51 protein-coding genes and 2 pseudogenes (1 of these 53 cut by a window edge) are annotated in these 55511 nt (G+C 73.6%); 22 read left to right on the top strand and 31 right to left on the bottom strand.

Translation table 11 applies throughout. The features are described from left to right. Positions 1-119: 119 nt before the first annotated feature. The 6 genes from ACZ5Y0_RS10460 to ACZ5Y0_RS10485 all read right to left on the bottom strand — a co-directional run bounded on the left by ACZ5Y0_RS10460 (position 120) and on the right by ACZ5Y0_RS10485 (position 6051). Positions 120-575, bottom strand: coding sequence for a hypothetical protein (locus ACZ5Y0_RS10460; protein ID WP_469128230.1), 456 nt, complete (start codon positions 573-575; stop codon positions 120-122). 170 nt (positions 576-745) lie between these two features. Then, positions 746-1825 carry a PucR family transcriptional regulator gene (locus ACZ5Y0_RS10465; RefSeq protein ID WP_469128231.1) on the bottom strand — a complete coding sequence of 360 codons (1080 nt, stop codon included), beginning with the start codon at positions 1823-1825 and terminating at the stop codon, positions 746-748. Between the two features lie 350 nt (positions 1826-2175). Next, the gene (locus ACZ5Y0_RS10470; RefSeq protein ID WP_469128232.1) at positions 2176-2313 is read right to left on the bottom strand and encodes a hypothetical protein; all 138 of its coding nucleotides are present in this window, start codon (positions 2311-2313) and stop codon (positions 2176-2178) included. Positions 2314-2655: 342 nt separating this feature from the next. Next, on the bottom strand, positions 2656-4197 hold the full coding sequence (locus ACZ5Y0_RS10475) for an SPFH domain-containing protein (protein ID WP_469128233.1): 1542 nt from the start codon (positions 4195-4197) through the stop codon (positions 2656-2658). A gap of 78 nt (positions 4198-4275) precedes the next feature. Next, a complete protein-coding gene (locus ACZ5Y0_RS10480; RefSeq protein ID WP_469128234.1) occupies positions 4276-4785 on the bottom strand; it encodes a hypothetical protein in 510 nt (169 codons plus the stop codon). Positions 4786-5253: 468 nt separating this feature from the next. Next, complete coding sequence (locus ACZ5Y0_RS10485) at positions 5254-6051, bottom strand: VOC family protein (RefSeq protein WP_469128235.1); 798 nt, start codon at positions 6049-6051, stop codon at positions 5254-5256. Positions 6052-6387: 336 nt separating this feature from the next. Here ACZ5Y0_RS10485 and ACZ5Y0_RS10490 point away from each other — a divergent pair, with 336 nt between their 5' ends. Then, a complete protein-coding gene (locus ACZ5Y0_RS10490; RefSeq protein WP_469128236.1) occupies positions 6388-7773 on the top strand; it encodes an MFS transporter in 1386 nt (461 codons plus the stop codon). Positions 7774-7825: 52 nt separating this feature from the next. On the opposite strand, the gene ACZ5Y0_RS10495 is transcribed toward ACZ5Y0_RS10490, so the two are convergent. The 6 genes from ACZ5Y0_RS10495 to ACZ5Y0_RS10520 all read right to left on the bottom strand — a co-directional run bounded on the left by ACZ5Y0_RS10495 (position 7826) and on the right by ACZ5Y0_RS10520 (position 14791). After that, a complete protein-coding gene (locus tag ACZ5Y0_RS10495) occupies positions 7826-9802 on the bottom strand; it encodes a helix-turn-helix domain-containing protein (protein ID WP_469128237.1) in 1977 nt (658 codons plus the stop codon). A 76-nt stretch (positions 9803-9878) separates the two neighbouring features. Beyond that, positions 9879-10679: a 3-hydroxybutyrate dehydrogenase gene (locus ACZ5Y0_RS10500; RefSeq protein WP_469128238.1), complete on the bottom strand. Its 801-nt coding sequence runs from the start codon at positions 10677-10679 to the stop codon at positions 9879-9881. A 55-nt stretch (positions 10680-10734) separates the two neighbouring features. Continuing rightward, complete coding sequence (locus ACZ5Y0_RS10505) at positions 10735-11214, bottom strand: NUDIX hydrolase (RefSeq protein ID WP_469128239.1); 480 nt, start codon at positions 11212-11214, stop codon at positions 10735-10737. 67 nt (positions 11215-11281) lie between these two features. Next, positions 11282-12889 carry an apolipoprotein N-acyltransferase gene (gene lnt, locus ACZ5Y0_RS10510; RefSeq protein ID WP_469128240.1) on the bottom strand — a complete coding sequence of 536 codons (1608 nt, stop codon included), beginning with the start codon at positions 12887-12889 and terminating at the stop codon, positions 11282-11284. Between the two features lie 461 nt (positions 12890-13350). Next, positions 13351-13899: a hypothetical protein gene (locus ACZ5Y0_RS10515; RefSeq protein ID WP_469128241.1), complete on the bottom strand. Its 549-nt coding sequence runs from the start codon at positions 13897-13899 to the stop codon at positions 13351-13353. A 106-nt stretch (positions 13900-14005) separates the two neighbouring features. Next, entirely contained in the window at positions 14006-14791 is a 786-nt protein-coding gene (locus ACZ5Y0_RS10520) for a glutamate racemase (RefSeq protein ID WP_469128242.1), read from the bottom strand. Positions 14792-14830: 39 nt separating this feature from the next. Here ACZ5Y0_RS10520 and ACZ5Y0_RS10525 point away from each other — a divergent pair, with 39 nt between their 5' ends. Continuing rightward, positions 14831-16033 (top strand): glycosyltransferase, encoded by a 1203-nt coding sequence (locus ACZ5Y0_RS10525; protein ID WP_469128243.1) that lies wholly within the window; start codon positions 14831-14833, stop codon positions 16031-16033. Positions 16034-16052: 19 nt separating this feature from the next. Here ACZ5Y0_RS10525 and ACZ5Y0_RS10530 read toward each other — a convergent pair whose 3' ends face one another. Next, on the bottom strand, positions 16053-17333 hold the full coding sequence (locus ACZ5Y0_RS10530; protein WP_469128474.1) for a TerD family protein: 1281 nt from the start codon (positions 17331-17333) through the stop codon (positions 16053-16055). A 296-nt stretch (positions 17334-17629) separates the two neighbouring features. Here ACZ5Y0_RS10530 and ACZ5Y0_RS10535 point away from each other — a divergent pair, with 296 nt between their 5' ends. The 4 genes and pseudogenes from ACZ5Y0_RS10535 (at position 17630) to ACZ5Y0_RS10550 (ending at position 22337) form a co-directional block, all read left to right on the top strand. Further along, a complete protein-coding gene (locus ACZ5Y0_RS10535) occupies positions 17630-18058 on the top strand; it encodes a DUF6643 family protein (RefSeq protein WP_469128244.1) in 429 nt (142 codons plus the stop codon). A 42-nt stretch (positions 18059-18100) separates the two neighbouring features. Further along, positions 18101-18924: pseudogene (locus ACZ5Y0_RS10540) on the top strand (MOSC domain-containing protein). 201 nt (positions 18925-19125) lie between these two features. Beyond that, a complete protein-coding gene (locus ACZ5Y0_RS10545; protein WP_469128475.1) occupies positions 19126-19731 on the top strand; it encodes an Rv1733c family protein in 606 nt (201 codons plus the stop codon). Between the two features lie 167 nt (positions 19732-19898). Then, positions 19899-22337: a right-handed parallel beta-helix repeat-containing protein gene (locus ACZ5Y0_RS10550; protein ID WP_469128245.1), complete on the top strand. Its 2439-nt coding sequence runs from the start codon at positions 19899-19901 to the stop codon at positions 22335-22337. Here the strand turns inward: ACZ5Y0_RS10550 and ACZ5Y0_RS10555 are convergent. After that, on the bottom strand, positions 22334-24670 hold the full coding sequence (locus ACZ5Y0_RS10555) for a hypothetical protein (RefSeq protein WP_469128246.1): 2337 nt from the start codon (positions 24668-24670) through the stop codon (positions 22334-22336). The two genes, ACZ5Y0_RS10550 and ACZ5Y0_RS10555, sit on opposite strands and share 4 nt — an antisense overlap. 303 nt (positions 24671-24973) lie before the next feature. Between ACZ5Y0_RS10555 and ACZ5Y0_RS10560 the strand changes: the two genes are divergently transcribed. Both ACZ5Y0_RS10560 and ACZ5Y0_RS10565 read left to right on the top strand, forming a co-directional pair. Continuing rightward, on the top strand, positions 24974-25804 hold the full coding sequence (locus ACZ5Y0_RS10560; protein ID WP_469128247.1) for a DeoR/GlpR family DNA-binding transcription regulator: 831 nt from the start codon (positions 24974-24976) through the stop codon (positions 25802-25804). A gap of 55 nt (positions 25805-25859) precedes the next feature. Further along, positions 25860-26336: an SRPBCC family protein gene (locus tag ACZ5Y0_RS10565; RefSeq protein WP_469128248.1), complete on the top strand. Its 477-nt coding sequence runs from the start codon at positions 25860-25862 to the stop codon at positions 26334-26336. A 36-nt stretch (positions 26337-26372) separates the two neighbouring features. Here ACZ5Y0_RS10565 and cds1 read toward each other — a convergent pair whose 3' ends face one another. Further along, positions 26373-27497, bottom strand: a complete 1125-nt coding sequence (gene cds1 / locus ACZ5Y0_RS10570; protein WP_469128249.1) for an L-cysteine desulfhydrase Cds1 — start codon at positions 27495-27497, stop codon at positions 26373-26375. Between the two features lie 437 nt (positions 27498-27934). Here cds1 and ACZ5Y0_RS10575 point away from each other — a divergent pair, with 437 nt between their 5' ends. Next, positions 27935-28258: a hypothetical protein gene (locus tag ACZ5Y0_RS10575; protein WP_469128250.1), complete on the top strand. Its 324-nt coding sequence runs from the start codon at positions 27935-27937 to the stop codon at positions 28256-28258. Between the two features lie 235 nt (positions 28259-28493). Then, positions 28494-29024, top strand: coding sequence for an ATP-binding protein (locus ACZ5Y0_RS10580; RefSeq protein WP_469128251.1), 531 nt, complete (start codon positions 28494-28496; stop codon positions 29022-29024). A gap of 161 nt (positions 29025-29185) precedes the next feature. Here ACZ5Y0_RS10580 and ACZ5Y0_RS10585 read toward each other — a convergent pair whose 3' ends face one another. From ACZ5Y0_RS10585 to ACZ5Y0_RS10595, 3 genes are read right to left on the bottom strand one after another with little or no spacing between them, the layout of a single operon-like run. Beyond that, positions 29186-31819: an ABC transporter permease gene (locus ACZ5Y0_RS10585; protein ID WP_469128252.1), complete on the bottom strand. Its 2634-nt coding sequence runs from the start codon at positions 31817-31819 to the stop codon at positions 29186-29188. After that, positions 31816-32565: an ABC transporter ATP-binding protein gene (locus ACZ5Y0_RS10590; RefSeq protein WP_469128253.1), complete on the bottom strand. Its 750-nt coding sequence runs from the start codon at positions 32563-32565 to the stop codon at positions 31816-31818. Before ACZ5Y0_RS10590 ends, ACZ5Y0_RS10585 begins: the two co-directional genes overlap by 4 nt. After that, a complete protein-coding gene (locus ACZ5Y0_RS10595; RefSeq protein ID WP_469128254.1) occupies positions 32565-32840 on the bottom strand; it encodes an SHOCT domain-containing protein in 276 nt (91 codons plus the stop codon). Before ACZ5Y0_RS10595 ends, ACZ5Y0_RS10590 begins: the two co-directional genes overlap by 1 nt. Positions 32841-33010: 170 nt before the next feature. On the opposite strand from ACZ5Y0_RS10595, the gene ACZ5Y0_RS10600 reads away from it, so the two are divergent. The 3 genes from ACZ5Y0_RS10600 to ACZ5Y0_RS10610 are packed head-to-tail and all read left to right on the top strand — an operon-like array spanning position 33011 to position 34329. Then, complete coding sequence (locus tag ACZ5Y0_RS10600) at positions 33011-33598, top strand: TetR/AcrR family transcriptional regulator (protein WP_469128255.1); 588 nt, start codon at positions 33011-33013, stop codon at positions 33596-33598. A gap of 9 nt (positions 33599-33607) precedes the next feature. Next, positions 33608-34192, top strand: coding sequence for a DUF4865 family protein (locus ACZ5Y0_RS10605; protein WP_469128256.1), 585 nt, complete (start codon positions 33608-33610; stop codon positions 34190-34192). Positions 34193-34197: 5 nt separating this feature from the next. Next, the gene (locus tag ACZ5Y0_RS10610; RefSeq protein ID WP_469128257.1) at positions 34198-34329 is read left to right on the top strand and encodes a hypothetical protein; all 132 of its coding nucleotides are present in this window, start codon (positions 34198-34200) and stop codon (positions 34327-34329) included. A 280-nt stretch (positions 34330-34609) separates the two neighbouring features. Here ACZ5Y0_RS10610 and ACZ5Y0_RS10615 read toward each other — a convergent pair whose 3' ends face one another. The 3 genes from ACZ5Y0_RS10615 to ACZ5Y0_RS10625 form a co-directional block, all read right to left on the bottom strand. Beyond that, on the bottom strand, positions 34610-35500 hold the full coding sequence (locus ACZ5Y0_RS10615) for an NAD(P)-dependent oxidoreductase (protein WP_469128258.1): 891 nt from the start codon (positions 35498-35500) through the stop codon (positions 34610-34612). Between the two features lie 547 nt (positions 35501-36047). Next, complete coding sequence (locus tag ACZ5Y0_RS10620) at positions 36048-37292, bottom strand: ROK family protein (protein ID WP_469128259.1); 1245 nt, start codon at positions 37290-37292, stop codon at positions 36048-36050. Positions 37293-37358: 66 nt separating this feature from the next. Beyond that, positions 37359-38021 carry an alpha-ketoglutarate-dependent dioxygenase AlkB family protein gene (locus ACZ5Y0_RS10625; RefSeq protein ID WP_469128260.1) on the bottom strand — a complete coding sequence of 221 codons (663 nt, stop codon included), beginning with the start codon at positions 38019-38021 and terminating at the stop codon, positions 37359-37361. A 67-nt stretch (positions 38022-38088) separates the two neighbouring features. On the opposite strand from ACZ5Y0_RS10625, the gene ACZ5Y0_RS10630 reads away from it, so the two are divergent. Next, positions 38089-39225 (top strand): methyltransferase, encoded by a 1137-nt coding sequence (locus ACZ5Y0_RS10630; protein ID WP_469128476.1) that lies wholly within the window; start codon positions 38089-38091, stop codon positions 39223-39225. Here the strand turns inward: ACZ5Y0_RS10630 and ACZ5Y0_RS10635 are convergent. After that, entirely contained in the window at positions 39212-40066 is an 855-nt protein-coding gene (locus ACZ5Y0_RS10635) for a class II fructose-bisphosphate aldolase (RefSeq protein WP_469128261.1), read from the bottom strand. The two genes, ACZ5Y0_RS10630 and ACZ5Y0_RS10635, sit on opposite strands and share 14 nt — an antisense overlap. A 51-nt stretch (positions 40067-40117) precedes the next feature. After that, positions 40118-40999, bottom strand: a complete 882-nt coding sequence (locus ACZ5Y0_RS10640) for an SIS domain-containing protein (protein WP_469128262.1) — start codon at positions 40997-40999, stop codon at positions 40118-40120. Between the two features lie 83 nt (positions 41000-41082). On the opposite strand from ACZ5Y0_RS10640, the gene ACZ5Y0_RS10645 reads away from it, so the two are divergent. The 3 genes from ACZ5Y0_RS10645 (at position 41083) to ACZ5Y0_RS10655 (ending at position 44170) form a co-directional block, all read left to right on the top strand. Then, positions 41083-41862 carry a DeoR/GlpR family DNA-binding transcription regulator gene (locus tag ACZ5Y0_RS10645; protein WP_469128263.1) on the top strand — a complete coding sequence of 260 codons (780 nt, stop codon included), beginning with the start codon at positions 41083-41085 and terminating at the stop codon, positions 41860-41862. A 172-nt stretch (positions 41863-42034) separates the two neighbouring features. Next, positions 42035-43240, top strand: coding sequence for an MFS transporter (locus ACZ5Y0_RS10650; RefSeq protein ID WP_469128264.1), 1206 nt, complete (start codon positions 42035-42037; stop codon positions 43238-43240). 177 nt (positions 43241-43417) lie between these two features. Next, the gene (locus ACZ5Y0_RS10655) at positions 43418-44170 is read left to right on the top strand and encodes a maleylpyruvate isomerase family mycothiol-dependent enzyme (protein ID WP_469128265.1); all 753 of its coding nucleotides are present in this window, start codon (positions 43418-43420) and stop codon (positions 44168-44170) included. On the opposite strand, the gene ACZ5Y0_RS10660 is transcribed toward ACZ5Y0_RS10655, so the two are convergent. Continuing rightward, positions 44123-44566, bottom strand: a complete 444-nt coding sequence (locus ACZ5Y0_RS10660) for a MarR family winged helix-turn-helix transcriptional regulator (RefSeq protein WP_469128266.1) — start codon at positions 44564-44566, stop codon at positions 44123-44125. The genes ACZ5Y0_RS10655 and ACZ5Y0_RS10660 overlap by 48 nt on opposite strands. 85 nt (positions 44567-44651) lie before the next feature. Here ACZ5Y0_RS10660 and ACZ5Y0_RS10665 point away from each other — a divergent pair, with 85 nt between their 5' ends. Together ACZ5Y0_RS10665 and ACZ5Y0_RS10670 are read left to right on the top strand one after the other, a co-directional pair. Continuing rightward, positions 44652-46142 (top strand): MFS transporter, encoded by a 1491-nt coding sequence (locus tag ACZ5Y0_RS10665; protein WP_469128267.1) that lies wholly within the window; start codon positions 44652-44654, stop codon positions 46140-46142. A gap of 253 nt (positions 46143-46395) precedes the next feature. Beyond that, the gene (locus ACZ5Y0_RS10670) at positions 46396-46785 is read left to right on the top strand and encodes a DUF6332 family protein (RefSeq protein ID WP_469128268.1); all 390 of its coding nucleotides are present in this window, start codon (positions 46396-46398) and stop codon (positions 46783-46785) included. Here ACZ5Y0_RS10670 and ACZ5Y0_RS10675 read toward each other — a convergent pair. The 4 genes and pseudogenes from ACZ5Y0_RS10675 to ACZ5Y0_RS10690 all read right to left on the bottom strand — a co-directional run bounded on the left by ACZ5Y0_RS10675 (position 46746) and on the right by ACZ5Y0_RS10690 (position 50355). Then, complete coding sequence (locus ACZ5Y0_RS10675; RefSeq protein WP_469128269.1) at positions 46746-47411, bottom strand: response regulator; 666 nt, start codon at positions 47409-47411, stop codon at positions 46746-46748. The two genes, ACZ5Y0_RS10670 and ACZ5Y0_RS10675, sit on opposite strands and share 40 nt — an antisense overlap. 40 nt (positions 47412-47451) lie before the next feature. Further along, positions 47452-48681: a sensor histidine kinase gene (locus ACZ5Y0_RS10680; protein ID WP_469128270.1), complete on the bottom strand. Its 1230-nt coding sequence runs from the start codon at positions 48679-48681 to the stop codon at positions 47452-47454. Positions 48682-48717: 36 nt separating this feature from the next. Further along, positions 48718-48942 (bottom strand): annotated as a pseudogene (locus ACZ5Y0_RS10685) (hypothetical protein); the annotation flags it as partial. 162 nt (positions 48943-49104) lie between these two features. Beyond that, complete coding sequence (locus tag ACZ5Y0_RS10690; protein WP_469128271.1) at positions 49105-50355, bottom strand: geranylgeranyl reductase family protein; 1251 nt, start codon at positions 50353-50355, stop codon at positions 49105-49107. A gap of 134 nt (positions 50356-50489) precedes the next feature. On the opposite strand from ACZ5Y0_RS10690, the gene ACZ5Y0_RS10695 reads away from it, so the two are divergent. Next, positions 50490-51845 carry a M20/M25/M40 family metallo-hydrolase gene (locus tag ACZ5Y0_RS10695; RefSeq protein ID WP_469128272.1) on the top strand — a complete coding sequence of 452 codons (1356 nt, stop codon included), beginning with the start codon at positions 50490-50492 and terminating at the stop codon, positions 51843-51845. Between the two features lie 64 nt (positions 51846-51909). Then, positions 51910-52626 (top strand): MBL fold metallo-hydrolase, encoded by a 717-nt coding sequence (locus ACZ5Y0_RS10700; protein ID WP_469128273.1) that lies wholly within the window; start codon positions 51910-51912, stop codon positions 52624-52626. 206 nt (positions 52627-52832) lie between these two features. On the opposite strand, the gene ACZ5Y0_RS10705 is transcribed toward ACZ5Y0_RS10700, so the two are convergent. The 3 genes from ACZ5Y0_RS10705 to ACZ5Y0_RS10715 form a co-directional block, all read right to left on the bottom strand. After that, positions 52833-53876: an NUDIX hydrolase gene (locus tag ACZ5Y0_RS10705; RefSeq protein ID WP_469128274.1), complete on the bottom strand. Its 1044-nt coding sequence runs from the start codon at positions 53874-53876 to the stop codon at positions 52833-52835. A 139-nt stretch (positions 53877-54015) separates the two neighbouring features. Beyond that, positions 54016-54210, bottom strand: coding sequence for a hypothetical protein (locus ACZ5Y0_RS10710; protein ID WP_469128275.1), 195 nt, complete (start codon positions 54208-54210; stop codon positions 54016-54018). A gap of 115 nt (positions 54211-54325) precedes the next feature. Beyond that, entirely contained in the window at positions 54326-55279 is a 954-nt protein-coding gene (locus tag ACZ5Y0_RS10715) for an ROK family protein (protein ID WP_469128276.1), read from the bottom strand. A gap of 200 nt (positions 55280-55479) precedes the next feature. Here ACZ5Y0_RS10715 and ACZ5Y0_RS10720 point away from each other — a divergent pair, with 200 nt between their 5' ends. Beyond that, a protein-coding gene (locus tag ACZ5Y0_RS10720; RefSeq protein ID WP_469128277.1) for a LacI family DNA-binding transcriptional regulator crosses the window boundary here: on the top strand, positions 55480-55511 show its 5' portion. 1018 nt of this gene lie beyond the right edge of the window; only the first 32 of its 1050 coding nucleotides appear in the window; it begins with the start codon at positions 55480-55482; its stop codon lies beyond the right edge, outside the window.

A 55511-nucleotide genomic window follows, 5' to 3' on the forward strand; every position in this document is an offset into this window, starting at 1 on the left:
ACGCGGTCGGGGGAACCAGGCGCAAGGACCACGGCCGGCACCCCGCCGGTCGGCCCCGCCACACGCCCCCGAGCCGGCGGCCGCGCCGACACCCCAGGCGCGCGGCGCTCGGAGTCACCTCACGCGGACGGCCCCGAGCCGCCCGGCCGGTTCCCCGGATCCGCCGGCGTCGGGGCCGTTTCCATGGCCGTGCGCCGGTAGGCGGCACGTGCGTGACCGATCCGGGCCGCCACGGTCCCGACGAGGGTGGCGACGCACAGGCAGGTCAGCCAGAAGGTGTCGCGGTGTCCGGCCCAGGTGAGGGTCCCCATGGGCGGGACGGCGAACGCGTTCAGGGTCAGCCAGCACAGCGCGGCCGTGCCGGGCGCCGCGGTGAAGCGGGCGCACAGGCCCAGCAGGGCCGCCAGCAGGGACAGGGCACCCAGGGCGAGGCCGGGGCGGTCCGTGCCCACGACAACGTTGAGCAGGGCGACGAGCGAGAGCGCGCCGCCGAAGGCCGTGGCCCACACCAGCGGTGTGGCCACCGGCCGCGGAACGGGCCTGGCACCCGCCCTGAGGAACACCCACTCGACCATGCCCGGCCTCCTCCATTCCTCCCCCGCCCACTTGGACCGCCGACCGCCGCGACGGCGTAGGTCCCAGGACACGGAATTCTCCCACCGGCCCACGGGAGCAGACCCGTTGGCCGTTCCCGGCACCGGCGAGGAGCGGCCGTGGGCGCGCCGACCCCACGGCCGTACGCCCGCTACGGCGCGGCCTCGCCGGGGAGCAGGGGCCGCGCCGGCCAGTCGAGCAGACGGGCGCCGATGGCAGCCGTCTGAAGGGTGTAGCGGTGAGCCGGGTCGGTGGGATCCGTGCCGGTCAGGGTGTGGATGCGGGCCAGCCGATAGGTGAGCGCCCGCACGCTGAGGGACAGGCGCCGGGCCGTCGCGGCGGCCACGCAGCCGGAGTCGAAGTAGGCGACCAGGGTCTCCACCAGCGGCCCCGCTCCCCCGCGGGCCCGCTCCAGCGGGCCGAGGGCGCTGTGCACCAGGTCCATCAGGGCCTGCCGGTCGCGCGCCAGCACGGGGAAGACCAGCAGGTCTGCGGCGCGCAGCAGAGGCTCGTCGAAGCCCATGCGCTGGGCCACGTCGAGGGCGTTGAGGGCCTCCTCGTAGCTGTGTCCGATGCCCGTCGGGCCCCGTCTCGCCCGGCCGATGGCGACCTGCCCCCGGCCGGTGACGGTGTGCGCGTACCGGGCGAAGTGGGAGAGGACCTCGTCCTGGTCGCCTGGGGCGATGCACACCATCCGCCCGTCCTTGGTGGTGAACAGGATGCGCCGGTTCTCGAAGCGGCCGAACAGTTCGTCGGCCACCAGCCGGGGCACCGGATCCGTCTCGTCGTACTTCTCCGGGCCTTCGGCCACGGCGACCGCGTGGGCGCGCGACAGACGCAGCCCGAACCGCTCGGAGCCGGCCGCGAGCCGGCCCGGATCGCCGCGGCCGTGGAGCAGGTCGTCGATGAACTCTCGGCGTGCGGCCTCCTCCTTGCGCACCACGAGCCGTTGCGCCCGCTCGTAGCCGTCGGCGAAGGCGTCCACCGCCTGCTCGACGACGGCGAGCACCCTGTCCGGGTCGGCCGCCCGCGGCCAGTCCTCCCGGCTCGCGGCCAGATGCGCGCGGACCAGGGCCCGCCAGCCGTGTCCGGCCTCCGCCGCCTTTGCGCCGAGGGCCCGGCGCGTCTCGATCTCGTCGCGGGTCAGACGACGGCCCGTGGTCGCGGCCTCGGCGAGGATCTTCCCGAAGCCGTCGAGGAACGGCTCGGCGGATGTGGTGTGGATGGTCATGTCCTTCCCATGGGGCCAGGTCGTACGGTGTCCGGGGCAAAAGGGCGCGGGCCAAAAGGGTGGGCGAAAGGGTAGGCGAAAGGGTGTGTAACGAGCCGGTCGGTCCGACAGCCGGAACGGCGCGGCGGACTCGTCCCCCATCCTCGCCGACGGCGCGCAGACCCCCTACGCGGGAGTCCCCTCTGTCAGTGCGACCCTGACGGCGGGTTCAGTCGGTGGGTGACCCAACCGGTGGACGCTCAGGGTGGGTTCAGTCGGTGGGTCTCCCGACCGGTAGGTTTCAGTCGGAGGGGCCCTGGCAGAGACGCCCTGACGGTAAGTCGGTCGGTGGGTGACCCAACCGGTGGGTCTCAGTCGGAGGGCCGGTCAGGGCGTCCAGCCGACGCGCCCTGGGCGTCGAACAGCTGCACACCGACGCCGGCCAGGACCAGTCCGGTGGCGATGAGCAGGCCCTGGGCCAGAACGACACCGGTGACCAGGGCAGCCACCCCGGCCGCCAGCGTCCACCATGCCCCGGTACGGCGGCGTCCGCGAGGACATGCGGCGCGAGGACGGTCTGGCGCGCGCCGTCCTTCGAGGACGGCCGGGCACTCGTCGTCGGACTGCGGCACGACGCTCCTCCCCTCCGAGGGCGACCCGGAGCGCGGCCCTTCCGGCGTCCGGTCGTCCGCGGGGCATCGGTCCGGCCTGCCGACATGTTCCAGCGGCTCCCGATTCGAGGCCCAACAGGGTTATTTCCGAGGGAAGTAGGGGCAAACGCCACCACCGGCGGGCGTTGTCCGCGCCCGTCGCGGTGCGGCTCGGACCGGGGCGTCGGCCGGGTGGCACCGTCAACCGGTGATCTCCACCTTTCCGTTGGGGGACGCCGGTGCCGGGACCGGCGCCGGCCGCTCCTGCGCCGTGGAGTCGCGGTGGGTGATGCCCTTGAGGAGTTCGGCGAGGTCGATGCCGGTGGTGGAACCGAGGAGCTCCAGTCCCTGGGCGACGTTGTCGGCGACCGCCCGCGGGATACGGGCCGCCCCGTCCGTGGAGATCACCGTCATCTTCTCCACGGCGCTGAGCGGCTCGGACGCCTTGGCGACGACGTCGGGCAGCACCTCGACGAGCATCTGGAGGACGGCCGCGTCGCCGTACTGCCCGAAGGCGTCCGCCTTCTGCCGCATCGCCTCCGCCTCGGCCGCCCCCTTCGCGCCGATGGCCGCCGCCTCGGCCTCGCCCTCCAGCCGTACGGCCTCCGCGATCGCTGCCCGCCGGGAGCGCTCGCCCTCACCCTTCCTGAGCCCCTCGACGGCCTCCGCCTCGGCCAGCGCGCTGCGCCGCTGCTTCTCGCCCTCACCGGTGAGCCGGGACCGCTCGGCCTCCGCCTGGGCGGCGGCGATCTCCGCCGACCGCTCGGCCTCGGCCTGCTTGACGCGAGCCACCCGACGGGCCTCGGCCTCCTGTTCGGCGGCGTACCGCTGGGCGTCGGCGGGCTTACGGACCTCGGTGTCGAGCTGACGGTCCTTCAGCGCGGCTCGGCGCTCGGCGACCTTCTCCTGTTCCATGAGGATGTCCTGCTGCCGGGCGGCCTCCGCGAGGGGTCCTGCCGCGTCGGCCTGGGCGGCGGCCGCGTCCGTCTCGGCCTTGATCTCCGCCTGCTTGAGGGAGAACGTGCGCTGCGCGACGGCGATCTCCTCCTCGGCCTTGAGCCGGGCCTGTTCGGCGGCGCGCCGGGCGACCGCCTCGGCGATGTCGGCTTCCTGCTTGGCGCGGGCCGCCTCCGGACGGCCCAGGTCCTCCAGGTAGGAGCCCTCGGTGGTGATGTCCTGGATCTGGAAGGCGTCCAGGACGAGGCCCTGCCCCGACAGACTGGCTTCGGCCTCCTCGGCGACCTGGCCGGCGAACGCCGCCCGGTCGCGGATGACGTCCTCGACCGACATCCGGCCCACGATCGCGCGCAGCGCGCCGGAGAGCACCTCCTGGGTGAACCCGACGATGCCGTCCTGCTGCATCAGGAAGCGCTGGGCGGCGGCCCGGATGGAGTCCTCGGTCCCGCCGACCTTGACGATGGCGACGCCCTCGAGGTTGGCCTTGATGCCGCGCAGCGTGACAGCTCCGCGCACCGCCACCGGGATGTGCCGGGACGACAGGTCGAGCGTGAACTTCTGCTGCACGAACGGCACGACGAAGACCCCGCCACCGACCACTACCTTCTGGCCGCTGTTGTCGGTGAACACCCGCCCTGTCTCCGGATCGGTGGCCTTCTTGCCGCGCCGACCGGTGATGATGAACGCCTCGCTCGGTCCGGCCACCTTGTACCTGGTGATCACGACGAGCGCCGACAGGACGAGGAGTACGAAGACTCCCACGACGGCAAGGACGACGGAACTCATGGCGGTGCCCCCGAATCAGGTACGAGAAAGGGAAGTGGGGAGGAAGAAGGCAGGAGGAAGGGGAAGAAGAGGTGCGCCTCAGCGGTCCACGGGGCGTACCAGGACGGAGGTCGCGGTCGGTGCCGCCTCCACCCACACCTCGGCGCCCCGTGGCACCGGTCCCGCGCTGCGCGCCGCGAACTTCACCGGCTGCCCGGCAAGACGCAGCAGCACCTCACCGAAGCCGTCCGCGGGGATGGCGGTCACCACGTTGCCCGCGGTGCCGACGAGGTCGTTCCCACGGGGTGCGACGGCTGTCGGCTCACGCATCAGGGCGCGGCTGAAGCGGTACGTCAGCCATGCCGTGGCCGCTCCCAGGACGGCGCCGAAGCCGGTGGCGGCCAGGGGACTCGCACCCGCGAGCCCGGTGGCGAGGATGCCGCCGAAGCCGGTCGCCGCCACGAAGCCGGCGACGACCGGCAGCGACAGCCACCCGTCGAGGAAACCGCCCGGCACACCGTCGAGTACGCCGTCCAGCACCCCGTCGAAGAGCAGCGCCAGGGCGAGCAGCGCGGTCCCCGTGAGACCGAGTCCGAGAAACCAGGTCATCCGCGCCGTCCCCCTTCGTCCTGTCGCCGCTCTCCGGCTTGACGGGATCCTGACACGGGCATGCGGCGGTGTTCATTGCCGTGATCCGGCAATCTTCGCGCGGCTTCGATGCCGCCTCCTGGATGTGATCGACTCCGGCGAACAGAACGGCGTCGCTCGGGCAGCGGCCGGATCACCGAGCCCGTACATGATCGAAAACCGTCTGGTCCAGAAGGCGGCGCCCGCACCAGGCATGCGCGTGCCCGCACCGGGACAGAGAGGCGTGCCCGCACCGGGAGGGGTGGATTCACCGTGGTCCTCGGCGACCACATCGACACGGCACCGGGGGGCCGACTTCGCCGTCGGACGCCTCGAGCAGTGACGCCCGGCCAGTACGCCGCGGGGATCGCCTGCACCCCGCGACCGAGCGGCGCGCGGGGGTTCCGGCGGCGCGGCCGTGGCTCCCGCCGCCGGCCTGAGCGGAGGCCCTCAGGCCGAGGAGGACGGGGTGAGCACCACGAAGTCCGCTTTCGACTGGTCGAGACAGACGGCGAGGCGGCCGACGCCTTCCGCGTCCACCGGGCCCATCTGCACGCTGCCGCCGTTCCCGGTGACAGCGGCGACAGCCGCGTCGCAGTCGGGGACGGCGAAGACCGGGTGCCAGTACGCCCGCCCGTCCGCCAGGGAGAGGTCCTCCTCGGGGACCTGCATCAGCCCGCCCTGCATACGCTCCTCGGGCAGCCCGGCCGGAGTGATGAGGGTGTACGTGCCCCCGCCCGGCATCTCCATGTCACTGAACTGCCAGCCGAAGACCGCCCCGTAGAACTGCCTCGCGGCGGCGGCGTCGCTCGTGTGCAGCTCGGTCCAGGACAGCGAGCCGGGCTCGTCCGCCAACTCGAAGCCCGCCTGCTTGCCCGGCTGCCAGGCCGCGAACTGGCCGCCCGACGGGTCGGTGTACTGCGCCATCCGTCCCCAGTCGCCGAGCTCCCTCGGCGGCACCCGGACCGTGCCGCCGGCACCCTCCACCAACTGGGTGGTGACGTCCGCGTCGGTGACGGTGTAGTAGATCATCCAGGCCGAGCGAGCGCCCTCCTCGGAGAGCTTTCCGAGGCCGGCGACGGTCTTGCCGTCCTTCTTGAACATCCCGCCTTCCATGTCCCCGCCCTCGCCCATGGACTCGAAGTCCCAGCCGAGCACCGCGCCGTAGAAGGCGGCGGCGGCCCGGACGTCGGGGGCACCGAGGTCGAGCCAGCAGGGGGAGCCGGGAGTGAGGTCGGTCGTGATCACGGCTGTTCCCTTTCGCAGATCCTGTGTCGTTTCAGCGTGACACCGGCCTCCGACAATCGCGCGTCGGCCGGGCCGCGGCTGTCGGGCGGGAGGGCCCGAGTCACACACACGATCCCTTCCGCACGGGCCGGGGCGGGCGCGGGACCCGTGTGAGGCGCGGTCGTCGGCGCGGGTCACGACGAGTTTCGCTTGACGTCACCGGCGCCGCCTACATGGGGCACACGCGCACTCCCACACCCAGAACTATGGTGTCCCACCACATACGCCTCTCACCTGGCCGTTCCTACGGTATGGCGACACGCAAACGTCCCCGCCAACTGCCAGGAAGTGGTACCGATGTCCTCCCCCGCGACCGCTCCACCAGCCCCCGCCAGCCTCAAGCGCATCGTCGCCGCGTCCCTCATCGGCACCACCATCGAGTGGTACGACTTCTTCCTGTACGGCTCCGCCGCCGCGCTCGTCTTCAACAAGCTGTTCTTCCCGGACTCCGATCCGCTCGTCGGCACACTGTTGTCCTTCCTGACGTACGCCGTCGGATTCGCGGCGCGTCCGCTCGGGGCACTGGTCTTCGGGCACTACGGGGACCGGCTCGGGCGCAAGAAGCTGCTGGTGCTCAGTCTGCTGCTGATGGGTGGTGCGACCTTCGCGATCGGGCTGCTGCCGACGCACGCGACCGTCGGGACCGCCGCTCCGGTGTTGCTGACCGTGCTGCGTCTGGTGCAGGGCTTCGCGCTCGGCGGCGAGTGGGGCGGGGCCGTCCTGCTGGTGTCCGAGCACGGGGACGCCCGGCGGCGCGGGTTCTGGGCCTCCTGGCCGCAGACCGGGGCGCCGGCGGGTCAGCTGCTCGCGACCGGCGTGCTCTCCTTCCTCACCGCCGTGCTGTCGGACGCCGCCTTCGGCAGCTGGGGCTGGCGGATACCGTTCCTGCTCTCCGGCCTGCTGGTGATCGTCGGCCTGTGGATCCGTCTCTCGGTCGATGAATCCCCCGTCTTCAAGGAGGCGTTGGCCCAGGCGGAGGCCCGGAAGGCGACGGAGGCGGCCGTCGCCGAGAAGCTTCCGCTCGTGGCGGTGCTGCGGCACCACTGGCGTGACGTGCTCATCGCGATGGGTGCGCGCATGGCGGAGAACATCTCCTACTACGTCATCACCGCGTTCATCCTGGTGTACGCGACGACCTCGGCCGGCGTATCCCGGCAGACCGCCCTGAACTCCGTGCTCATCGCCTCCGCCGTGCACTTCGCGGTGATCCCGGCGTGGGGCGCGCTGTCCGACCGGATCGGCCGGCGTCCCGTCTACCTGCTGGGCGCGGTCGGCATCGGCCTGTGGATGTTCCCCTTCTTCTCGCTCATCGACACGGGTGGCTTCGGCAACCTCATCCTCGCCGTGACCGTCGGGCTGGTACTGCACGGCGCGATGTACGCGCCCCAGGCCGCCTTCTTCTCCGAGATGTTCGCGACCCGGATGCGTTACTCCGGCGCCTCCATCGGTGCCCAGTTCGCCTCGGTGGCGGCGGGCGCTCCGGCACCGCTCATCGCCACCGCGCTGCTGGCCGACTACGACAGTTCCACGCCGATCGCCCTGTACGTGATCGCCGCGTCCCTGCTGACGGTCGTCGCCGTGGGCGTGGCCAAGGAGACCCGACACCGCGACCTGGCCGACATCGACACCGCCGCCGAGGCGCAGGACACGCCGGCCGCGCCGGCCGACGCCCGCGTGCTCTGATCCCCGGCCCCTGCCCGACCCGGCCCCCGTGCCCCCTGAGGGAGTACGGGGGTCAGTCCGGTATTCGGGCCGCCAATCGGTGCAGCCGCAGGGCGAGCTGGATCTCCAGGGCGCGAGCGGGACTCTGCCAGTCGTCGCCCAGGAGACGGGCGACGCGCTCCAGGCGCTGTGCCACGGTGTTGACGTGGACGTGAAGGTCGTCCTTGGTGCGGGCCGGGCTCATCCCGCACGCGAAGTACGCGTCCAGGGTGCGCACCAGATCGGTGCCACGCCGTTCGTCGTAGGCGACGACCTCGCCGATGGTGCGTTCCACGAATCCCGCCACGTCCCGGTCCCCGGCGAGCAGCAGTCCCAGGAAACCGAAGTCGTCGGCGGCGGCCCCGTCACCACAGCGGCCGAGCAGCCGCAACGCCTCCACACAGCGGCGTCCCTCGGCGTAGGCCGCGACCACCGTGTCCGGACGGGCGGCGAGGTCCTGGACGGGGGCGGAGGCGCCGACCGTGACCGCTTCGTGGACGGCGGTGCCCAGATGGCGGGCCGTGCGGTGCGCCAGCTCCGTCGCGGTGTCGCCCGGTGCCAGCGGCAGCAGCAGGACGGTGCCGCCGTCGCGGGCTGCGGCCAGGCCCTGCCTGGTCGCCGCGAGATGGGACGCGGCGGACCACAGGCGCCGTCGCGCGGCCGCCTCCTGGTCGGCGTCGGCGGCGTCGGCCTCCAGTCGGGCGGCGAGGACGACATGGGTGGCGTCGAGGTCGGCACGCAACCGCGAGGCACGCTCGCGCAGCACACGCGGGTCACGGTCGCGGGCGTCCAGCAGATCGTCCAGCAGTTCACCGCGGACCCGCTGCTCGGCCTCGGCGGCGGAGCGCCGGGCGAGCAGCAACAGGGAGGTGACCATCGCCGCGCGCTCCAGCGTGCGCTGGTCGACGGGGTCGAGGCCGGGGTGGCCGCGCAGGACTAGGGCGCCGAGCAGTTCGCCGCCCGCGGTCACGGCGGCGATCCAGTCGTCGTCGTGCCGTACGGCGTGGCCCTCGGCGCGGGACGTCTCCAGGGCCCCGGCCGGGGCCGCGGCGGCCTCGGTGAACTCGACCGTGCCGGCCAGTACCTGGGAGACGGCCGCCGCCACGTCGTGGACCCCGCCGCCGCGCAGGACGAGTTCGGCGAGCCGGTCGTGGACGTCGGATGCCCGCTCGATGACCGCGCTGCGGTCTCGGATGATCTCGTTGGCGCGCTCCAGGCCCGCCAGTGCCGAGCGGGTCTCGGTGAGCAGGTTGGCGGTGTCGATGGCGGCCGCGGCCAGGGCGGCGAAGGAACCGAGCAGGGCGATCTGCTCGCGCTCGAAGACGCGGGCACGCCGGTCCGCGGCGAACAGCACCCCGATGACGTTCGCCCCGAGCATCAGTGGGACGCCGAGGATGGCCACCAGGCCCTCGTCGCGCACACCCGTGTCGATGGTCGCGGTGTGCCGGAAGCGGTCGTCGCGGAAGTAGTCGTCGGTGACGTAGGGGCGGGCCGTCTGGGCGACCAGACCGCCGAGACCCTCCCCCATGCCGAGGCGCAGTTGCTGGAAGCGGGCGGCGACCGAGCCCTCGGTGACCCGCATGTAGGTGTCGCCCCTGACCGGGTCGTTCAGGCTGAGGTAGGCGACGTCGGTGCCGAGCAGGGAGCGGGCGCGCTGCACGATCGCCTGGAGGACGGCGTCCACGTCGCGCAGCCCCGCCAGGTCGTGGGCCGTCTCGAAGAGTGCCGACAGCTCGGCCTCCCGCCGGCGGCGACCCTCCAGTTCGGACCGCACCCGCAGGGCGAGCAGCTTGGCGTGTTCGAGCGCGGCGATCCGCTCGGCGGGCAGTCCTCCGGCGCGCGCGAGCGGCACCGGCCGCTCGTAGGCCTCGGCGGGCGCGCCCCGGGCGAGCAGTTCCAGGAACGGCGCCTCGGAACCGCCGGGCACGCCGAGGGCCGCCTCGGCGCCGCGCACGGCGGCCTCGGCCTTGCTGACGGAGCGCTCGACCGGCTCCACGTGATCGCGGGACATGCTCACAGGATTCCTCATGACCGGGCCGGCCCGTCAGGCCTGTGGAAAACTCCGGACCCACCACTCGGCGGGCAGGTCAGTGCGCCGTCCAGCCGCCGTCCAGGACGAGGGAGGTGCCGGTCACGAAGGACGCCCCGGGACCGCACAGATAGGCGACGGCGTCGGCGACCTCCTCCGGTTCGATGAGCCGCTTGACCGCGCTGTCCCGCAGGAGCACCTCGGCCAGTACGCGCTCCTCGGGCAGGTCGTGTGCCCGGGCCTGGTCGGCGAGCTGCCTCTCCACCAGCGGGGTGCGCACGTAGGCGGGGTTCACGCAGTTGGAGGTGACACCGTGCGGCGCGCCTTCGAGGGCGGCGGTCTTGGACAGTCCCTCCAGCCCGTGCTTGGCGGCCACGTACGCCGACTTGTAAGGCGAGGCGCGCAGTCCGTGGACGGAGGAGACGTTGACGATGCGGCCCCACCCCTGCCCGTACATGTGGGGCAGGGCGCCGCGGATGAGCCGGAACGGCGCCTCCAGCATCACCGTGAGCACCGTGTGGAAGACGTCCGGCGGGAACTCCTCCAGCGGCCGGACGAGTTGCAGCCCGGCGTTGTTGACCAGGACGTCGGTGCCGGCGGCCGCGAGCTCGGCGGCGTCGAGGTCCGTGAGGTCCAGGACGTGCGGCTCGACGACGCCCGGCAGGCCCGCGGCGCTGTCGGTGAGCGCCTCCAGCCCTGCCGTGTCGCGGTCGACCGCCCGCACCTTGGCCCCGGCGGCCGCCAGCCGCAGCACGCAGGCGCGGCCGATACCACCGGCGGCGCCGGTGACGAGGGCGGTACGACCATGGAGGTCGAGGGAGGGGGCGGAGGGACCAGGGGCGGCATGGGGCGTGGTCATGTCTTCGACCTTAGGCAGCGCCGGGACCTCACCACATGTGGTCCACCCCCACACTTCAGCTGGAACTCGTAGCGTCAAACCATGTGGGCTGGTCCGACAGCGCCTGCTTGATCCGGAACAGCGCGAATTCGTCGAGGTCGGGCAGGGCGTCCACCGCGAACCACCCCACCTCGAGCGACTCGTCGTCGTTGACGCGGGCCTCGCCGCCCACGGCACGGCAGCGGAACGTGATGTCCATGTACTGGCAGACGTCCCCGTTGTCGTACCTGACCGGCTCGAGCGCCTGGACGAGGACGACCCGTTCGACCTCGCACCGCACCGCGGTCTCCTCGAAGACCTCCCGTACGGCACAGGCCGCCGGCTGCTCCCCGGGGTCGGGGATGCCGCCGATCACCGCCCATTCGCGCGTGTCCGAGCGACGGCCGAGCAGTACGCGGTCCTCGTCGTCGAAGACGAGGGCGGTGATCCCGGGCAGCCAGAGCAGCTGGTGGCCGGCTGTGGCACGGATCGCGCGGATGAAGTCTGGAGTGGCCATGGACCGACCCTAACGAGCCGGTGCCAGCACACCGCGCGCTCCGGGGACGCGCTCGACGGGCGTACGGCTACACGCCACCGGCGCGCCGCCCGCGCACCCCGGCCGCGGCCGCCCACCCCAGCCCGCCCGCGGCGACGAGCAGGAGGGCGATCTCGGGCAGGACGCCCAGTTTCGTCGCGGGGGTCTCCGAGGAGCGCAGCGGGACCTGCTGGACCAGGGAGTCCGCGACGAACATGCCGGTCCTCTGGGTGATCTTCCCGTCGGGCATGATGATCGCGCTGACGCCGCTGGTCACCGGCACGGTGACGGTCCTGCTGTGCTCGACGGCACGCACGCGTGACATGGCGAGCTGCTGATAGGTCATCTCGCTGCGGTCGAAGGTGGCGTTGTTGCTGGGGACGGAGATGATCTGCGCCCCGTGGGTGACGGTGTCGCGCACGGCCCAGTCGAAGGCGGCCTCGTAGCAGGTGGCGAGGCCGACCTTGGCGTCGCCGAAGTCGAACACGCCGGGCTTGCTGCCTCGGCTGAAGTCCTGGCGGACCATCGAGGTCCAGTCGTCGTTGACGGCGCCGATGAGCGAACGCATCGGGAGGTACTCGCCGAAGGGCTGGACCTGCCGCTTGTCGTAGGTCTGGGTGGCGCCCTCGTCCGGGTCCCACAGGATCTGCTCGTTGTAGAGCTTGCCGTCGCGTTCGACGACGCCGCCGACCGAGACGGGCGCGTCGATCGCCTCGGCCGCCTGCTCGATGACGGCGGCGGCGTCCGGATTGGCGAAGGGGTCGATGTCGGAGGAGTTCTCGGGCCACAGCACGAAGTCCGGCCGGGGCACCTTGCCCGCCGCGACCTCGGCGGCCAGCCGCTCCGTCTCGCGCGCGTGGTAGTCCAGGACGGCGCGGCGCTGGGAGTTGAAGTCCAGTCCGAGGCGGGGCACGTTGCCCTGGATGACCGCGACCGTCGCGGTGCCGTCCTCCGCCGTGTCGCTGACCAGCGGGCGGGCGGCCACGGCGGCCAGGACCGGAACCGCCATGCTGATCAGGGCCACCGCCGTGGCCGACCGCCGCACCTCGCGTGTGCGGCGCCACTCGAGACCCGCCCGAACGGCCTCGCCGAGGCCGAAACCGCACAGGACGACCGCGAAGCCGAGGACCGGGGTGCCGCCCAGGGCGGCCAGCGGCAGGAAGACGCCGTCCGCCTGGCCGAAGGCGACCTTGCCCCAGGGGAAGCCGCGGAAGGGCACGCGCGCGCGTGCCGCCTCACCGGCGATCCAGATCGCCGCCGCCCACACCGGCCAGGCCGGCAGCCACGACACCGCGGCCACGCCCGCGCCGACCAGCGCGACGAAAGCCGCCTCGATGAGCACCAGAGCGATCCAGGGGCCGGGGCCCACCTCGACGCCCGTCCACACCAGCAGCGGCAGCAGGAAGCCGAGACCGAAGAGGTATCCGAGGCCGAGTCCCGCCTTCCAGCCACGACCGCGCAGCACCCGGCCCAGGAGGGCGAAGGCGGGCAGGGCCAGCCACCACAGCGTGCGCGGCGGGAAGCTGACGTAGAGGAGCACTCCGGAGAGCGCCGCGGTGGCTGCCGGGACGAGACGCAGGACCCGCGCGCCGCGCGACGGCGCGGTCGGGGGCTCCAGCTGGTCCGGCCGGTCCACGGAAGTTGCGGTGACGGTCACTCCGGGAGTGTACGGCGGGTCACCTTTTGGCCGACAGCACGGTCCGCGGGGCGGTCCCCGCCACCTGCCGCCCGCACGACTCATGTCCGAACCGCCCGGCGTTCGTCACGGTGACGCAGCGCTCCCTGGCGCGCGGGGCGGCCGGGAGGGCTTTCACGGTCCTGGGACGCCCGGCCCCGTGGGCAGGGCGTGGGGGCAGGGGGATCCCGTCCGCGGACGGGGAGGACGCCTACGGGGAACCGCCCTACCGACGCCGGTCGCGCCGAGCGCGAGTGCCGCGCCGACCGTTCGGCGGCCAGCGATGGCGCCGCGCCGACCGTTCCGGCGGCCGTGGCCGCGGTCGGCGATGCGCCGAGCTTCACCACGGTCTCGGTCGGCGCAGCTCTGCCGGCGGGTCCGGCCACGGCCCGCCCCGCGCCGGAGGGGGCCTGCGCCCCCGCGACGACCGTCCGGTATCCGAGTCAGTGCGTGACGTCGGGCGTGCCCTGCCGCAGCCGGGCCCTGATGACCCGAACGGCGGACTCCGCGTCGTCCACGGTGATCGTGAACGTGTGCCCGTCCCAGAGCCGCAGCACCACACCCTCCCCGCGCCGCACGACGACGGCGGTGCCCCTCTCAGGGCGCCAGCGGTAGCCCCAGCCGCCCCAGTGGCGGGGGGTGACGTGCGGCTCGAACTCGGCTTCCGCGACGTGGGACAGCGGGATGCGCCGGCGCGGCAGGCCGATGTGCCCGCAGCGCACTTCGAGGAACTCTTTCTCCAGTCTCAGGTCGACGTGGACGAAGGCGAGGGTGCCGAAGAGGACCAGCACTCCCGCGGCGATGCAGCCGACGACGGACATGGCCAGCGGCGCGATGGAGGACGTCCAGGCGGACTCGACCGCCAGTTCGATACCGAGCGCCATGCAGGCCGCCCCGCCGAGTGCGAGCAGCCACTGGAACCGGTTGGTGGCCCGCCCGTGCCACACATCGGGGTGCGGGGCGGTCTCCTCGTGGAGGTGGTGGTCCCTCATATGCACGAGATTACCCAGGTTTCGCTCCGTCGGTACCGTGCAGCGGAGGGTGACTGGGCCGCCCGGACCAAGAGCGGACCGCGCCCGGCCGTCCGGTGATCTCCGGTCACCGGGCGGAGCTGGTCTCCTGGAGCAGGCGGCCTTCCGCATAGGCCAGCGCCGGCGCCGGCAGCACGCCCTCCCGGCCGCTGAGGAGGACCGTGACCGCGCCGAGGGCCGGTGCTCCGGGCTCGGGGCGGGAACCGATGCGACGCAGTGCCTGGGCGGCCACGGCACCGGCCGATCCGTGCAGGACGAGCGGCGGGCGGCCGGCGCCCTGGACGGCGGCACGGATGCGCTCGGCGACCAGTTCGTAGTGGGTGCAGCCCAGGACGACGGTCGTCACCTCGTCGGGGGTCAGGGCGGCGGCCGCGGCGACCGCCGCGTCGATCGCCACCTCGTCGGCGTGCTCCACGGCCTCGGCCAGTCCCCAGCAGGGCACCTCGGTCACGGTGACGCCGTCGGCGAAGTCGTCGATGAGACCGCGCTGGTAAGGGCTGCCGGTCGTGGCGGGCGTGGCCCAGATGGCGACCGGACCGCCACCGGCCGCGGCGGGCTTGATCGCGGGGACGGTCCCGATCACCGGGACGCCCGGTTCGAGGCGGGCCCGCAAAGCGGGCAGCGCGTGCACGGTCGCGGTGTTGCAGCCGATGATCAGTGCGTCGGGCCGGTGGGCGGCGGCGGCCTCCGCGACCGCGACCGCGCGCGCGGTCAGGTCCTCGGGCGTGCGCGGACCCCAGGGCATTCCGTCGGGGTCCAGGGAGAGCACGAGATCCGCGTCGGGCCGCAGGCGCCGTACCGCGGCGGTCGCCGCCAGCAGCCCGATTCCGGAGTCCATGAGCGCGATCTTCACCCGGCCACGATAGACGATGTGCTCCTGAGGCCGGCTCCCGTGGGGCAGACTGCGCCCGTGAGCGCCGTCCTGTGGATCTCCGCCGGTTCCCTCGCCGCCTGGCTGTGGCTGCTCCTCTGCCAGGGCTTCTTCTGGCGCACGGACATCCGGCTGCCCCCGTGCGCGGAGCCCGCAGGGCCCGGGGAGTGGCCGTCGGTCTGCGTGGTCGTCCCCGCACGGGACGAGGCGGGGGTGCTGCCGGCCAGCCTGCCGTCGCTGCTCGCGCAGGACTATCCGGGGCGGGCCGAGGTCTTCCTCGTCGACGACGGCAGCTCCGACGGAACCGGGGAGCTGGCGCGCGAACTGGCGCGCCGGCACGGCGGGCTGCCGCTGACCGTGGACTCGCCGGGCGAGCCCCCGGCGGGCTGGACGGGGAAGCTGTGGGCGGTGCGGCACGGCATCGCCCTGGCACGCGCGCGTGGACCCGAGTACCTGCTCCTGACGGACGCCGACATCGCGCACGCGCCGGACAGCCTGCGGGAGCTGGTCGCGGCGGCGCGCGGCGGGGGCTTCGACCTCGTCTCCCAGATGGCACGACTGCGGGTGGAGAGCGTGTGGGAGCGGCTGGTCGTACCGGCCTTCGTCTACTTCTTCGCGCAGCTGTACCCGTTCCGCCGGATCGGCCGGCCCCGGACGCGGACCGCGGCCGCGGCGGGTGGCTGTGTCCTGCTGCGCACGGAGGCCGCCGCGCGGGCCCGGATCCCGGAGGCCATCCGGCACGCCGTCATCGACGACGTGGCGCTCGCGCGCGCGGTGAAGGCGTCGGGCGGGCGCCTGTGGCTGGGGCTGGCCGACCGGGTGGACAGTGTGCGCCCCTACCCGAGGCTGCACGACCTGTGGCGGATGGTCTCGCGCAGCGCCTACGCGCAACTGCGACACAGCCCGCCGCTGCTGCTCGGCACGGTGCTGGGCCTCGTTCTGGTCTATCTGGTGCCGCCGTTCTCGCTGTTCGGCGGGCTCGCCCTCGGCAGCCCGGCCGCGGCGGTACCGGGCGGCCTCGCGTGGGCGGTGATGACGGGGACGTACGTCCCGATGCTCCGCTACTACCGTCAGCCGCTGTGGCTCGCCCCGCTGCTGCCCGTCACCGCCTTCCTCTATCTCCTGATGACGATGGATTCCGCCCTACAGCACTACCGGGGGCGGGGAGCGGCCTGGAAGGGCCGCACCTACGCCCGTCCGGAGACGGCGGCCGACGAGGGCTGAGCCACTCCGGCGCCGCGGCCTATTTGCGGCCCGGCGTCCAGTTCATGCCCCAGCCGTAGGCGTGATCCACGGTCCGCTGCGGGCTCACACCGCGCTCGGGCACCAGATAGCGGGCCTCGCGCTGGACGACGAGGTCGTCGCCGGTGTGGGTGATCAGCGCGAGCGCGCACACGGTCGACGGGACGGTGCACTCGTCCAGGGAGAAGTCGATGGCGGCCCCGAACTGCGGCCGCAGGGTCACCGTGGCGTGCAGGTCGGCGAACGAGCGGGCGCCCTCGTAGACGGTCACGAAGACGAGGACGCGCCGGAAGTCGTTCTTGTGATCCAGATTGATCGTGAGGTTCTCGCCGGTGGCGAGGGCTCCCGTGCGGTCGTCGCCGTCGAGGAGGATGTACGGCGGCTGGTGCAGGGCTCCGAAGGCGTTGCCGAGGGCCTGCACGACTCCCTTGCGTCCGTCGGCCAGCTCGAACAGGGCGCACAGGTCGAGGTCGAGGTCGTTGTGCCGTGCGACGGCCCGTTCGCGTTTGCCGCCCCACCCGGAGAACTGCTTGCGCGTCTCCCAGTTGAGGTTCACGCGCATGGCGCCCGAGGTGCCGCCCTGCTTGGTCAGCGACACCGACGGAGCGGCCTTGGTGAGCGTCACCTTGGTGAGGCGGACCGGGGCCGTGGGCGGGACGGACGGCGCGGGCGGGGCGGCGTGGACGGGTGGGGGCACGGTGGCCGGGAAGACGGGAGGCGCGGGCGGGGACGGGGGCGTGACCGACCGGGGTGCGGTGCGCTGCGGTTCGTCGACGGTGATGCCGTAGTCCGTGGCCAGGCCCTCCAGGCCGCTGCCGTAGCCCTGGCCGACGGCGCGGAACTTCCAGGCGCCCTGGCGGCGGTAGAACTCGCCCAGCACGAACGCCGTCTCGACGGTCGCGCCGGTGGCGTCGTACCGGGCCACCAGCGTGTCCTGCCCCGCGTCCCGCACCTCGACGGCGAGGTCGGGCACCTGCCCGAAACTGCCGCCGTCCGCCGAGGCGGCCAGGACGACCGTCTCGATCGCTGGTTCCACGCGCGCGAGGTCGACGAGCAGGGTGTCGGTCACCCTGCCGCCCGTCTCCCGCTTGCCCTCGTGCCGGACCGCGCCGGAGGAGTGCGCCGGCTGGTTGCAGAAGACGAAGTCGGCGTCCGAACGGACCTTCCCGGCGACCAGCAGCAGGGCCGAGGCGTCCGCGTCGGGGACGCCCGGTCCCGACCGGCGGCCCACCTCGACCCGCAGCGCCGCCGTCGGCACCGGAACATTGGATCCCTTCGGCATGGACATGTCCGCCCCCTCACCTGTCACCGGCCGGACCGCACACTCCGGCGCCTTTCGGCTTGTCCACTCGTCAACCTATTCGTCCGGGCCGCGAACTCCCATCCATGGCGCGGGAAGACCCCTGTCCGACCGCCGGTAACCCGCCGAGGACTCGGCTCTTACACGATCCGAACGACGATTGCCGCCCCTTTTTGCCAAGTTCGCTCGCATTGGGTAGTCGGAGTCACCGCCGACACGGAAAACAACCCTCTTTTCGGTCTCCCCAACCAGCACATCGTGGGCTTAACTTATGTGCCATGACCTCCCCCCGCTCCACCTATGGCGGCGGCTATTACTCCGCCTCCTTCCCGGACACTCCGATCTACGACTCGCTCGTGGCCGAGCGGGGCACCCCGCAGATCGCCCCGATCCGGGTCCCCGCCGCCTACGACACGGGCGGCAGCCTGCCCGCGTTGCCGTCGGCACTGCCCGCCCTCCCGGCGGCCCCGTCCCAGTACGCCTACGGCTACCCGCAGGCGCAGCAGCCCGCTCCGCTTCAGCAGGCGCCGGCCGCCTACATCCCGCCGCAGGCCACCGCGCCACGCGGTTACCCCGGCCCCCAGATGCAACAGCCGCGCCCCGCCGGGCCCGGCACGGGGTACGACGCGATGCGCCCCGCCGCTCCCCGGCCCGCCGCGCCCCAGTACCAGGACCCGTACAACAACCAGCAGTACCGCGGCTACTGAGCCGCCTCGGAGGCAGCATCCGCGACCTGGCAGGATGAGGCCATGGGGAATGCGGAACTGCTGTCGATTCACGTTCACCCGGTCAAGGCGTTCCGGGGCCAGGCGCCCCGGGAAGCCGCTGTGGAGCCCTGGGGGCTGGCCGGAGACCGACGCTGGGCGCTGATGGACCACGGGGGAAAGGTCGTCACGCAACGTCAGCACCCGCGCCTCGCGCAAGCCGCCGCCGAGCTTCTGCCCGGTGGCGGCGTCCGGCTGTCCGCACCCGGCCTCGAGCCGCTGACCGTCGCCGTGCCGAAGCCGGCGGGGACGGTCCCGCTGGAGATCTTCCGCGACAAGGTGGAGGCGGTCCTCGCCGACGACGCCGCGCACGTGTGGTGCAGTGCCCACCTCGGTACGGACGTGCGCCTGGTGCACATGGACGACCCGGCGACGCGACGCGCCGTCGACCCCGAGTACGGGCTGCCCGGCGAGACCGTCACCTTCGCCGACGGGTACCCGCTGCTGGTCACCGCCGCCGCCTCGCTCGACGCACTGAACGCGCTGATCGCGCGGGGCGAGCACGCCGCGGAGGGGCCGCTGCCCATGAACCGCTTCCGGCCCAACCTGGTCGTGGCCGGCACGGAACCATGGGCCGAGGACGGCTGGTCGCGACTCACCATCGGCGAGGTCGGCTTCCGGGTCGCCAAGCCGTGCGGCCGGTGCGTTGTCACCACGACCGACCAGACCGACGCGAGCCGCGGCAAGGAGCCCCTCCACACGCTGGGACGGCACCGGCGCTGGGCGGCAAGCTGGTCTTCGGACAGAATCTGCTGCCCCTTTCCCGCGGTACCGTCCGGGTGGGCGACCCGGTCAGGATCCTCGGCTGATCCCCACGTCACCCCCGGTCGCCGCCGGGACGCCCCGACCTCGGTGGCGCGGGAACCGCCGCCCGCCCTCCGGCCGTTGTGCCGTGCGTGAGACGTTCATGAGAGGCCCTGGCAGCAGGTGATGTCGCTCTCTCTTCGCCCGGACCCGCGCGTGAACGCCTCCACGGGGGGTTATCACGGAGCGGGAAGGGGGTGCGGGTGGTGCGAGCGATCGGTGGACTCTGGCGCTGGAGGCGCAATCCGCTGCGCCGTACGACGGATCTGGTCGAGGCCTGGCTGGCGCTGACGGTCCTGCTGGTGATCGTCCTCGGGGCACCCGTCGTCGGTTCCCTCGTCGGCGCCGTCGCGCAGGACTCGTTGCAGCAGGCCGTCCGCGACCAGCGCCTCTCCCGCCACCAGGTCACGGCCACCGTGGTGCGCGGGCCGGAGGGTTCACCGCTGGGGAGGGACCCCGAGGACGCCTCCGGGCGGGACAGCCGCACCTGCGTCGTCGCCGGCTGGACCGCTCCCGACGGCACCGCGCGCCAGGGTGCCGTCCTCACCGGCCTCAGGGCGCCCCACCGCGGCGACCGCTTCCCGCTGTGGACGGACACGCACGGCCGTCCGGTGGGCCGCCCCATGGACTCCGCCACCGCGACCACCCACGCCGTCCTCGCCGGAATCGGCACGGCCCTGCTCGCCGCGGGCCTCGTCGAAGGCGTCCGAAGACTCCTCCTGCGGCGCATGGTCCGCCGCCGGTACGCCCGTTGGGACCAGGCATGGGAGCGCGCGGGCCCGGACTGGGGGCGCACCGGCACCGGCAGCTGACAGCCTTCCGCCTCTGGTCAACCCACCACCCGCGCGCACGCTACGGTGGACCGGCCGAGCATGCGGCTATCGACCCGCGCGCGAGGGAGCCGCAGGGGCGCGACACGGTTGGAGCGCCCCAGACGACCGAGTGATCAGCAAGACCGAGGTGGGGGCACAGCAACGCCATGGCACAGGGCACGGTCCAGGTGACGCACACCGGTACATCGAGGTGGCGGCGCCGCACGGGTGAGTACGCGTCGCTCGCCGCCGCTCTGGAGGCCGCGGCCGAGGGCGACGTCCTCACCATCGCTCCCGGCACGTACCGGGAGAACCTCGTCGTGCACCGTGCGGTGACCCTGCGCGGCCCCGAGGGCTCCCCCGGTTCGGTGCGCATCGCGCCCCTGGACGGCGTGCCGTTGACCGTGCGGGCGTCGGCCGTGGTGCAGGACCTGCACGTGGAGGGCCAGGACGCGGCGGCGCCCGCGGTGCTCGTCGAGGAGGGCACTCCGGAACTGCTGGACCTGCGGATCGTGACGCGGTCCGCGGCCGGTGTCGAGGTGCGCGGCGGCGCGCGTCCCACGGTGCGGCGGTGCACGGTCGACAACCCGGCCGGCATCGGCATCGCCGTGGTCGACGGCGGCGGCGGCGTCTTCGAGGAGTGCGAGGTCGTGGCGGCCGGGCAGGCGGGCGTCGCCGTGCGCGGGGGCGGCCACCCGCGCCTGGAGCGCTGTCGGGTGCACCACGCCTCCGGGGCCGGCCTGAGCGCGACCGGCGACAACTCCGCGCTCGAAGCGGTGGGATGTGAGATCTACGAGGTCCGGGGCAGCGGCGTGCAGATCACCGCCCGCGCCACCGCGCACCTCACCGACTGCGATGTGCACCGCACCACCGCCGACGGAGTCACGCTCGACACGGACGCCGTGCTGACCCTGGCCGACTGCCGCATCCACGACATCCCGGAGAACGCGGTCGATCTGCGCTCGCGCTCCGTGCTGACGCTGACGCGCACGACGGTGCGTCAGTTCGGGCGCAACGGCCTGTCGGTGTGGGACCCGGGCACCCGCGTCGACGCCAACCAGTGCGAGATCTTCGACAGCACCGGCGACTACCCGGCCGTCTGGGTCAGTGACGGCGCCACCGTCGTCCTCGACTCCTGCCAGGTGCACGACGTACCGGACGCCCTGTTCGTCCTCGACCGCGGCTCGCGCGCGGACGTCGTCGACAGCGACCTCTTCCAGGTGCGCAACACGGCCGTGTCGGTGAGCGACGGCGCGACCGCCCAGCTCGACGACTGCCGGATCCGGGACGCGGCGACCGGCGCCTGGTTCCGCGACCACGGCAGCGGCGGCACCCTCGACAACTGCACCGTGGACGCCACCCAGACCGGTGTGATCGTCACCAAGGGCGCCGACCCCACGGTGGAGCGCTGCACCGTCGACTCCCCCGCCGAGGCCGGGTTCTACGTGTCGGCCGGTGGCCGCGGCAGCTTCCTGAACTGCCGGGTCACCAACAGCGGCGGCTACGGCTTCCACGTGATAGACGGCTGCCGTACGACGCTGCGCAGGTGCCGGACCGAGCGCTGCGCGCGGCGCGGGTACGAGTTCGCGGAGGCCGGCGCGGACGCCACGGCCGGTTCCGGTCCCGTGGTCGAGGACTGCACGAGCGACGAGAGCGCCGGCGTGCCGACACCGGGCGCACGGGAGACCGCCGTGGAATCGGCGCCCGCTTCGCCGGGGCTCCTCGGCGCACTCCCCGAGCAGCGTGTCGCCGGGCCGCAGCCGCGACCGGTCCCGGCCGAGCCCGACCAGCGGGTGCGGACCTCCGAGGACGTGATGGGCGAACTGGACGCCCTGGTGGGCCTGGAGAGCGTCAAGCGCGAGGTGCGGGCGCTGACGGACATGATCGAGGTGGGCCGGCGCCGGCAGCAGGCCGGTCTGAAAGCGGCCTCGGTGAAGCGGCATCTGGTCTTCACCGGCTCCCCCGGCACCGGCAAGACGACGGTCGCGCGTCTCTACGGCGAGATCCTCGCCGCGCTGCACGTCCTGGAGAAGGGCCATCTCGTCGAGGTGTCGCGCGTCGACCTGGTCGGCGAGCACATCGGCTCCACCGCGATCCGCACCCAGGAGGCGTTCGAGCGGGCGCGCGGCGGTGTGCTGTTCATCGACGAGGCGTACGCGCTCTCCCCGGAGGACGCCGGGCGCGACTTCGGCAAGGAGGCCATCGACACGCTCGTGAAACTGATGGAGGACCACCGGGACGCCGTGGTGGTGATCGTCGCCGGGTACACGGCCGAGATGGAGCGGTTCCTGTCGGTCAACCCCGGTGTGGCGTCGCGTTTCTCCCGGACCATCACCTTCGGCGACTACGGCCCCGACGAACTGCTGCGGATCGTCGAGCAGCAGGCCGAGGAGCACGAGTACCGGCTCGCCCCGGGCGCCGCGGAGGCCCTCCAGAAGTACTTCACGGAGATCCCCAAGGGCGCCGCCTTCGGCAACGGCCGCACCGCCCGCCAGACCTTCGAGGCGATGGTGGAACGGCACGCGAGCCGCGTCGCGCACGTTGCGGACCCGAGCACGGACGACCTGACCCTCCTGTACGCGGAGGACCTGCCGGAGCTGCCCTAGCCGTCCGCCGGGGCCTGCGCGCGCTGCGCCGGGACCTCCCGGTGCAGGCGGGACAGCAGACGTTCGCGTTCCTCCGCGAAGGCCGGGTCCGCCTGGTAGTCGGAGTGCCCCAGGATCGGTGAGGGCAGGGGGTGGGCGCCGGTGCGGCCGTAGGCCAGGGGGTCGGCGAGGGGGGCTCGGTCGACCTGGGGGCCGCAGTCGTCGCCGGCCAGGTGCACCGGGCCGCCGATGGGGTCGGTGGGGCGGTGCAGGTTGCGCCAGCAGTCGATGTCCTCGTGCAGGGCGTTCAGCGCGGCCGGGCCGAAGTGGGCGGGGAACCAGCGGCCGTAGAGGCGTTCGATCGGGGAGCCGTAGGTGAGGAGGGCCACGCGGCCTCGGTCGGCGGGGCTCAGTTGCCAGGCCGCGGCGGCCGCGAGGACGCTGCCCTGGGAGTGGCCGGAGATCACCAGGCGTCCGCCGGTGGCGCGGGTCCAGGTGGCCATGCGCCAGGTCAGGTCGGGCACCGCGCGCTCGGCGTAGCAGGGCGGGGAGAAGGGGTGTGCGGCGCGCGGCCAGAAGGTGCCGACGTCCCAGAGGATGCCGATGGTGCGCCGCGCGGAGGCGTCCTTGTAGGCGCGTCGGCCCCAGGTGACGAAGAGTATGAAGCCGAACCCGATCAGCCAGGAGCCGAGTGCCTGACCGGTCTGAGCCGCGCCGTGCACGAAGGGGTGGGCGTCCTCGGCGGCCCGGTCGGGGGTCCTGCCGGTGGCGAAGGCGCCGACGAGCGCGCCGGCGCCGAGCAGCAGGGTCGCGGTGGAGGTGACCCCGACGAGGAGCGGGGCCCGGTCGGTGAGCGTGGCCATGGCGCGGGCGCGGGCGATGCGCTGCGTGCGGGCCGGGTCGCCGGGGTCGACGCCGTACTCACGGGCCACCGCGAGCCGTTCGGCGCGGGCCAGCCGCAGGGCTCCACGGGCGAGCAGCCCGCCCAGCAGGAGCAGCGCGAGCAGCAGGGCCGGGATCACGGACGCCTGCCAGGTCAGCAGCACCGGCGGTCCGGCGAGGAAGGTGCCGGTGCCGTCCAGCCAGTCCGAGACGCGCTGGGAGACCCCGCCCGACATCACCGAGCCGAGGGCGCAGGCGAGCATCGCGACGGTGGGGCCGCCCAGGCCGTGCAGGGCGGCACGCCCTTGCGGATCGTTCCCGGCCCCGCGGTACAGGGCCGAGGCGACGGCGGCGAGGGCGATCACCAGCGCCCCTTGCAGGACGGCGATCGCGCCGAAGGTCATGTCGCCCGGAAGCCGGCCGGCCGACCGCCACCCGGGACGCTCCCACCCCGCGTACACGAGGGTCAGGAGGAGCAGGGCGAGGGCGGCCAGCGGCAGGCGCCGTACGAGGTGGGCGTCGAGGCGGTGGTCCAGACGGTGCTCGCTGCGGCCCCGGCGGCACACCACCCAGATCGTGGCGAGCGCACCGGTGGCCAGGGCGACCTCCAGGAGCCGGCCGAGGGCGTCGAGCAGGGCGGGACCGCCGGGCGCGTGGTCCCGGCGCGCGGCGGCGGTGCCGACGGCCGCGGCCACCGTGAGCAGGCCCGCCGCGGTGTGGGCCGCGCGCAGCCGGGCGACCAGGCGCCTCCCGTACCAGAAGCCGGGTCGGCCGAGGGCGGTGTGACCGAGCGTCTCCTCCGGCTCCGTCCTGTCGTTCGGCGGCTCCTGGGACTCGTACGCCCGCCAGGTGCGGTGGGACAGGTACCAGAGCAGGGCGGTGAGGGCGGTCGGGACCGCCGCCGCGAGGGCGAGGCGGCGGCCGGGCAGGCTCCACCAGCCGCCGTCGGACACCGCCGGTGACAGGAAGCCCAGCCACGAGTGCCGTTCGGCGCACGCGCGCGTGCCCGCGCACTGCCAGGCCGTCAGGTCCAGGGCGACCTCGCAGGCGGCGGCGACGAACAGGACCGTCAGGGTCAGACCCGTGAGCCGCACCAGCAGCCCGTACAGGCGGACCGCGCGGGTGCGTTCCCGGGCGGCGGGGCGCATCCAGTGGGCGAGGTTGACGACCATGAACGGCAGCAGCAGGAGCCACAGGGCGCGGGTGCCGTTGCCGGAGGTGAGGTTGGACCAGACGTAGGCCTCGGGGACCGGCCGGTCCCGCGGTCCCCCGGTCGCCGCGGCCTCGCCGTCCTCGGCGTCCACGTCGTCCTCGCGCCGGTATACGGCGGCCGTGTCGTCGCCCGTGATCCGCACCGTGCGCGGATCGTTCAGCATCTTCTCGGGCGTGGCTCCGCCCACGCCGTGGACCAGGAGTTCCAGGGCGGCTGCGGCCGCCGAGTCGGTCGAGGCTCGTTCCTGCGCACGTTCCACTGTTCTCGCACTTCCCCCGTGACGCGCCGTCGCTCCGTGTGCGTGCGGCACAAGGATGGCCGCTGCGTGATGGGTGCACACCGGTTGTCACCGAATCTCCGCCGTTCCGTGTGAGGAACGGGACCGTGGAGGGTCGTCGGTGTGACGTGCGCGCGACGGGTGGGTGGTGGGGCAGCCGGTGTCGGCCCGTGCGAGGATGGGACGCCCGTGCCGCCGCCGACCGGCAGGATGTCCATGTCGTGGCAGGTGCGCGGGCGTGTCGGACGGAGTGGACCGGCTTGAGTCGAGAGGACCGGAGCGTACGTGAGTGAGAATCAGAACCTCCTCGCGGAGCAGCGGCGCGCACTGATCCTGGACGAGGTCCGGCGCCGGGGTGGTGTCCGGGTCAACGAGCTGACTCGCAAGCTCGGCGTGTCGGACATGACGGTGCGCCGCGACCTCGACGCGCTGTCCCGTCAGGGTGTCCTGGAGAAGGTGCACGGCGGTGCGGTGCCGATCGTGGAGGCGAGCACTCACGAGCCCGGTTTCGAGGCCAAGTCGGGCTTGGAGCTGAGTGCCAAGGAGGACATCGCGCGGGCCGCGGCGCAGCTGGTCACGCCGGGCAGCGCGATCGCCCTGTCGGGCGGGACGACGACGTACGCGCTGGCCCATCATCTGGTGGACGTGCCGGATCTGACGGTGGTGACCAACTCGGTGCGGGTGGCCGACGTCTTCCACATGGCGCAGCGGACCTCGGGTCCCCGGCAGGGCGCGGCCACGGTCGTGCTGACCGGCGGTGTGCGGACCCCGTCCGACTCGCTGGTGGGGCCGGTCGCCGACCAGGCCATCGCGGCGCTCCACTTCGACGTGCTGTTCCTCGGCGTGCACGGGATATCGGCCGAGGCGGGTCTGTCGACGCCGAACCTGGCGGAGGCCGAGACCAACCGGCGACTGGTGCAGTCGGCGCGCCGGGTCGTGGTGGTCGCCGACCACACCAAGTGGGGTGTGGTGGGCCTGAGTTCCTTCGCGTCGCTGGAGCAGGTCGACACGCTGGTGACGGACGCCGGGCTGCCGGGCGCGGCCCGCTCGGAGATCTCCGAGCAGCTGCGGCGGCTCGTCGTCGCCGGTGAGGCCGCCGCGAGTGCAGACATCTGACGGGACGCCGGTTAGGGTGGCGCCCCCGTTTCCTCGATGCTGAGGAGTTGCCGGCATGGCTCACCGTCTGCGTCCCGAAGGACTCGACTTCCTCGCGACCGCGCCGGTACGGCTCGTGTTCGCCGAGCAGGTCTGCGCCGCGCCCGAGCAGGTCTTCCACGCGCTGGCCGAGGACGTGGCCGGGTGGGCCGCGTGGTTCCCCGCGGTGGCGTCCGCGCGGCCGGTCGACGGCGGTACGGGCCGCGACGTACGGCTCAGGGGCGGGGCACGGTTCGGCGAGACCGTCCTCGTGGCGAGGGAACCTGAGGTGTACGCGTACCGGGTCGACGTCACCAACGTGCCGGGGGCACGGGCCCTGGTGGAGGAGTGGCGGCTGGCGCCGTCGGGTTCGGGGACGCGGGTGCGATGGACGTTCGCCGCGGACGGAACGGCGGCCTTCCGGGGAGTGCTGCGGCCGGCCCGGTCGGGGCTGGGGCGGAGCTTCCGGGGCGCGGTGACCCGGCTGGACCGGCGCATCGCCGAGCGGGCGTGAGCAGCGGTGGTGGGCAGCGGACGCCGACGCGCCCCCTCAGTGCGTCCACACCCCGGTCGCCAGCAGGGAGTCGATCGCCGCGCTGTACGGGTCGATGTCCAGGCCCTGTTCGGCGAGCCATGCGTCGGAGTAGTACTTGTCGAGATAGCGGTCGCCCGGGTCGCACAGCAGGGTGACCACACTCCCCTGCCGGCCCTCGGCCACCATCTCGGCGACGATCTTCAGCGCGCTCCACAGGCCGGTGCCCGTCGAACCTCCCGCCTTGCGCCCGATGGCGCGCTCCAGGGCGCGGACGGCGGCGACGCTGGCGGCGTCCGGGACCTTCATCATCCGGTCGACGGCGCCGGGCACGAAGCTCGGCTCCATGCGGGGCCGCCCGATGCCCTCGATGCGTGAGCCGCAGTCGCAGGTGACGTCTGGATCGCCGGTGGTCCAGCCCTCGAAGAAACAGGAGTTCTCGGGGTCGGCGACGCAGATGCGGGTGTCGTGCTGCGTGTAGTGGACGTACCGGGCGAGGGTCGCGGAGGTACCGCCGGTGCCGGCCGTGGCGACGATCCACGCGGGTTCCGGGAACCGCTCGAACGCCAGCTGGCGGAAGATGGACTCGGCGATGTTGTTGTTGCCCCGCCAGTCCGTGGCCCGCTCGGCGTAGGTGAACTGGTCCATGTAGTGGCCGCCGGTGTCGGCCGCGAGGCGGGCGGACTCCTCGTACATCTTCCGTGAGTCGTCCACGAAGTGACACTGTCCGCCGTGGAACTGGATCAGGCGGATCTTCTCGGCGCTCGTCGTGCGGGGCATGACGGCGATGAAGGGCACGCCGATCAGCTTCGCGAAGTAGGCCTCGGAGACGGCCGTCGAACCGCTGGACGCCTCGATCACCGGGCGGTCCGGTCTGATCCAGCCGTTGCACAGGGCGTAGAGGAAGAGGGAGCGGGCGAGGCGGTGCTTGAGGCTGCCCGTGGGGTGGGTCGACTCGTCCTTCAGATAGAGATCGATGCCCCACCGTTCCGGCAGCGGGAACCGCAGCAGGTGGGTGTCGGCTGAGCGGTTGGCGTCGGCCTGGACCTTGCGGACGGCTTCTTTCAGCCAGCGGCGGTAGGCCGTGTCGCTGCGGTCGACGTCGAGAGTCGCGCCGGTCCGGGCTTGCTGGGAGGTGGTCACGGCGGGCTCCTTCGTGCGGGGCGCCGACCGCGTCTCACGCGGCCGACGCTTCGATCATAGACACCTTGCACACGCTCCTCACCTGCATAAACGCATCTTTGGGAGCCCCAAAGGCGGACCTGGGGACGACGGGTCCGCTCAGGGGGCGCATTCGCGTGCGTGCCGGGTGCGCCGTCCGAGGGCGCCGTCCGAGGGCGCGATCGCGTGGGTGCCGGGTGCGCCGCCGGGCGCGCCGCCCAGGGGGCGCGTTGGCGCGAGTGCTCCGGGGCGCGCCCGGACCGCGTGCCGTGCGCACTGGTGCTCGACGCCCCGCGCGGGCAGACTGCACCCGGCGGGGCGGAGGTCCCGCCCGGGGACGCACACTGGATCAGGACACGAAGTGGTTACCGGCCCGCTCAGGAGCACGGGCCGGCACACCCACGCGCAAGGGGGCGGGCATGGCTGAGCCGGAGTTCAGGGCGACGGGCGTGCGGATCGGGAAGCGACTGCGCTCGCTCACCCGGGCCGGACAGGTCCGGATCAACGACGGCAGGCTGGAGTTGCTCACCAGCTACGGCAGCGAGATCGACAGCGCGCCGGTGCAGGCGGTACGTGCCTCCCGGCCATGGTTCGCCCCGGAGGGCCGGGCGCTGGCAGACCTCAACGGCAACCGGTACCTGCTGACCCTGGGGGACCACGATCCGGCCCCCGGTGAGCCGGGGCCACCCGCGGCGCGCCGGTTCATCGAGGCCGTGCGCAGGGCGGCGGGGCGCAAGGACTGAAGGCCGCGGGGCGAGCGGCCGCCGAGCGGACCCGCTGTGGCCGCACCGCCACGGTGAGTTGCGCTCTCCCGCCCCGTGCGCCACGCTGGTCCCACGTCACTCTGGGTTTACCGGCGATAACGCTGCGAACCAGCCCGCCGGCCACGACAGCAGGCGGCCGCCCTAGCGCAGACGCACTGCTCCGATCGATCCGAACTCCGTGTTCTTCCGGACCTCACGTCGGGGAGTCGCAGCCGTGATCAGCAACCCAAGCAGGCATTGCACGGTAGAGCTCCAGGCCCTGCCGTCGCGGATCGGCCAGGTCCGCAGAATCGTATCGGCGCAGCTGCGCTACTGGCATCTCGATCCCCTCATAGACCGGGCGGCGCTCGGCGTGACCGAGCTGTTGACCAACGTCCATCTGCACGCCCAGCCCGACAAGACGTGCACGGTGGCGATGGAGCTGCTGCTCGACCGGCTCACGGTCTCCGTGCGCGACCACGACCCCCGGCTTCCGGTCGTCGGCGGCATCGAGGTGGTCGACTCGTTCGCCACCTGCGGGCGCGGGCTCGCCCTGGTGGCCGCGGTCAGCGAGGACTGGGGCGCCCGGCCGGACGGCGAGTCCGGCAAGGTCGTCTGGTTCACGCTTCCGGCGCCGGTCGCGGCACCTGAGCGGTCTGCGCGGCCTCCGCGCCGGCTGGTCACCGACCGGCTGCTGGCGGAGGTCGTCACGGTCGACGACCTCGGCCCCGCACACACCCCCGCCCGGTCGGCCGTCGTCGGCTGACCGGGAATCCGGTCCCGCACACGCCCCCGCCCGGTCTGCCGTCGTCGGCTGACCGGGCGGTGATCCCCCGCCGTACGGTGGCGTCACCCAGTGGTGATCCGCGCGTACGGCGGGGTCGTGTGCGCGGGCGGGGCACTCGGCGGCACCCTTCGCCGCCGGGATCACTCCGCCGCGATGGCCCGCAGCACGTCCAGGCGTGCCGCGCGCCGCGCCGGGCGCACGCCTGCCAGGGCGCCCGCGGCAAGGCCCACCAGGGCCACCACGGCGAGCTGCGCGGGCGGCAACGCGAAGGCGAACACGCTGTCGCTCACCCCGTCCGAGGCCCGGACGAGGACCCAGCCGAGGAAGGTGCCGAGCAGCAGGCCGCTCGCGGTGCCGAACGCGGCGACCAGAACCGACTCCCAGCGGACCATGGCCCGCAGTTGGGACCGGGTCTGGCCGACGGCACGCAGCAGACCCAGTTCACGGGTGCGTTCGTGGACGGCGAGGGTGAGGGTGTTGGCGATGCCGAGCAGGGCGATGAGTACCGCGAGGGCGAGCAGGGCGTAGACCAGGGTGAGCATCATGTCGATGCCCCCGGCCGAGGACCGCGCGTACTCGTCACGAGTCTGCACGTCGGGGTTGCCGTACCGCGCGGCGACCTTCTCCACCGCGGCCTCGCCGGTGTCCGCGGCCACCCCGTCGGCGAAGGTGACGGCGACCAGCGTGTCGGCGTCCTGGGTGCGGTGCGGGGCCCAGGCGGCGCGGGTGATGACGTAGTCGCCGACGAGTTCGGACCGCCCGTAGACGGCACGGACCGTGAACGGCTCGGTGCTGCCGTCGGTGAAGGTGAGGCGGGCCGTGTCACCGGGGGCGAGTCCCTGGCGGTCGGCCTCCCCTCGCGTGATCGCGATGCCGTCCGCGCCGAGGCCGCGCAGGTTTCCCTGGACGGTGCCGAGGTCGAAGGAGCGTGCCAGGGCGGCGGGGTCGGTGACGGTCAGCGCGCGTCCCCTGCCGTCGACCTCGGCCACGCCCCGGCCGAGTCCGACGGCGGTGTCGACCTCGGGCAGTTCGGCGACGGCCGGGGCGAGCCGCGGGCTCAGCCCGCTGCCGCCCGCGCCGAAGGACGGTGTGCTGACGACGACGTCTCCGGCGAAGGACCGCGAGACCGTCTGGTCCATGGTGGCCTTGAGCGAGGCCCCGAACACGGTGAACAGGCAGACCACGGCCACGCCGATCATCAGGGCGCTCGCGGTGGCGGCGGTCCGTTGCGGGCTGCGCAGGGCGTTGCGCCGGGCGAGGGCGCCGGTGACGCCGCGCAGCCGGCCGAGCGGGCTGCCGAGGACGCGTACGGCGGTGGTGGAGGCGACCGGGCCGAGGACGACGAAGGACACCAGGGCGAGGACCGCGCCGGAGCCCGCCAGCCACACGGACGGGGAGACCAGGACGCCGGTCAGGGTGACCGCGACGGCCAGGGCGAGCAGACCGGTGCCGGTGACCGCACGCGGCCTGGAGGCGCCCGAGGTGTCGACGGCCGTCTCGCGCAGCGCGGCCAGCGGGGCGGTGCGTCCGGCGCGTACGGCGGGCAGCAGCGCGGAGCCGAGGCAGACCACGACGCCGACCGCGAACGGCAGGGCGAGGGACAGCCCGCTGATCACCAAGTCGCCCTCGGGGAAGGGGAATCCGATGGCCGGGAAGAGCGCCTGAAGGCCGGCCGCCACGCCGATGCCGCCGGCGAGTCCCACCGCGGAGGCGGTGACGGCGACGACGGCCGCCTCGGTCAGGGTGACGGCGGTGACCTGGCGGCGGGAGGCGCCCAGGGCCCGCAACAGTGCGTTCTCGCGGGCGCGTTGGGCGACGACGACGGCGAAGGTGTTGTGGATGGACAAGGTCGCGACGAGCAGGGCCACTCCGGAGAAGACCAGCAGGAACGTGGTGAACAGGGTGAGGAACTGACTGGCGATCATGTCCGTGTTCTCGCTCGCCGACTCCTGGCCGGTGATGACCTCGACTTCCCTGGGCAGGGCGTGGGTCAAGCGGTCCACGAGTTCCCGCTCGCTCACTCCAGGGTCGGCGCGCACGACGATGCTCGCGGCCTGGCCGGGCCGGGCGGTGAGGTATTTCTCGGCGTCGGCACGGGTCATGCCGGTGAAGGTCACCTGGCCCATGCCGTCCTCGCCACCGAAGGTCGCCAGGCCGACGACGGTCACGCGCACCGGGTCGGGTGTGCGCAGGACGGTGGTGTCGCCGAGGCGCAGGCCGCCCCTCTCGGCGGCGCCCCGGTTGACGACGACCTCGCCGGACCGGGCCGGGGCGCGGCCCTCGGCCAGCCGGTACGGGTTGAGGTCGGGGTCGTCGATCCAGTTGCCGGCGAGGGTGGGCGGGCCCTGACCGCCGATCGGCTCGCCGTCCCGGCCGACGAGCCGGCCGGCGCCCTGGATCCCGGGGGCCGCCGCCGCGACGCCGGGGACGGTCTCGACCGTGGTCACCAAGGCCGTGTCGACGGGCCGGCGCACGCCCTGGCTCTCGCCGGGGGTGGTGATGGTGTCGACGCCGCGTACGACGGCGTCGGTGCCGGCGGTGGCGTTGCCGAACAGGGAGTCGAAGCTCGCGCGCAGGGTGTCGCCCATGACGAGCGTCCCGGCCAGGAAGGCCACGCCGAGCAGGGCCGCGAGGAAGGTTCCGGCGAAGCGGCGCTGACGGGCGCGCAGGGAGGCGGCGCTCAGCCGGAGGGAGGCGGAGCGGGGGCGCGAGGGTTGTGGTGGACGTGAGACGCCCGCCGAGGGCCTGCCGCTGTGTGTCCCGGAGGTGTTCATGACGGCACCTCGAAGGCTTTCATGCGGTCCAGTACGCGGCCCGCGGTAGGGGACTCCATCCGGTCGACGAGCCGCCCGTCCGCCAGGAAGACGACCTCGTCGGCGTGGGCGGCTGCCACGGGGTCGTGGGTGACCATGACGACGGTGCGGTCCGTCTCGCGGGCGGCGCGGGCGAGCAGGCCCAGCACCTGTCCCCCGGAGCGGGAGTCGAGGTTGCCCGTCGGCTCGTCGGCGAACACCACATCGGGCCGGCCGGCGAACGCCCGTGCCACGGCGACGCGCTGCTGCTGACCTCCGGACAGCTCGGAGGGCCGGTGGTGCAACCGGTCGCGCAGGCCGACGACGTCGACGAGGGCGTCGAGCCACTCCGGTTCACCCCTCGTGCCCGCCAGGTCCAGCGGCAGCCGGATGTTCTCGGCGACGGTCAGGGTGGGCACCAGGTTGAACGCCTGGAAGACGAAACCCACCCGGTCGCGGCGCAGCAGGGTCAGGCGCCGGTCGTCGAGTTCGCCCAGCTCGGTCCCGCCGATGTACGCGGCGCCCGAGGTGAGGGTGTCCAGTCCGGCCGCGCAGTGCATCAGGGTGGATTTTCCGCAGCCCGACGGGCCCATGATCGCGGTGAACCGTCCCGCCGGGAAGTCCACGCTCACCCCGTCCAGGGCCCGCACGGCGGTGTCGCCGGTGCCGTACACCTTCACGGCGTCGGCGACCCGGGCGGCGACGCGGGTGGTGGTGGCCGTCGCCATCACGCACCGCCCTTGCGGCCGAACTGCTCGTCCAGCACGGACAGTCGGCGCCAGTACTCGTCCTCGTCGATCTCGCCTGAGGCGAAACGGCGGCCGAGGACCGCGAGCGGTGAGTCGCCGGCGGGGCGGGGGTCGGCGGCCCCGGGGCCGCGGCGCCCGCGCCACACGGTGCGGCGCAGGAGGGCCACGGCGCCCATCACGACGGCGGCCCAGATCAGCGGGAAGAACAGGATCCACGGGCCGGGGCCCCCGTCCCAGTTCGCCAGGGTGTGCATCTCGGGTCATCTCCCAGGTCGGTTCCGGTGATGCTTCGAGACTCCCGCCGGGAGGGTGACCGGTCGTCGTACGGGCAGCGGCGGTGCGGCTACCCCATGGGGAGTACACGCGTGCGTGCGGGCTGCTCCCCGCGTGGTCGGCCCAGCGCTCGACTTCTGTACCTACTGGTATGTACGGTGAGGAGGTGAGCACTGCGGAGCGACTGATCGAGTCCACCCGGGACCTGCTCTGGGAGCGCGGATACGTGGGCACCAGCCCCAAGGCGATCCTGGAGCGGGCCGGCGCCGGACAGGGCAGCATGTACCACCACTTCCAGGGGAAGCCGGACCTGGCCCTGGCGGCGATCCGGCGGACGGCCGAGGAGCTGCGGGCTACCGCCGAGGAAGTACTCGACGGGCCCGGAAGCCCGTACGAGCGCATCGAGGCGTATCTGCGCCGCGAGCGGGACGTGCTGCGCGGCTGCCCGGTCGGCCGGCTGACCATGGACCCGGACGTGGTGGCGAGCGACGAGCTGCGCGCACCGGTCGGCGAGACCCTCGAAGCGATCCGTGAGCGCATCGCCCGGATCGTCGAGGAGGGCAAGGAACAGGGCCGGTTCGCGCCCGCGCTGGACGGCGAGGAGATCGCGGCGGCCGTCCTCGCGACCGTGCAGGGCGGGTACGTCCTCGCACGCGCGTCCGGCTCGCCCGCCGCCTTCGACGCGGGCGTGCGCGGCCTGCTCTCGCTGCTCCGCCCGCACGACCACCCCACCGCCTGAGGAGCCCGGATGCACGCCATGCAGTACGAGCTGACCCTGCCCGCCGACTACGACACGGGCATCGTCCGCGCGCGCGTGGCCCGTGCCGGCCACCTCCTCGACGGCTGGGAGGGCCTGGGCATCAAGGCCTACCTGCTGCGCGAGCGCGGCGTGCACGGCGCTCCGGTCAGCCAGTACGCGCCGTTCTACCTGTGGAACACCACGGAGGGCATGAACGCCTTCCTGTGGGGTGGACCCTTCCAGGCCCTGAGCGACGACTTCGGGCGGCCGGCGGTACGGCAGTGGACGGGCCTGGCCTACGAGGAGGGCGTCGCCGCCGGTTCGCCGGCCCTGTTCGCCGTACGACGCCGTACGCCGGTGCCGGACGGGGCGGTGCACGCCGAGGTGGCGCGGGAGGCGGCGGAGGAGGCCGCTCGGCTGGCGCGTCAGGACGGGGCGGTCCTCGCGGCGGCGGCCGTCGACACCGGCCGGTGGGAGACCGTGCACTTCTCGCTGTGGGAGCACGGGGCGCCGAAGGCCGGCGGGGACCTGTTCCAGGTGCTGCACCTGTCGGCGCCGGGGCGCTCCGCTCTGCCCGGTGGCCGCCAGTGGTGATCTCCGTGCGCACCGTCCTCGGGGACGCGGCTGCCGAGCGGTTGGGCGGGTGCGACGCGCACGACCACCTCTTCTTCGGCAGCCCGCTGCTGCCCGCCAGCGGTTGCGGAGCGTACCGCCGGCCCGTGCCGAACTGACCCGTCCGCGCCGAGGGCGGTGGCGCGGTGGTGCAGCGGACGCCGTACGGAGTTGACGCGGGGCCGTATTCGGTCCGGTTGGGGGTGGCGGCCCAGCGGTTCGGCGGCCTCGGGCGGCAACGGCGGGCGGCTGGAGCTATCGTGCCCCTCCTCCACGGTGAGGCGGGGCGGATGCCGTCACATCCGTGCGGACCACTCCGGAAGTGGCGTGATCGCGCGCGTGGGCGGCGTACCCCGCGTCAAGGGTGGTCACGTGGGTGCGCACCGCTGCGCGCGGCGGTCAGGAGGGCGGCTGTTCCTCGAAACTGGCGAAATAGGCGGCGACCATGTCCTCGTCGGCGTGACCCTGTGTGACGGCGCGTTCCAGGCGGTCGGCGCTCGCGGCGGCCACGTCCAGGCGGACGCCGCGCCTGGCTCCGGCCTCCACGATCAGACGGGCGTCCTTGGCAGCGGTCGCCACGGCGAACTGCGCGGGCGTCAGCCGGTCCTCGAGTACGAGGGCGGACTTGGCGCGGAGGTAGCCCATGTCCAGCGGCCCGCCGGCGATCAGCTCGAAGAAGTCGTTCGGGTCGACGTCGAGGGCCTTCGACAGGGCCAGGACCTCGCCCGCCGCGGCGGTGGCCGCGAGCACCCAGCTGTTGGCGACCAGCTTCAGCCGGGTGGCGCTGCCGGCCGCACCGTCCTCGCCGGTCCACACCGTGCGGGCACCCACCGCGGCCAGGACGGGACGCACGGCGGCGCGGTGGGCTTCCGGTCCCGCCGCCAGCACGGTCAGCTGACCGGCCTCGGCGGGCTGGCGGGTGCCCAGCACGGGCGCGTCGAAGAACACGAGGCCCTGCTCGCGGGCGAAGGCGGCCAGGTCCTCGACGGAGTCGACACCGACGGTCGTCGACTGCACCCAGGCGGCGCCGGCCGGCAGTCCGGGGGCCGCCGCGCGCATGGCATCCAGAGCGGCGTGGCCGTCGTGGACCATGGTCAGGACGACGTCCGCGTCACGGACGGCCCCGGCCGGGCTGTCCGCGAGGGTGACGCCGTCGTCGGCCAGCGGCTCGGCCTTGGCGCGAGTGCGGTTCCAGGCGCGGACGGTGTGTCCGGCGCGGGCGAGGTTGCGGGCCATCGCGGCACCCATGATGCCGGTGCCCAGCACCGTCACGGTCAGCTTGTCGGTCATGTTGTCCACTTCCTGGTACGTCGAGCGGGGTCCCTGCGGACGCTACGGGACCGGGCGCGGTCACCCGACGCGGCACGCACCAGGCCGTCCGGCCGCGCCCGGTGGCCCTTCAGCACCGGGTCGCGCCACTTGTGGGCCGGTCGGGCACGAGCTGCGCGGGCGGGATGTCGCCGGGGCCGGGGTGGGCGCGCCGATCCGGGACTCCTGCCTCGGGAGCGCATGCGGCCACCCGGCAGGTCCGGCACGGCCGGGCCGCCGCGCGACTCGTCACCTGCCGCCGGCCCGGGGGTGGGGCGCCGAGCGACGACCCGATGCGCGCGGCACTGGAACAGGGGCCGCACCTACAGCCGGTACGGCCCGGACGTGGGCCACTCGTGGTCGGCGGCCGACATGGTCCTTCGCACCCGCCCCTCTGACCGGGCTCCGATCGCACCAGGTGCGGCATGTCACCCGTGACGCGCCGGTCACGGGGCAGCGACCACCCTCTGGCGGGCGCCCTTGGGAAGCCTTCGTCGCGACGCGTGCCGCGACGGCGGTCACTCCCCCACTACCTGGCGCTCAGCGCCCCCAGCGGATCGTCCAGTACGGGCTGCCAGGCCAGCTCCGCCGCTCCGACCAGGCTGTTGTGGTCGAGGGAGCAGGCGAGGATGGGGACGCCACCGCTGCGGCCCCACAGACTGCGGTCGGCGACGACCGCGCGGAGCCGGTCGGGATCGGTGTCCAGGAGGGTGCGGTGCAGGCCGCCGAGGATGATCCGGTCGGGGTTGAGGAGGTTCACCAGGCCGGCCAGCCCCAGGCCGAGGCGGTCGATCAGGGCCTCAGCGGCCGTGCGGACGACCGGGTCGGCGTGCTCCTCGCGGATCAGTTCGTTGGCCTGCTGGAGCAGGGAGCCCTCGGGGCCCGGCTCGCGGCCGGCGGTGGTGAGCAGGGCCAGCGGGTCGGCCTCGACGTCGAGACAGCCGCGGCTGCCGCAGTGGCAGGGGCGGCCCTCGGGGTTGACGGTGAGGTGCCCGACTTCGAGGGCGAGGCCGGAACTGCCCGTGTGCAGGCGCCCGTCGAGGACCAGCGCGCCCCCGACCCCGCGGTGCCCGGTGGCCACGCACAGCAGGTGGCGCGCGCCGCGTCCGGCGCCGTGCCGGTGTTCGGCGAGGGCGGCGGCGTTGACGTCGTTGGCGGCGAACGCCGGGCCCTCGACGCCGGCCGCGCGGACCCGCTCGGCGAAGATCTCCCGTACCGGCGCCCCCACCGGCCAGGCGAGATGCAGCGGGTTCAGCGCCAGGCCTTCGGGCGCGGTCACCGCGGACGGGACGGCGAGTCCGGCGCCCACGCAGCGTCGGCCGGTCCGGTGCAGCAGGTCGGCTCCGGCCTCCACGGCGGCGCCCAGCACCTTGGCCGGGTCGGCGTCGACGGTCTCGCAGCTGGGGGTCGTGGCGACGATCCGCCCTCCGAGGCCGACCAGTGCGGCACGGAAGCCGTCGGCGTGCACCTGGGCGGCCAGCACGACGGGGCCGTCCGCGTCGACTTCGAGGCGGTGGGAGGGCCGGCCCTGTGAACCGGCGGCGGCGCCGGGCCGCGCGTCGACCCGGATCAGCCCCAGCGCCTCCAGTTCCGCGGCGACCGCCCCGGCCGTGGCACGGGTGACGCCGAGTTCCGCGGTGAGCACCGCACGGGTCGGCGCCCGCCCGGTGTGCACCAGCTCCAACGCGGGACCGAGCGCACCGCGCCCCCGGTCCAACCGCGTTCTCGAGGTGGTCCCTGCCCCCGCCGGCCGGGGGTCCGCCTTGCCGCTCATGAGGGCGAGTCTCCCATGATCCGGCAGGGTGTCCCCCTCGGATCGGCCCGGCCGGAGCCGAGGGCGTCAGGTGGCGTCCGGGAAGCCGCTGACCCGCAGAGTCACGTTCAGCCTGCCGGTCAGCCCCAGTCCGGCCGGGGCCGTCCCGGGGCACACCCGCGGCACACCGTGGTAGGCGAGCCGGGAGGGCCCTCCGAACACGAACAGGTCGCCGCCGCGCAGCTCGACGTCGGTGTAGGGGCGGGTACGGGTCTCGGTGTTGCCGAAGCGGAACACGCAGGTGTCGCCCAGGCTGAGGGACACCACGGGCGCGTCCGACCGCTCGTCGGCGTCGCGGTGCATGCCCATGCGCGCGTCGCCGTCGTAGAAGTTGATCAGCGCGATGTCGTACGCCGCCTGCCGGGCCGCCCCCGGGCCGAGCGCGTCGGTCACCGCCCGCCGGCCCAGGTCGCCCAGCCAGGCCGGGAAGGGCTTCACCGGGGCGCCGTCGCCGTCGACGACCGTGCGGGCGTAGCCGTACGGATACCAGTGCCGGCCGAGGCAGACCTGGCGGGCGGTCATGGTGCCGCCGCCCGGCGTGCGGACGGTACGCAGCCCGGCGGGTGGGCGCGCCCAGTCCCGGCAGGCCGCCAGCAGCTCCCGTTGAGCGGTCATGTGCAGCCAGTCCGGCAGGTGCACGGCGCCCGGCGCGACCTCCGCGCGTTCCCGGGGAAACAGCTCGGTGTCCATGGCACCATCCTGCCCCACCTGGTCTGAGCTGCGGCTGGGCTAGCCTTGACCCACGATGAACGACCGTATGACGACGCCGTGGGGCGAGGTCACCCTGGCCCGCCACCCCGAGGACCCGCGTGACAGGCTGCGCGCCTGGGACGCATCCGACGCGTATCTGCTCCGCCACCTCGCCGAGCAGGACGTCCCGCTGTCCGGCGCGGTCGTCGTGCTCGGTGACCGCTGGGGCGCGCTGGTGACGGCACTGGCCACGCACCGGCCGACGCAGATCACCGACTCCTGGCTGGGGCAGGAGGCGACTCGGGCGAACCTCGCCCGCAACGGCGTCGAGCCCGGCTCCGTCCGTCTGCTGACCACCCAGGACCCGCCGCCCGACCGCATCGACGTGCTGCTGGTGCGGGTGCCGAAGAGTCTCGCCCTGTTGGAGGACCAGTTGCTGCGGCTGGCGCCCTCGATGCACGCGGGGACGGTCGTGGTCGGCACCGGCATGGTCAAGGAGATCCACACCTCGACCCTTCGGTTGTTCGAGCGGATCCTCGGCCCCACCCGCACCTCCCTCGCCCGGCAGAAGGCCCGGCTGGTCTTCTGCGCTCCCGACCCCGCGCTGGAACGTCCCGCCAACCCGTGGCCTTACGGCTACGACCTCCCCGGTGACGTCGGTCCGCTGTCCGGGCGCCCGGTCGTCAACCACGCGGGGGTCTTCTGTGCCGACCGGCTCGACGTCGGCACCCGGTTCCTCCTCGGGCATCTGCCGTCGACGCGGGGCGTCCAGCGGGTCGTCGACCTGGGCTGCGGCAACGGCGTGGTGGGCACCGCGGTGGCGTTGGCCAACCCGCAGGCCGAGGTGCTGTTCACGGACGAGTCGTTCCAGGCGGTGGCCTCGGCGGAGGCGACGTACCGGGCCAACGGGGTGCCGGGACACGGGGAGTTCCGCGTCGGGGACGGGCTCACGGGGGTGGCGGCCGACAGCGTGGACTTGGTGCTGAACAACCCGCCCTTCCACTCCCACCAGGCCACGACGGACGCCACGGCCTGGCGGATGTTCACCGGGGCGCGGCGCGTGCTGCGGCCGGGCGGCGAACTGTGGGTGGTGGGCAACCGGCACCTCGGGTACCACGTGAAGCTGCGGCGCCTGTTCGGCAACAGTCGACTGGTCGCCGGTGACCCGAAGTTCGTGGTGCTGAAGGCCGTCAAGCGGGGATGAGCCGGCTGCTGAGCCGCTCGACGGCGCACGCCATCGCCTCCCGTCCGACGGCCAGGTAGCCGCGTGCGTCGACCGCGTCGGGATGCGTGGCGAGGTAGTCCCGGATGGCGCCGGTCATGGCCTGGTTGAGGGCGGTGCCGATGTTGACCTTCGTGATGCCGCCCGCGACGGCCGCCCTCAGCTCGTCGTCGGGCACGCCGGAGGAACCGTGCAGGACGAGCGGCACGTCCACCAGGGCCCGCAGCCGTCGGAGGAGTCCGTGGTCGAGGGTGGCGGTGCGTGTGGTCATCGCGTGCACGCTGCCGACGGCGACGGCCAGGGCGTCCACCTGCGCGTCCGCCACGAAGGCACGGGCCTCGGCGGGATCGGTGCGGGCTCCGGGCGCGTGGGCGCCGAGCGGGGGCCTGCCGTCCTTGCCGCCGATCTCGCCCAACTCCGCCTCGATCCACAGACCCTGGGCGTGTGCCCGGTCGGCGGCGGCACGGGTGGCGGCGAGGTTGTCGTCGTAGCGGAGGTGGGAGGCGTCGTACATCACGGAGCTGAAGCCGGCGTCCGCCGCCTCCCGGAGCAGGGCGTCGGTCCGTACGTGGTCGAGGTGCAACGCGACCGGTACGGCGGCCCGTTCGGCTGCCGCCACGGCCGCGTGGGCGAGCGGGCGGAGGCGCCCTTGACGGAACCTGACGGCGTTCTCGCTGACCTGGAGGACGACCGGCACGCCGGCGCGCTCGGCGCCGGTGATGACGGCCTCGATGTGTTCGAGGGTGATGATGTTGAAGGCGGCGACGGCGGTGCGGGCCGCGCGGGCCCGGGTGACCAGGTCACCGGTGGTGGTGAGGGGCACGGGGTCTCCTCGTCCGTGGGGGCGGCGCGTCGGGGGCACTCGAGGGGCCCTTCAGGGGGCGAGGATCACCGACCGGGTGAGGTGGCGCGGCCGGTCCGGGTCGAGGCCTCGGGCCTGGGCGACGGCCACGGCGAGGCGCTGGGCGCGCACGAGTTCGGCGAGGGGGTCCAGTGTGCCCTGGACCCACGACGCGCCGGTGGCGCGAACCTGTTCGGCCAGCCCGGCGGGCGCCGGGCCGAACATCCAGGTCGCGGTGGATTCGGTGGTGACGCTGATGGGGCCGTGGCGGTACTCCATCGCGGGGTACGCCTCGCTCCAGGCCAGGGCCGCCTCACGCATCTTCAGGGCGGCCTCGTCGGCCAGCCCGACGGTCCAGCCGCGGCCCAGGAAGGTGAACTGGGCGCACTCCACGAGTCCTTCGGGCAGCGGCTCGGCCAGGGCGGTGCGGGCGTCGGCGACGACCGCCTCGGTGTGCAGGCCCAGGTGGGCACGGAGCAGAGTGAGCGCGGTGGTGGCGAACCGGGTCTGCACGACCGAGCGTTCGTCGGCGTAGTGGAGGGCCACCGTGTGGTCGGCGGCGGTCATGACGGGTGTGTCGGGGTCGGCGGTGATCACGGTGGTGCGGACACGTCCGCGCAGCCGGGTGAGCAGGTCGACGACCTCGGTGGTGGTGCCGGAGCGGGTGAGGGCGACGACCCGGTCGTAGGTGCGGTGGTGGGGGAACTCGGAGGCGGCGTGGGCGTCGGTCTCCCCGTGGTCCGCGCCCTCGCGCAGCGTGGCGGCGGACTTGGCCATGAAGTAGGAGGTGCCGCATCCGACGAACGCCACACGCTCGCCGGCGATCGGCAGGTGCTGGTGAAACCGGGTGACTTCGGTTGCGGCGCGGGTCCAGCACTCGGGCTGCCCGGTCAGCTCCTCCTCGACGTGGGTCATGTGTCCCACCCCTCCCGATGGTGATGTTTCCTGCAAGATAGAGGTACCTTTCGAACAACTTCAAGCATGCGAACGGAGTCTCCATGTCCCGCGACGCCCGGTGGAAGACGCTGCTGGACCTGCTCGTGGAGCGCGGCCGGCTGGACGTCGAGGAGACGGCCGCCGAGCTGGGGGTGTCGGCGGCCACGGTCCGCCGGGATCTCGACCAGCTCGCCGAGCAGCAGATGCTGGTGCGCACGCGGGGCGGCGCGGTCGTGCACGGAGTGTCGTACGAGCTGCCGTTGCGGTACAGGACCGCGCGCCGGGCCTCGCAGAAGCAGCGCATCGCGCGGGCGGTGGCGGAACTGGTGGCCCCCGGCGAGGCGGTGGGGCTGACCGGCGGCACGACGACCACCGAGGTGGCCCGCGCGCTGGCCGAGCGCGGCGATCTGGCCAAGGGGTCCCCGGCGTTGACCGTGGTCACGAACGCACTGAACATCGCCGCCGAGTTGGCGGTGCGGCCCCAGTTCAAGATCGTGGTGACGGGCGGGGTGGCGCGGGCGCAGTCCTACGAGCTGGTGGGACCCCTGGCGGACGGGATACTGGGGCAGATCACGCTGGATGTGGCGGTGCTCGGCGTGGTCGCCTTCGACGTGACGCACGGCGCCGCCGCGCACGACGAGGCCGAGGCGGGGGTCAACCGGCTGCTGTGCGAGCGCGCGGTACGGGTCGTCGTCGCGGCCGATTCCGGCAAGCTGGGCCGTCGCGCGTTCGCCCGGATCTGCGCGGTCGACGCGGTGGACACGCTGGTCACGGACGCGGCGGCCGACGCGGAGACCGTACGGCGGTTCGAGGAGGCGGGGATCCGGGTCCTCGCGGTGTGACCGCGCCGACCCGCTGGGGCTCCCGGATACGGGTCAGGGCATCTTCCGACGCCCTGCACCGTGAACCGTGAATCCCCGGTGCACCGTCCCGCCAGGGAGCGGCGCAACGGTACGTGCGCATGCGCACTTCAACTACCTTGTCCGGGTGCGGCGCTCCACTTAGCCTAACTTTGTGCCGTTACTAAACAAATCCCGTTCGCACACTGCCGCGCAGGGCCACTCCCTCCGCCGGCTCCGACTCGTCCTCACCGTCTTCTTCGCCCTCGACGGCTTCGTCTTCGCCGGCTGGGTCGTGCGCATCCCCGCCATCAAGGAACAGACCGGCGCCTCGGCCAGCGGCCTGGGCCTCGCCCTCCTCGGCGTCTCCGCGGGGGCCGTGGTGACGATGCTGATCACCGGCCGCCTCTGCCGTCGGTACGGCACCCATCCGGTCACCGTGGTCTGCGCGGTACTGCTCTCCCTCAGCGTCACCCTGCCCCCGCTGACCCGTTCCACGGCCGCGCTGGGCGCCGTGCTGCTCCTCTTCGGCGCGGCCTACGGCGGAATCAACGTCGCCTTCAACAGCGCCGCCGTCGACCTGGTCGCGGCCCTGCGCAGGCCGATCATGCCCACGTTCCACGCGGCGTTCAGCCTGGGCGGCATGATCGGGGCTGGGCTCGGCGGGCTGGTCGCGGGCTCCGTCTCCCCCACCCGCCATCTCCTGGGCCTCGGCCTCGTCGGCCTGCTCGTGACGGCACTGGCGGGACCCGCACTGCTGCGCCAGGCACCCGCCGGTGCGGTCCCGCGCCCCGGCGATCAGAGACGGCCGTCGGAACCGGCCCGCCCCACCGCCCGCACCCGCCGCCTGGTCCTCGTCTTCGGCCTGATCGCCCTGTGCACGGCCTACGGCGAAGGAGCTCTCGCCGACTGGGGCGCCCTGCACCTCCAGCAGGACCTCGGCACCTCCCCCGGCCTCGCCGCCGCCGGGTACTCCTGCTTCGCCCTCGCGATGACCGTCGGCCGGCTCACCGGCACAACCCTTCTGGAACGGCTGGGCCGCACCCGCACGGTGGTCGCCGGCGGCACGGTCGCGGCCGTCGGCATGCTGCTCGGCTCCCTCGCCCCGGCCCCCTGGACGGCACTCGTCGGCTACACCGTCGCCGGACTCGGCCTGGCCAACCTCTTCCCGGTGGCGGTCGAACGCGCCGGCACCCTGGCCGGCCCCAACGGCGTGGCCGTCGCCTCCACCCTCGGCTACGGCGGCATGCTCCTCGGCCCACCCGCCATCGGCTTCATGGCCGACTGGTTCTCCCTCCCCACGGCCCTCACCAGCGTGGCCGCACTGGCGGCGATCGCGGCCCTGATCGGGTTCATCATGCGGCGGGCGGAGGACGACTGAGGGGCGACGGCGCCGAGTCACCGAGACGCGCCCGGTCCAGCCGGCGCTCGCGTTCCGTCCTCGCGGACACGGCCGTGCCGGTGCCCTCCCGCCCCGGCACCTGCCCGCACCGGTGCCCCGCCCCCCCCCCCCACCACCCGTCCCCTCGACCGCACTCCATCGGGCAGACTCACCCGCATGGAGACAGCCGAGTTCATCCGCATACTCGATCAGGAGGGCCGGTCCCTGGCCGCCGCGGCGGGCGAGACGGGGCCCGACGCCAAGGTCCCGACCTGCCCCGATTGGCAGGTTCGCGACCTGCTGCGGCACACCGGCATGGTGCACCGGTGGGCGACGTCGTTCGTCGCCGAGGGCCGCACCGCGCCGCACCCCGGGGACGGCCTCCCGGACCTCGACGGCGGCGAGTTGCTGGACTGGTTCCGCACGGGCCACCGGCGACTGGTCGACACCCTCGCCGCCGCGCCGACGCACGTGGAGTGCTGGCACTTCCTGCCCGCGCCCTCGCCGCTGCGGTTCTGGGCCAGACGACAGGCGCACGAGACGGCCGTGCACCGCGTGGACGCGGAGTCGGCGCGCGGCACGGCACCCGAGGAGGTCGCCGCCGCGCTTCCCCCCGGTTTCGCGGCCGACGGCATCGACGAGCTGCTGCGCGCCTTCCACGCCCGCCCCCAGAGCAAGGTGCGCACCGAGGATCCCCGTGTCCTGCGGGTGCGGGCGACGGACGCGGACGACGCGGTGTGGACCGTACACCTGTCCGCGGAGCCGCCCGTGACGGAGCGCGGCGGCGAGAAGGACGCGCACTGCGAGGTGGCCGGACCCGCGGCGCTGCTCTATCTGTCGCTGTGGAACCGGTTGCCGTACCCGACCGTCAGCGGAGACGCCTCACTGGCGCGGCTGTGGCGGGAGAGATCGGCCGTGACGTGGAACTGACCGCGGTCGGTCCGTCAGCATGCGTGTGAGCACCGCGCGTCGCACGGGGAGCAGCCGGCCGTGCAACGCGCGCCCCTCCTCGGTGAGAGCCACCCGGACTCCCCGGCGGTCCTCGGGGCACATCGCGCGCCCGACGAGACCGTCCTTCTCCAGCCGGGCGATCAGCCGTGACAGCGCGCTCTGGCTCAGATGGACCCGCTCGGCGATCTCCTGGACGCGGAAGTCGCAGGCACCGGCCGGGGCGGTTCCGGCGAGGACGTCGAGCACCTCGAAGTCGCTGCCGCACAGGCCATGTCCGTTCAGTGCGCGGTCGAGTTCGCACTGCGTGCGGGCGTGCAGCGCGAGCATCTCCCGCCACTGTCGCACGAGCGCCTGTTCCACCTTGTCCGCCGCCACGGCGGCACCGTAGCAGAGAACGAAATTTATTGCACGCGAATTAAATGCACTTGCATTGGATGCAGGCACATGTAATCTCTCCGGCATGACCTCTCCGCTCCCCTCCCCGGCGAACCCGTCCTCAGGAGTTCACTGGACCCCCCGGCTGTGGGGCACCCTGCTGGTGCTCTGCGCCGCGATGTTCCTGGACGCGCTGGACGTGTCGATGGTCGGCGTCGCCCTGCCGTCCATCGGTTCCGACCTCGGGCTGACCACCTCGGCCCTGCAATGGATCGTCAGCGGCTACATCCTGGGCTACGGCGGCCTGCTGCTCCTGGGCGGCCGCACCGCCGACCTGCTCGGCCGCCGCCAGGTCTTCCTCGTCGCCCTCGGCGTCTTCGCCCTCGCCTCGCTGCTCGGCGGCATGGTCGACTCGGGTCCGCTGCTGATCGCCAGCCGGTTCGTCAAGGGCCTGAGCGCGGCCTTCACCGCCCCGGCGGGCCTGTCGATCATCACCACCACGTTCCCGGAGGGCCCGCTGCGCAACCGCGCGCTCTCCATCTACACCACCTGCGCCGCGACCGGCTTCTCCATGGGCCTGGTCCTCTCCGGCCTGCTCACCGAGGCCAGTTGGCGCCTCACCATGCTGCTGCCCGCGCCGATAGCACTGATCGCCCTGGCCGTCGGCATGAAGCTGCTGCCGCGCAGCGAACGCGAAAAGGGCCACAACGGGTACGACGTCCCCGGCGCCGTCCTGGGCACCGCCTCGATGCTGCTGCTGGTCTTCACCGTCGTGCAGGCACCCGAGGCCGGCTGGACCTCGGTCCGCACGCTGGCGTCCTTCCTGGCCGTCGCCGTCCTGCTGACCGTCTTCGTCGTGGTCGAACGGCGCTCGCCCGGTCCGCTGATCCGGCTCGGCGTGCTGCGCTCGGGCAGCCAGATCCGCGCCCAGCTCGGGGCGATGGCCTTCTTCGGCTCCTACGTGGGTTTCCAGTTCCTGGCGACGCTGTACATGCAGACCCTGCTGGGCTGGTCGGCGCTGCACACGGCACTGGCCTTCCTGCCGGCGGGTGCGCTGGTGGCGCTGTCCTCGACGAAGGTCGGCTCGGTCGTGGACCGGTTCGGTACACCGCGGCTGATCGTGACCGGCTTCGCCCTCATGGTCGTCGGCTACGCCCTGTTCCTGCGCGTCGATCTCGACCCGGTCTACGCGGCGGTCATCCTGCCCAGCATGCTGCTGATCGGCGCCGCGTGCGCGCTGGTCTTCCCCTCGCTCAACATCCAGGCCACGAACGGCGTGGCGGATCACGAGCAGGGCATGGTCTCCGGCCTGCTGAACACGTCGGTCCAGGTGGGTGGCGCGATCTTCCTGGCCGTGGTCACGGCCGTGGTGACCGCGGGCGCCCCGGCCGACCCCACCCCGCAGGCCGTGCTGGACAGTTACCGCCCCGGTCTGATGGTGGTGACGGCCGTCGCCGCCCTCGGCCTGCTGATCACCCTGCCCGGCCTGCGCACCCGCCGCGCCCGCGGCTCGGTCGTGGTGGCCAGATCCACCGTGGCGGAGGCGACCGGGGAACGGGTTCCCGTCCGCGACTAGGACGTGTTCCCGCCTCAGGGCGTGTCTGACCCTGCGCGTCGGATCAGTGCGCGGCGTCCGGTGCGGTGCGTCGCAAGACGGAGGATCGTCCGCGTACCGGACGTACTCGGGTGATCCGACAACGCGGCGACGTGCCGTGCCAGGCGTCGCGCACGCGACGGCAGTTGTCAGACACCCCTGAGGGGGACGCCTTCACGAGGGCGCCCGGCGGGGGCGGTTGCCCGGCCGGGCGCCCCCTGCGAGACTTGCCGGTATGTCCGGCCACGGGGGACGCCGTACTCAGGCGGAACGGGACGCGATCACCGTCGAGATCGGATACGCCCTGTTCGGCGCGGCCTTCGCGGCAGCTGCGCTGTTCGGCATGGTCGCCGGACCGGCGCTGCTGTTCGAGCTCCCGGACAGCGTCGAGAAGGTGCTCCTGCGGGTGGGGCTCGCGGTCGCGCCCGTGGTGTTCGCGGTCCGAGTGGTGAGCGTGCTCCTCCGGTTCCGTGAGCAGGGCGGTCCCGGCCACACCGACGCCGCGGCGGGACCCGCCGATGGCGCCGCCGGCCGCGTCCGCGCCGCGTCCGGCCGCACCGACGGCGAGGCCGGGCGCCCCGGCCCTCAGCCCAGCCAGCCCGGCCGGACCAGCCCCGACTCGTAGGCCAGTACCACCAGTTGAGCCCGGTCGCGGGCACCCAGCTTCACCATCGCGCGACTGACGTGGGTCTTGGCGGTGAGCGGGCTGACCACCAGACGGCGGGCGATCTCGTCGTTGGTCAGACCGATCCCGACGAGCGCCATCACCTCCCGTTCCCGCTCGGTGAGCCTGGCCAGTCCGGAGGCGGCCGCGGGTACCTTGGAACGGGCGGCGAACTCGGCGATGAGCCGTCGCGTCACACCGGGCGACAGCAGGGCGTCCCCCGCCTCCACCGCTCGTACGGCACGCAGGAGTTCTTCCGGCTCGGTGTCCTTGACGAGGAAACCGGAGGCGCCGGAGCGGATCGCCTCGAAGACGTACTCGTCGAGTTCGAAGGTGGTGAGCATGACCACCTTGACGTCGTCGAGCGCCGGGTCGCCGGTGACCCGGCGGGTCGCGGCCAGTCCGTCCAGGCGCGGCATGCGGATGTCCATCAGGACGACGTCCGGCCGCAGCTCGCGCACGAGCCGCACCGCCTCCTCGCCGTCGGCGGCCTCCCCGGCCACCTCGATGTCCGGCTGGGCGTCGAGCAGCGCGCGGAACCCGGCCCGTACCAGTGACTGGTCGTCGGCCAGCAGGACCCGGATCACCGGACCTCCTCGGTGTGGGCGGGGGACGGCAGCGGGCGGTTCATCGCTCACGCCCGGACGCCGACGGCAGGACGGCGAGCACCCGGAAGCCGCCTTCGTCCCTCGGGCCCGCCTCGATCGTGCCACCCAGCGCGGCGGCCCGCTCCCGCATTCCGGCCAGGCCGTTGCCGCTGCCACCCGCGGCCGTGCCTGCCACCGGGCCGTCGTCGTCGATCCTCAGCCGCAGCGTCCCGTCCGCCTGATCGAGATGGACGCGCGCGTGGCGGGAACCCGAGTGCCGTACGACGTTGGTGAGGGCCTCCTGGACGATGCGGAAGGCGGCGAGGTCCGTGCCGGGCGGCAGCCGGGGCACCGCTTCCGTGACCTCGACGGTGAGGCCCGCGCGCGCCGCCTGTTCCACCAGTTCGGGCAGCCTGTCCAGGCCGGGCGCCGGGGCGCGCGGGGCGTCGCCGGGGCTGCGCAGGGTGTCGAGCACCTGGCGCACGTCGCCGAGCGCCTCCTTGCTGGCCGACTTGATCGCGGTGAGCGCGGCGCGCGCCTGCTCCGGGTCGGAGTCGAGGAGCGCGAGGCCCACGCCCGCCTGCACGTTGATGACGGAGAGGCTGTGGGCGAGGACGTCGTGAAGCTCGCGGGCGATGCGCAGCCGCTCCTCGTCGGCCCGCCGGCGGACGGCCTGGGCCCGCTCGGCCCGCTCCCGGGCCCACTGCTCGCGCCGGGTCCGGGCCAGCTCCGAGACGGCGACGATGACCACGACCCAGGTGGCGACGACGATCTCCTGGGCGAAGGAGGCGGACCCGTCCCCGGACGGCGGCAGCCATCGGTACAGCCAGTGCGCGACCAGCAGATGGACGGCCCACAGCACGCCCAGGGCCGTCCAGGCGGCCCGCCGGTGCCCCGCGACGACGGCTGCGAAGCAGCCCGTGGCGACGGTCAGCAGGACCGGCCCGTAGGGATAGCCGGCCCCCAGGTAGACGGCGGTCAGGGCGGCCGTGCCGAACACGACGGACACGGGATGCCGGTGCCGCCACAGCAGCAGGGCCGCGGCCACGACCAGCAGCACGCGCGCGAACGGATCGAGCGCCGCGCGCTCCCCCTGTCGCCCGTGGGCGGCGAAGTTCGAGCCGATGAGCACGAGCGCGGTGAGCAGGACCGTGGACCGCCAGGGCCACCGGCTGCCCGGTTCCCCGCCCTCGCGGTGTCCCGGCCACGGCGGCCCGTCCCGCCACCACCGCACCGGCCCGCCACGCTCGCGCACCCGCCGCTCGTCCATGTCCGCCACGCTAGACGCCCCCGGCCAGGACGGACGTCAGCCGGACGAGGTGATCGCGCGTACTCCCCCTGAAGTACGACGGCAAGGGGCACGGGGTCCCGGTCCCGGCCGGTGGCCGAACCCGCCCCAGACCAGCCCCACGCCCCTCGCCAGGCCCGTCGCCGCATGGCGGAAGAACGTCTCGCGGTCCTCGACGACACGGTCGAAGTGGCCGAACACCGCGAAGCGCACCAGCCCGTACAGCTGGGCCCGGGCCGCGACCGATCACGCTCGCCCGCAGCCGGTGACCCGCCGGGCCCGGTCACCATGGGCCGAGACGGCGCGGCCGCTCTCCCGCAGCCGGTGACCGGCCGGGGCCGGTCACCATGAGGCGAGACGGCGCGGCAACGGGCACCGCCGCTCGCCCCGCCGCCGGACGGCGCCTCAGGAAGCGGCCTCGTCGGCCCCGCTCGGGTCCGCGGCCGCCTGCCTCCGGTCGATCGCGTTCAGGGCGCGCTGGGCGAGCGGATGCGAACGCACGAGTTCGCCGAGAGTCGTGCGGCCGCGGGTGATGTCCGCGAAGGCCCGCCAGGCCGGACGCACGCCGGTGAGGGCCGCGTGGAAGAGACCCGGACGCCGCTCGAAGAGGGCCAGCATCCGCTTGCCCACGCTCATCTCCACACCGAGGCCCGCCTTGATCGCGAAGGCGTAGTTGAGGGCCTGGCGACGGGCGTCCACCGCGTCGTGCGCCTCCGCGATGCGGACCGCCCATTCGCCGGCGAGGCGGCCCGAACGCAGGGCGAAGGAGATCCCCTCACGGGTCCACGGCTCCAGCAGCCCCGCCGCGTCCCCGCACACCAGCACGCGGCCGCGCGAGAGCGGCGAGTCGTCGGCGCGGCAGCGGGTCAGGTGGCCGGAGGAGATGCTCGGCTCGAAGCCGGCGAGGCCGAGCCGGCCGACGAAGTCCTCGAGATAGCGCTTGGTGGCGGCACCCTCCCCGCGCGCGGAGATCACCCCGACCGTCAGCGTGTCGCCCTTGGGGAACACCCAGCCGTAACTGCCCGGCATGGGGCCCCAGTCGATGAGGACCCGGCCCTTCCAGTCCTCGGCGACCGTCTCGGGCACCGGGATCTCCGCCTCCAGGCCGAGATCCACCTGGTCGAGCTTGACGCCGACGTGTGCCCCGATGCGGCTCGCGCTGCCGTCGGCACCGACGACCGCCCTGGCCAGCACCGCCTCGCCACCCTGGAGGACGACCGCGACCGTGCGCCGGTCGGGCACGGCCGAGCCGTGCTGCTCGACCCGAGTGACCGTGACGCCGGTGCGCAGCTCGGCGCCGGCCTTCTGGGCGTGCTCGACGAGCTGGTGGTCGAACTCGGGCCGGTTGATCAGCCCGAACAGCATCTGCCGGGAACGGCGGGTGCGGGTGAAGCGTCCGTTGTTGGAGAACGTCACCGCGTGCACCCGGTCCTGGAGGGGCAGCTCGAAACCCGGTGGGAGGGCGTCACGGGAGGGGCCGATGATGCCGCCGCCACACGTCTTGTAGCGGGGGAGCTCCGCCTTCTCGAGCAACAGCACGCGCCGCCCCGCGACCGCCGCCGCGTAGGCGGCCGAAGCCCCCGCGGGTCCCGCGCCCACCACGACGACGTCCCATACCTGCTGCACGTCGTCCGCCGAAGAGTTCTCGCTGCTCACGATGGTCTACTGCTCCCGATCAAGCCGCCTGCCGCACCTGTCCCCCGCATCCTACGACCGAGATCGCCACGGCCGGCTGTGGGAGGATCGGCGACACCCATCGGTACAACGTCGCACCCACAAGGAGCGTGCCCATGTCGTCGAATCCGGTCGCCGAGACCGTCGCCTCGCTGATGCCCAGGGCGAAGGCGGAGCTCACCGAACTGGTGGCCTTCAAGTCGGTGGCGGACTTCGACCAGTTCCCGCGCGCCGAGAGCGAGGCCGCGGCGAACTGGATCGTCGCCGCCCTGCGCGCCGAGGGCTTCCAGGACGTGGCCCTCCTCGACACCCCGGACGGCACACAGTCGGTGTACGGCTTCCTGCCGGGACCGGAAGGCGCGAAAACGGTTCTGCTGTATGCGCACTACGACGTGCAGCCGCCCCTGGACGAGGCCGGCTGGGCCACCCCGCCCTTCGAGCTGACCGAGCGCGACGGCCGCTGGTACGGGCGGGGCACCGCCGACTGCAAGGGCGGCTTCATCATGCACCTGCTGGCCCTGCGCGCCCTCAAGGCGAACGGCGGGGTGCCGGTCCATGTGAAGGTGATCGTCGAGGGCTCGGAGGAGCAGGGCACGGGCGGCCTGGAGCGGTACGCCGAGGAGCACCCGGAGCTGCTCGCCGCCGACACCGTCGTGATCGGCGACGCGGGCAACTTCCGGGTGGGTCTGCCCACCGTCACCTCCACGCTGCGCGGCATGACCATGATGCGGGTGCGCATCGACACCCTCGCGGGCAACCTGCACTCCGGCCAGTTCGGCGGCGCCGCCCCCGACGCGCTGGGCGCGCTGATCCGCGTACTGGACTCGCTGCGCGCGGAGGACGGTTCGACGACCGTGGACGGCCTGACCGACGGCCCGGCGTGGGAGGGACTTCAGTACGACGAGGAGCAGTTCCGCAAGGACGCCAAGGTCCTCGACGGCGTCGGACTGATCGGTTCCGGCACGGTCGCCGACCGGATCTGGGCCCGCCCCGCGGTCACCGTGCTGGGCATCGACTGCCCGCCGGTCGTCGGCGCCACCCCCTCGGTGCAGTCGAGCGCGCGAGCGCTGATCAGCCTGCGGGTGCCGCCGGGCGTGGACGCGGCCGAGGCGACGAAGCTGCTCCAGGCCCATTTGGAGGCGCACACGCCGTGGGGGGCGCGGGTGCGGACCGAGCAGATCGGTCAGGGCCAGCCGTTCAGCGCCGACACCACGAGCCCGGCGTACGCGGCGATGGCCGAGGCGATGGCGGTGGCCTATCCCGGCCAGGAGATGCAGTACGCCGGCCAGGGCGGCTCCATCCCGCTGTGCAACACCCTCGCGGCGCTCTACCCGAACGCGGAAATCCTCCTCATCGGGCTGAGCGAGCCGGAAGCCCAGATCCACGCGGTCAACGAGAGCGTGTCCCCGGAGGAGCTGGAGCGCCTGTCGGTGGCGGAGGCCCTGTTCCTGCGTACGTACGCGGCGAGCTGAGCCGCGCGCTCTGCTCTCGGCAGAGGGCCGCGCCCACCGGGCGGGGCCTGCCTACGGTCGTCCCATGGACGTCGTCGCGCTCCTCCCCCGTCTGCACCTGCTGCGCTTCCCGGTCGGCCAGGCCTATCTCTGGCGCGACGCCGACGAGTTGACGCTCGTCGACGCCGGACCGCCCGGCTCAGGCCGCGCGATCGCCGACGCCGTCACCGCCCTCGGGCACGATCCGGCGGCGGTGCGCCGTGTGGTGCTCACCCACTTCCACGAGGACCACGCGGGCGGGGCGGCCGAACTGGCCGCCCTGACCGGGGCGGAGGTGCTGGCACACACCGCGGACGCGGCGGTGCTCCGCCACCACGTCCCGGCTCCCCCACCGGTGCTGGCGGAGTGGGAGCGCCCGCTGCACGCCGCGGCTCTCCGACACCTGCCCGTGCGCGAGGTCGAACCGCCTGCGGCGATCACGGAGTTGACCGACGGCGACGTTCTCGCCTTCGGCGGCGGAGCGCACGTGCTCCACGTGCCCGGTCACACCGACGGCAGCATCGCCCTCCATCTGCCGCGACCCGGCGTGCTGTTCACGGGCGACACGGTCGCCGCCTCGCCCGTCGACGGAACGGTGATGCCCGGCGTGTTCAACCTGGACCGGTCCCTGACCGTCGCCGCTCTCCACCGGCTCGCCTCGCTCGACACGGACGTGGCCTGCTTCGGTCACGGCGACCCGGTGACCGAGCGAGCCGCGGACGTTCTGCGCGAAGCGGCGGACGGTCACCGCCCGGCGCCCTGAGGCTGGCAACCACTTCCCTCCCCCGCGCCTCACCGTCCACCACACCCTCGCCACCGCCCTCGGCAGGCTGAGCGACCACGAACTGGCGGTTCTCGTGGCCGCCGGTACAGCCCTCGGCACCGGAGTGGGCGGGGAGGTGCTCCGCGTCGACATGGAGGGCCGGCCGGTGGCGCCGGGCACTGCGTCACGCCACGGCCGGGTGAGGATCACCCCAGGGGAACCCCGGCCTCCAAGTAGAGCGCCGCGCCCCGCTCCCGCGCCCGCAGGGCCCAGCGCAGCCGCTCGTAGCGGACCGGGGGCAGCAGGTCGGCGGCCTCCTCCTCGGTGACGAAGCGCCAGCCGCGCAGTTCGGGGCCGGGCAGCAGCAGCCCCTCGGCCGCCGCCGGGTCGAGCCGGCCGCCGTCGAAGAGCAGCCGCAGCCCGCCGTGTCCGGGGGGCATCGGCCGCTCCCAGTCGACGACCAGCAGCCGGGGCACGTCGTCCAGCCGGACTCCGGTCTCCTCCTCGACCTCGCGCATGCCCGCGCGCGCGGGTGCCTCGCCCGGTTCGACGACACCGCCGGGGAACTCCCAGCCGGGCTTGTAGGTCGGGTCGACGAGCAGCACCCGGTCCCGCTCGTCGAAGAGCAGCACCCCGGCGGCCAGCGTCTCGGCGGTCGGTTCGGGGGTCTGCACGATGTCACAGGCGGCGACCGACCCGCTGCCGACGGCATCCGCGATGCGCACGGCGGTCTCGTGGGGGGTGAGGGCGCTGGAGTCGACGGGGTGGGCGTCCGCGGCGAGCCAGCCGGCGAGGGCCGCGCGGTACGGCTCGATGTGGTCGTACGACCACTGCCGTACCCGAAGGTCGGCGTCGGGGAGGCCGGTCGGGAGGTCCCGCCCGGCTATTCGCTCGCGCAGGATCGTTTCCGCCGGGGCCAGCAGCACATGCCGGACGGCGATCCTGCGGGCGGCGAGGCCACCGAAGATCTCGTCGCGGTACTCCTGGCGGAGCAGGGTCATGGGGACCACGAGGGTGCCTCCCAGCTCCCCGAGCAGCGCGGCCGCGGTGTCGATCACGAGCCGGCGCCAGATCGGCAGGTCCTGGAAGTCGCCGACCTCGGCGAGGCGTTTGGGCGGCAGCAGGCGCGGGAGCGCCGCCCCGACGATCTCGGGGTCGAAGAGCGTGCTGTTCGGGATCAGGTCGATCAGTTCCCGTGCGGTCGTCGTCTTTCCCGCACCGAACGCGCCGTTGATCCAGACGACGGTCACGTTTCCCCCTCTTCTGCCGGCCCTGTGGCTTGCCCGCTCCACCCTGCCACGGAAACCGCCTCCCGTTGAGGGCGCGGGAACGCCGTGGCGCCGACCCCCGGAGGCTGGGGACCGGCGCCACGGCAAGCGTGTGAATCCGTCAGTCGGTGCGGCCCGGGGCCTCGTCGGCGACGGCCGGGGCGTCGACGGCGATCGTGTGGTCGAGGGTGCCGAGGGCGTCCCCCACGTTCCGTCCGTCGATTTCCTCACCGCCGAGGCCGTGCGAGGGGGTGATCGCCGCGACGACGAAACCGGTGGCGAGGGAGGCGATGGCCAGCATGCTGCGCTTCTTCATGCCCGGATCAACTGCGACGCCCCCGTCAGGTCACGCGCCGGCCGCGAAATGCTCCGGAGCGGACCGGGTGTCCCGGTGAGGGAACGTTCCTCCGGGCCGTCCGCCCAGAGCCCCTTCAGACCCCCGCCGCCGTCATCTCCGGCCCGCTCGCCAGGGCCGCGGCCGCCGCGCCCACCAGCCCGGCGTCCGTTCCCATCTGTGCGGGCACCACGGTCAGCCGCCGCACGAAGGACAGGGTGGCGTAGTCGGCGAGGGACCGCCGCAGGGGCGTGAAGAGGACGTCCCCGGCCTTGCCGACGCCGCCGCCGATCACCGCGATGTCGATCTCGACGAGGGTCGCGGCAGCGGCGATCCCGGCGGCCAGCGCCTGCGCGGCGCGCTCGAACGAGGCCACGGCGACCGGGTCGCCCGCACGGGCCGCGGCGGCCACTGCGGCGGCGGAGGTGTCGCCGTCCGGGCCGGGCCGCCAGCCGTTCTCCAGGGCGCGCCGGGCGATGTTCGGCCCGCTTGCGATGCGTTCCACGCAGCCGCGCGCACCGCAGGGACACAGGTCGCCGTCGAGCTCGACGCTGATGTGGCCGATGTGCCCGGCGTTGCCGGTGGGGCCGGGGTGCAGCCGGCCGCCCAGCACGAGACCGCCGCCGACGCCGGTGGAGACCACCATGCACAGGGCGTTGTCGTGGCCGCGGGCGGCGCCCTGCCAGTGTTCGGCGGCGGTGATCGCCACCCCGTCGCCGATCAGCTCGACGGGGAGGTTCCCGGTGGCGGCCCGTACCCGCTCGACCAGCGGGTAGTCGCGCCAGCCGGGCACGTTGACCGGGCTCACGGTGCCGGCGGAGGCGTCCACCGGGCCGGCGCTGCCGATGCCGAGGGCGCGGGCGCCCTCCCACAGCGGCGAGGCCACCAGGTCCCCGAGCACCTTCTCGACGGCCCGCATCACGGTGTCGCCGTCCTGCTGGGCGGGCGTGGGCCGCTGGGCGCGGACCAGGATCGCGCCGGCGCCGTCCACCAGCGCGCCGGCGATCTTGGTGCCGCCGATGTCCAGCGCTGCCACGAGGTCGGTCTGCATCAGTCTCGGTTCTCCCCGTCAACCATCGGAAAAGGGCTGGCCGGTCCAGCGGTGGGGACGTGGGCCGGGATAGCGGTGGACAGTCTCTCCCGCATCTGACAACGTTGTCCAGGGCCTATGCTCATCGCGCCTCCTCAACCGCCTCCGCGGTGACGCCCGCACCGCACGCGTCACCGCGGACAACAGGACAGGACCCGCCCGTGCCCGAGACGCCCCGCCGCGCAGTCGGCAT

Source organism: Streptomyces sp. NPDC033216 (genome assembly GCF_055577115.1).

Bases quoted from the DNA above. Each gene is read 5' to 3' on its own strand.
- ACZ5Y0_RS10460 (WP_469128230.1), bottom strand. From the start codon at position 575: ATGGTCGAGTGGGTGTTCCTCAGGGCGGGTGCCAGGCCCGTTCCGCGG.
- ACZ5Y0_RS10465 (WP_469128231.1), bottom strand. From the start codon at position 1,825: ATGACCATCCACACCACATCCGCCGAGCCGTTCCTCGACGGCTTCGGG.
- ACZ5Y0_RS10475 (WP_469128233.1), bottom strand. From the start codon at position 4,197: ATGAGTTCCGTCGTCCTTGCCGTCGTGGGAGTCTTCGTACTCCTCGTC.
- ACZ5Y0_RS10480 (WP_469128234.1), bottom strand. From the start codon at position 4,785: ATGACCTGGTTTCTCGGACTCGGTCTCACGGGGACCGCGCTGCTCGCC.
- ACZ5Y0_RS10490 (WP_469128236.1), top strand. From the start codon at position 6,388: ATGTCCTCCCCCGCGACCGCTCCACCAGCCCCCGCCAGCCTCAAGCGC.
- ACZ5Y0_RS10495 (WP_469128237.1), bottom strand. From the start codon at position 9,802: ATGTCCCGCGATCACGTGGAGCCGGTCGAGCGCTCCGTCAGCAAGGCC.
- ACZ5Y0_RS10500 (WP_469128238.1), bottom strand. From the start codon at position 10,679: ATGACCACGCCCCATGCCGCCCCTGGTCCCTCCGCCCCCTCCCTCGAC.
- ACZ5Y0_RS10505 (WP_469128239.1), bottom strand. From the start codon at position 11,214: ATGGCCACTCCAGACTTCATCCGCGCGATCCGTGCCACAGCCGGCCAC.
- ACZ5Y0_RS10515 (WP_469128241.1), bottom strand. From the start codon at position 13,899: ATGAGGGACCACCACCTCCACGAGGAGACCGCCCCGCACCCCGATGTG.
- ACZ5Y0_RS10530 (WP_469128474.1), bottom strand. From the start codon at position 17,333: ATGCCGAAGGGATCCAATGTTCCGGTGCCGACGGCGGCGCTGCGGGTC.
- ACZ5Y0_RS10535 (WP_469128244.1), top strand. From the start codon at position 17,630: ATGACCTCCCCCCGCTCCACCTATGGCGGCGGCTATTACTCCGCCTCC.
- ACZ5Y0_RS10550 (WP_469128245.1), top strand. From the start codon at position 19,899: ATGGCACAGGGCACGGTCCAGGTGACGCACACCGGTACATCGAGGTGG.
- ACZ5Y0_RS10565 (WP_469128248.1), top strand. From the start codon at position 25,860: ATGGCTCACCGTCTGCGTCCCGAAGGACTCGACTTCCTCGCGACCGCG.
- ACZ5Y0_RS10575 (WP_469128250.1), top strand. From the start codon at position 27,935: ATGGCTGAGCCGGAGTTCAGGGCGACGGGCGTGCGGATCGGGAAGCGA.
- ACZ5Y0_RS10585 (WP_469128252.1), bottom strand. From the start codon at position 31,819: ATGAACACCTCCGGGACACACAGCGGCAGGCCCTCGGCGGGCGTCTCA.
- ACZ5Y0_RS10590 (WP_469128253.1), bottom strand. From the start codon at position 32,565: ATGGCGACGGCCACCACCACCCGCGTCGCCGCCCGGGTCGCCGACGCC.
- ACZ5Y0_RS10595 (WP_469128254.1), bottom strand. From the start codon at position 32,840: ATGCACACCCTGGCGAACTGGGACGGGGGCCCCGGCCCGTGGATCCTG.
- ACZ5Y0_RS10600 (WP_469128255.1), top strand. From the start codon at position 33,011: ATGTACGGTGAGGAGGTGAGCACTGCGGAGCGACTGATCGAGTCCACC.
- ACZ5Y0_RS10605 (WP_469128256.1), top strand. From the start codon at position 33,608: ATGCACGCCATGCAGTACGAGCTGACCCTGCCCGCCGACTACGACACG.
- ACZ5Y0_RS10615 (WP_469128258.1), bottom strand. From the start codon at position 35,500: ATGACCGACAAGCTGACCGTGACGGTGCTGGGCACCGGCATCATGGGT.
- ACZ5Y0_RS10620 (WP_469128259.1), bottom strand. From the start codon at position 37,292: ATGAGCGGCAAGGCGGACCCCCGGCCGGCGGGGGCAGGGACCACCTCG.
- ACZ5Y0_RS10625 (WP_469128260.1), bottom strand. From the start codon at position 38,021: ATGGACACCGAGCTGTTTCCCCGGGAACGCGCGGAGGTCGCGCCGGGC.
- ACZ5Y0_RS10630 (WP_469128476.1), top strand. From the start codon at position 38,089: ATGACGACGCCGTGGGGCGAGGTCACCCTGGCCCGCCACCCCGAGGAC.
- ACZ5Y0_RS10640 (WP_469128262.1), bottom strand. From the start codon at position 40,999: ATGACCCACGTCGAGGAGGAGCTGACCGGGCAGCCCGAGTGCTGGACC.
- ACZ5Y0_RS10645 (WP_469128263.1), top strand. From the start codon at position 41,083: ATGTCCCGCGACGCCCGGTGGAAGACGCTGCTGGACCTGCTCGTGGAG.
- ACZ5Y0_RS10655 (WP_469128265.1), top strand. From the start codon at position 43,418: ATGGAGACAGCCGAGTTCATCCGCATACTCGATCAGGAGGGCCGGTCC.
- ACZ5Y0_RS10665 (WP_469128267.1), top strand. From the start codon at position 44,652: ATGACCTCTCCGCTCCCCTCCCCGGCGAACCCGTCCTCAGGAGTTCAC.
- ACZ5Y0_RS10670 (WP_469128268.1), top strand. From the start codon at position 46,396: ATGTCCGGCCACGGGGGACGCCGTACTCAGGCGGAACGGGACGCGATC.
- ACZ5Y0_RS10680 (WP_469128270.1), bottom strand. From the start codon at position 48,681: ATGGACGAGCGGCGGGTGCGCGAGCGTGGCGGGCCGGTGCGGTGGTGG.
- ACZ5Y0_RS10695 (WP_469128272.1), top strand. From the start codon at position 50,490: ATGTCGTCGAATCCGGTCGCCGAGACCGTCGCCTCGCTGATGCCCAGG.
- ACZ5Y0_RS10700 (WP_469128273.1), top strand. From the start codon at position 51,910: ATGGACGTCGTCGCGCTCCTCCCCCGTCTGCACCTGCTGCGCTTCCCG.
- ACZ5Y0_RS10710 (WP_469128275.1), bottom strand. From the start codon at position 54,210: ATGAAGAAGCGCAGCATGCTGGCCATCGCCTCCCTCGCCACCGGTTTC.
- ACZ5Y0_RS10715 (WP_469128276.1), bottom strand. From the start codon at position 55,279: ATGCAGACCGACCTCGTGGCAGCGCTGGACATCGGCGGCACCAAGATC.